This is a genomic window from Pseudoflavonifractor sp. An184 (genome assembly GCF_002160305.1).
GTDB classification, from domain to species: Bacteria; Bacillota; Clostridia; order Oscillospirales; family Oscillospiraceae; genus Lawsonibacter; species Lawsonibacter pullicola.
Genome location: NZ_NFKI01000025.1, coordinates 1 through 49,713, shown reverse-complemented (window position 1 = coordinate 49,713; position 49,713 = coordinate 1). Strand labels below are relative to the sequence as shown.

Annotated in this window: 41 protein-coding genes, 1 tRNA gene and 1 riboswitch; of the genes, 12 read left to right on the top strand and 30 right to left on the bottom strand. The window is 62.3% G+C overall.

Annotated features, from left to right (window positions below; genetic code table 11):
- Window positions 1-404: 404 nt before the first annotated feature.
- From B5F19_RS09760 to B5F19_RS09740, 5 genes are all read right to left on the bottom strand, one after another.
- Window positions 405-2,009, bottom strand: coding sequence for an ABC transporter substrate-binding protein (locus B5F19_RS09760; RefSeq protein WP_343219427.1), 1,605 nt, complete (start codon window positions 2,007-2,009; stop codon window positions 405-407).
- A 125-nt stretch (window positions 2,010-2,134) separates the two neighbouring features.
- Complete coding sequence (larC, locus tag B5F19_RS09755; RefSeq protein WP_087290007.1) at window positions 2,135-3,451, bottom strand: nickel pincer cofactor biosynthesis protein LarC; 1,317 nt, start codon at window positions 3,449-3,451, stop codon at window positions 2,135-2,137.
- A 1-nt stretch (window position 3,452) separates the two neighbouring features.
- Window positions 3,453-4,214, bottom strand: a complete 762-nt coding sequence (gene larB, locus B5F19_RS09750; protein WP_087290005.1) for a nickel pincer cofactor biosynthesis protein LarB — start codon at window positions 4,212-4,214, stop codon at window positions 3,453-3,455.
- An 85-nt stretch (window positions 4,215-4,299) separates the two neighbouring features.
- On the bottom strand, window positions 4,300-5,052 hold the full coding sequence (larE, locus tag B5F19_RS09745; protein WP_087290003.1) for an ATP-dependent sacrificial sulfur transferase LarE: 753 nt from the start codon (window positions 5,050-5,052) through the stop codon (window positions 4,300-4,302).
- A gap of 253 nt (window positions 5,053-5,305) precedes the next feature.
- Window positions 5,306-6,688, bottom strand: a complete 1,383-nt coding sequence (locus B5F19_RS09740) for an aldehyde dehydrogenase (RefSeq protein WP_087290001.1) — start codon at window positions 6,686-6,688, stop codon at window positions 5,306-5,308.
- 112 nt (window positions 6,689-6,800) lie between these two features.
- On the opposite strand from B5F19_RS09740, the gene B5F19_RS09735 reads away from it, so the two are divergent.
- The gene (locus B5F19_RS09735) at window positions 6,801-7,076 is read left to right on the top strand and encodes a DUF1905 domain-containing protein (protein WP_087289999.1); all 276 of its coding nucleotides are present in this window, start codon (window positions 6,801-6,803) and stop codon (window positions 7,074-7,076) included.
- 43 nt (window positions 7,077-7,119) lie between these two features.
- On the opposite strand, the gene B5F19_RS09730 is transcribed toward B5F19_RS09735, so the two are convergent.
- From B5F19_RS09730 to pheS, 8 genes are all read right to left on the bottom strand, one after another.
- Window positions 7,120-7,788 carry a TenA family protein gene (locus B5F19_RS09730; RefSeq protein ID WP_087289997.1) on the bottom strand — a complete coding sequence of 223 codons (669 nt, stop codon included), beginning with the start codon at window positions 7,786-7,788 and terminating at the stop codon, window positions 7,120-7,122.
- Window position 7,789: 1 nt separating this feature from the next.
- Complete coding sequence (locus B5F19_RS09725; protein WP_087289995.1) at window positions 7,790-8,392, bottom strand: energy-coupled thiamine transporter ThiT; 603 nt, start codon at window positions 8,390-8,392, stop codon at window positions 7,790-7,792.
- A complete protein-coding gene (gene thiD, locus B5F19_RS09720) occupies window positions 8,385-9,185 on the bottom strand; it encodes a bifunctional hydroxymethylpyrimidine kinase/phosphomethylpyrimidine kinase (RefSeq protein WP_087289993.1) in 801 nt (266 codons plus the stop codon). The genes B5F19_RS09725 and thiD overlap by 8 nt, the downstream gene beginning before the upstream one ends.
- A 477-nt stretch (window positions 9,186-9,662) precedes the next feature.
- Window positions 9,663-10,316: an HAD family phosphatase gene (locus B5F19_RS09715; protein ID WP_087289991.1), complete on the bottom strand. Its 654-nt coding sequence runs from the start codon at window positions 10,314-10,316 to the stop codon at window positions 9,663-9,665.
- Window positions 10,313-10,954 carry a thiamine phosphate synthase gene (thiE, locus tag B5F19_RS09710; protein WP_087289989.1) on the bottom strand — a complete coding sequence of 214 codons (642 nt, stop codon included), beginning with the start codon at window positions 10,952-10,954 and terminating at the stop codon, window positions 10,313-10,315. Before thiE ends, B5F19_RS09715 begins: the two co-directional genes overlap by 4 nt.
- Window positions 10,941-11,762: a hydroxyethylthiazole kinase gene (thiM, locus tag B5F19_RS09705; protein WP_087289987.1), complete on the bottom strand. Its 822-nt coding sequence runs from the start codon at window positions 11,760-11,762 to the stop codon at window positions 10,941-10,943. The genes thiE and thiM overlap by 14 nt, the downstream gene beginning before the upstream one ends.
- Window positions 11,763-11,832: 70 nt before the next feature.
- A riboswitch (TPP riboswitch) is annotated at window positions 11,833-11,938 on the bottom strand.
- 797 nt (window positions 11,939-12,735) lie between these two features.
- A complete protein-coding gene (gene pheT / locus B5F19_RS09700) occupies window positions 12,736-15,444 on the bottom strand; it encodes a phenylalanine--tRNA ligase subunit beta (RefSeq protein WP_087289985.1) in 2,709 nt (902 codons plus the stop codon).
- 120 nt (window positions 15,445-15,564) lie between these two features.
- Entirely contained in the window at window positions 15,565-16,590 is a 1,026-nt protein-coding gene (gene pheS, locus B5F19_RS09695; RefSeq protein ID WP_087289983.1) for a phenylalanine--tRNA ligase subunit alpha, read from the bottom strand.
- 582 nt (window positions 16,591-17,172) lie between these two features.
- On the opposite strand from pheS, the gene B5F19_RS09690 reads away from it, so the two are divergent.
- From B5F19_RS09690 to B5F19_RS09680, 3 genes are all read left to right on the top strand, one after another.
- Window positions 17,173-18,990 (top strand): hypothetical protein, encoded by a 1,818-nt coding sequence (locus B5F19_RS09690; protein WP_087289981.1) that lies wholly within the window; start codon window positions 17,173-17,175, stop codon window positions 18,988-18,990.
- 200 nt (window positions 18,991-19,190) lie between these two features.
- Complete coding sequence (locus B5F19_RS09685; RefSeq protein WP_087289979.1) at window positions 19,191-19,919, top strand: ATP-binding cassette domain-containing protein; 729 nt, start codon at window positions 19,191-19,193, stop codon at window positions 19,917-19,919.
- A gap of 144 nt (window positions 19,920-20,063) precedes the next feature.
- Window positions 20,064-20,981 carry a SufD family Fe-S cluster assembly protein gene (locus B5F19_RS09680; protein ID WP_087289977.1) on the top strand — a complete coding sequence of 306 codons (918 nt, stop codon included), beginning with the start codon at window positions 20,064-20,066 and terminating at the stop codon, window positions 20,979-20,981.
- 823 nt (window positions 20,982-21,804) lie between these two features.
- Here B5F19_RS09680 and B5F19_RS09675 read toward each other — a convergent pair.
- The gene (locus tag B5F19_RS09675; protein WP_087289975.1) at window positions 21,805-23,313 is read right to left on the bottom strand and encodes a YifB family Mg chelatase-like AAA ATPase; all 1,509 of its coding nucleotides are present in this window, start codon (window positions 23,311-23,313) and stop codon (window positions 21,805-21,807) included.
- Window positions 23,314-23,766: 453 nt separating this feature from the next.
- Here B5F19_RS09675 and nifJ point away from each other — a divergent pair, with 453 nt between their 5' ends.
- Window positions 23,767-27,435 (top strand): pyruvate:ferredoxin (flavodoxin) oxidoreductase, encoded by a 3,669-nt coding sequence (nifJ, locus tag B5F19_RS09670; RefSeq protein ID WP_087289973.1) that lies wholly within the window; start codon window positions 23,767-23,769, stop codon window positions 27,433-27,435.
- A 571-nt stretch (window positions 27,436-28,006) separates the two neighbouring features.
- Here the strand turns inward: nifJ and B5F19_RS09660 are convergent.
- The 6 genes from B5F19_RS09660 to B5F19_RS09635 all read right to left on the bottom strand — a co-directional run bounded on the left by B5F19_RS09660 (window position 28,007) and on the right by B5F19_RS09635 (window position 35,928).
- A complete protein-coding gene (locus B5F19_RS09660) occupies window positions 28,007-28,507 on the bottom strand; it encodes a hypothetical protein (protein ID WP_087289969.1) in 501 nt (166 codons plus the stop codon).
- Window positions 28,508-28,537: 30 nt separating this feature from the next.
- Complete coding sequence (locus B5F19_RS09655; RefSeq protein WP_087289967.1) at window positions 28,538-30,535, bottom strand: YgiQ family radical SAM protein; 1,998 nt, start codon at window positions 30,533-30,535, stop codon at window positions 28,538-28,540.
- 92 nt (window positions 30,536-30,627) lie between these two features.
- A complete protein-coding gene (locus tag B5F19_RS09650) occupies window positions 30,628-31,206 on the bottom strand; it encodes a rhomboid family intramembrane serine protease (RefSeq protein WP_087289965.1) in 579 nt (192 codons plus the stop codon).
- Window positions 31,207-31,210: 4 nt separating this feature from the next.
- Window positions 31,211-32,383 (bottom strand): phosphoglycerate dehydrogenase, encoded by a 1,173-nt coding sequence (locus B5F19_RS09645; RefSeq protein ID WP_087289963.1) that lies wholly within the window; start codon window positions 32,381-32,383, stop codon window positions 31,211-31,213.
- Between the two features lie 839 nt (window positions 32,384-33,222).
- Window positions 33,223-34,311: a 3-phosphoserine/phosphohydroxythreonine transaminase gene (serC, locus tag B5F19_RS09640; RefSeq protein ID WP_087289961.1), complete on the bottom strand. Its 1,089-nt coding sequence runs from the start codon at window positions 34,309-34,311 to the stop codon at window positions 33,223-33,225.
- A gap of 141 nt (window positions 34,312-34,452) precedes the next feature.
- Entirely contained in the window at window positions 34,453-35,928 is a 1,476-nt protein-coding gene (locus tag B5F19_RS09635) for a MerR family transcriptional regulator (protein WP_162612559.1), read from the bottom strand.
- A gap of 239 nt (window positions 35,929-36,167) precedes the next feature.
- Here B5F19_RS09635 and B5F19_RS09630 point away from each other — a divergent pair, with 239 nt between their 5' ends.
- From B5F19_RS09630 to B5F19_RS09615, 5 genes are all read left to right on the top strand, one after another.
- The gene (locus tag B5F19_RS09630; protein ID WP_087289957.1) at window positions 36,168-36,548 is read left to right on the top strand and encodes a GntR family transcriptional regulator; all 381 of its coding nucleotides are present in this window, start codon (window positions 36,168-36,170) and stop codon (window positions 36,546-36,548) included.
- Complete coding sequence (locus B5F19_RS09625) at window positions 36,545-37,405, top strand: ABC transporter ATP-binding protein (protein ID WP_087289955.1); 861 nt, start codon at window positions 36,545-36,547, stop codon at window positions 37,403-37,405. Before B5F19_RS09630 ends, B5F19_RS09625 begins: the two co-directional genes overlap by 4 nt.
- The gene (locus tag B5F19_RS09620) at window positions 37,402-38,058 is read left to right on the top strand and encodes an ABC-2 transporter permease (RefSeq protein ID WP_087289953.1); all 657 of its coding nucleotides are present in this window, start codon (window positions 37,402-37,404) and stop codon (window positions 38,056-38,058) included. The genes B5F19_RS09625 and B5F19_RS09620 overlap by 4 nt, the downstream gene beginning before the upstream one ends.
- A 2-nt stretch (window positions 38,059-38,060) precedes the next feature.
- Complete coding sequence (locus B5F19_RS17490) at window positions 38,061-38,228, top strand: hypothetical protein (RefSeq protein WP_162612558.1); 168 nt, start codon at window positions 38,061-38,063, stop codon at window positions 38,226-38,228.
- 83 nt (window positions 38,229-38,311) lie between these two features.
- Window positions 38,312-38,497, top strand: a complete 186-nt coding sequence (locus B5F19_RS09615) for a hypothetical protein (protein ID WP_087289949.1) — start codon at window positions 38,312-38,314, stop codon at window positions 38,495-38,497.
- Window positions 38,498-38,751: 254 nt separating this feature from the next.
- On the opposite strand, the gene B5F19_RS09610 is transcribed toward B5F19_RS09615, so the two are convergent.
- The 7 genes from B5F19_RS09610 to B5F19_RS09580 all read right to left on the bottom strand — a co-directional run bounded on the left by B5F19_RS09610 (window position 38,752) and on the right by B5F19_RS09580 (window position 44,244).
- The gene (locus tag B5F19_RS09610) at window positions 38,752-39,012 is read right to left on the bottom strand and encodes a pro-sigmaK processing inhibitor BofA family protein (protein WP_087289947.1); all 261 of its coding nucleotides are present in this window, start codon (window positions 39,010-39,012) and stop codon (window positions 38,752-38,754) included.
- Window positions 39,009-39,245, bottom strand: coding sequence for a DUF2508 family protein (locus B5F19_RS09605; RefSeq protein ID WP_087289945.1), 237 nt, complete (start codon window positions 39,243-39,245; stop codon window positions 39,009-39,011). Before B5F19_RS09605 ends, B5F19_RS09610 begins: the two co-directional genes overlap by 4 nt.
- 557 nt (window positions 39,246-39,802) lie before the next feature.
- A complete protein-coding gene (locus B5F19_RS09600) occupies window positions 39,803-40,657 on the bottom strand; it encodes a DUF3298 and DUF4163 domain-containing protein (RefSeq protein WP_087289943.1) in 855 nt (284 codons plus the stop codon).
- Window positions 40,654-41,145, bottom strand: a complete 492-nt coding sequence (locus B5F19_RS09595) for a sigma-70 family RNA polymerase sigma factor (RefSeq protein WP_204248317.1) — start codon at window positions 41,143-41,145, stop codon at window positions 40,654-40,656. The genes B5F19_RS09600 and B5F19_RS09595 overlap by 4 nt, the downstream gene beginning before the upstream one ends.
- 372 nt (window positions 41,146-41,517) lie before the next feature.
- Window positions 41,518-42,441: an HNH endonuclease gene (locus B5F19_RS09590; RefSeq protein ID WP_087289941.1), complete on the bottom strand. Its 924-nt coding sequence runs from the start codon at window positions 42,439-42,441 to the stop codon at window positions 41,518-41,520.
- 550 nt (window positions 42,442-42,991) lie between these two features.
- Window positions 42,992-43,078: transfer RNA gene (locus B5F19_RS09585), tRNA-Leu, on the bottom strand.
- Between the two features lie 119 nt (window positions 43,079-43,197).
- Entirely contained in the window at window positions 43,198-44,244 is a 1,047-nt protein-coding gene (locus B5F19_RS09580; protein WP_162612557.1) for an NADH:flavin oxidoreductase, read from the bottom strand.
- Window positions 44,245-44,401: 157 nt separating this feature from the next.
- Here B5F19_RS09580 and rsmA point away from each other — a divergent pair, with 157 nt between their 5' ends.
- Window positions 44,402-45,262 (top strand): 16S rRNA (adenine(1518)-N(6)/adenine(1519)-N(6))-dimethyltransferase RsmA, encoded by an 861-nt coding sequence (gene rsmA, locus B5F19_RS09575; RefSeq protein ID WP_087290011.1) that lies wholly within the window; start codon window positions 44,402-44,404, stop codon window positions 45,260-45,262.
- Window positions 45,263-45,466: 204 nt separating this feature from the next.
- Window positions 45,467-47,074 carry a phosphoenolpyruvate carboxykinase (ATP) gene (gene pckA, locus B5F19_RS09570; RefSeq protein ID WP_087289937.1) on the top strand — a complete coding sequence of 536 codons (1,608 nt, stop codon included), beginning with the start codon at window positions 45,467-45,469 and terminating at the stop codon, window positions 47,072-47,074.
- Between the two features lie 104 nt (window positions 47,075-47,178).
- Here pckA and hslO read toward each other — a convergent pair whose 3' ends face one another.
- Genes hslO through B5F19_RS09555 form a run of 3 tightly spaced genes read right to left on the bottom strand, consistent with a single transcriptional unit; the run spans window position 47,179 to window position 49,169 of the window.
- On the bottom strand, window positions 47,179-48,057 hold the full coding sequence (gene hslO, locus B5F19_RS09565) for an Hsp33 family molecular chaperone HslO (protein WP_087289935.1): 879 nt from the start codon (window positions 48,055-48,057) through the stop codon (window positions 47,179-47,181).
- Window positions 48,058-48,106: 49 nt separating this feature from the next.
- Window positions 48,107-48,877 (bottom strand): class I SAM-dependent methyltransferase, encoded by a 771-nt coding sequence (locus tag B5F19_RS09560; protein ID WP_087289933.1) that lies wholly within the window; start codon window positions 48,875-48,877, stop codon window positions 48,107-48,109.
- A complete protein-coding gene (locus tag B5F19_RS09555) occupies window positions 48,864-49,169 on the bottom strand; it encodes a YerC/YecD family TrpR-related protein (RefSeq protein WP_087289931.1) in 306 nt (101 codons plus the stop codon). The genes B5F19_RS09560 and B5F19_RS09555 overlap by 14 nt, the downstream gene beginning before the upstream one ends.
- Window positions 49,170-49,713 lie beyond the last annotated feature (544 nt).

Sequence of the window (49,713 nt, the reverse complement as noted above, 5' to 3'; positions counted from 1 at the left end):
GCTCAGGGGGACGGCGGGCGGGTCTGGGACCCGCCCCTACGGCATGACTGTACTGGGTCCAGGTTTGGGTAGGGGAGGCCCTTGGGTCTCCCGCTGGGATTTGCACCGGGAGCGTTGGCTGAGAAAACCCAGGCGCGGAAGTGGAGCTGCACCAGCGGCAATTTTTGCAAACCCAGGGCCCAGTGGCCCGGCGGGAATTTAGAGTGTCACTCAGATTTTGCGCGCCGGAAATTCTGCAAAATTCAACAGGTACGCGTCCCCCGTAATGGGGTCCAGGGGGGGAGCGAATATGAGCGCGAAGCGCTCATCCTGAGCTTCCCCCTGGTGCCTCTTTGGCTTCTTTCTGGGCATCCAGAAAGAAGCTCGCCGCCCGCAGGCGGCGAAATCTCCCGCGCACAATCCAATCAAGACCAGCCCCACTGATCCACATTGTTGACAATAGACCACCCGTGCCCGTGGGGATGAATTTTCTGCTCTGCGATCTGAAGCCCGTCCCGCACCCAGTAGAGGTGGTCCACATTCACCAGCCACACCCAGGGCACGTCCCCCTCCTGGGTGACGCCGGTGGTCCCGTCCCACTGGGCCAGCTGCCAGAGCTGGTAGGACTCCTCCAGATCGGTGCTGGCCAGGGCGGCGTCCATGTAGGAATCCACCGTGGGATTGGAGTAGGGGGTATATTGGGCCGAGCCGGTGTCCCCGATGGTGTGGTAGAGATTGTAGAGCTCCATGGGGGTGTGGGACCCCCAGCCCCAGATCAGAGGCTGAGACAGGGCCCGGTCATAGGCGGTGTCCCAGCCCACCCCCTCCAGGGTGCAGGCGATGCCCAGCTCCTCCATCTGGTTGGCGAAGTCGGCGCACAGGGCCTGGCGCACGGAATCGCCCGTGGAGTAGAGCAGATCCAGCTGAGCCCGCACCCCGTCCTTGTAGCGGTAGCCGTCGCCGGACAGGAGCCAGCCCGCCTCTTCCAACAGGGCGGCGGCCCCTTCGGGGTCGTAGGCCACTTCTGAAGCCCCATTGTACCAGGGCAGACCGTCGCACACGCTGTAAGCGGGGGAGCCGTAGCCGTTCAACACATGGTCGATCATCTCCTGACGGTCCACGCCCAGGTTGATGGCCCGGCGGACCTGCACGTCGGCGGTGAAGTCGTTGCCCACCGCCCGGCCCTGGCCGTCCGTCCCGGCGGGGACGGCGGGGAGGTTGACCCCCCGGTTGTCCACGCTGTTGTAGGCGGCCAGGGAGTAGCCGCCGATGGTCTGGTCGGAGTAGGTGGCCGAGGTGTAGGCCACGTCCACCTGCCCCGCCTGGGCGGCCAGGAAGGCGGCGTCCTCCTCCATAAAGAGGACGACCACCCGGCGCATTTTGGGGGCATCCCCGTAGTAGTCCGGGTTGGCCTCCAAAATCACCTGCTGGCCCCGGTCCCACTGGACCAGGGTGTACCGGCCCGAGCCGATGGGGTTGGAGCCGTAAGTGGCCGGGTCATAGGCGTGCTCCGGAACGATGCCCACGATGGCCATGGTGTAGGGCCAGATGGAGAAAGGCCGGGTCATGTGAAAGACCACAGTGGTCTCGTCCGCCGCCTCCGCGTAGTCCAGCATGGTGAAGTCGTTCACCGAGCTGGAAGTTTTGACTGTGTTGTAAGTAAAGGCCACGTCCTCCGCCGTCAGGGGCTCCCCGTCGGTGAAGGACACGCCGTCCCGGATGGTCACCGTCCAGGTGAGGCCGTCCTCGCTGACGGTGTATCCGGTGGCCAGGTCATAGCCGATGGTCAAGTCCGCGTTGGTAACGGTGAGGGTGGACTGGATGAGGGGCTCGTGGACGTGCTCCCCGGCCCCCCAGCCGAAGGCGGGGTCAAAACCGGAGGCGGGCTCGGAGTTGGGGTCCATGGCCACCACCACCGTGTCCGTCCCCTGGGCGGGTCCGGAGGAGGAGCCGGCGGCATTCCCCCCGCAGCCGGCCAGGAGCAGGGAACCAGAGAGAACAACAGATATAAGAAAGGAAAATCGCTTCACAGAGATACCTCTTTCTGAACGGATGGGATGTAGGGGCGCATAGCATGCGCCCGCTGTAATCGAGGAAAGATCAAAGAAGGTTTACGGGCGGCTGACAGCCGCTCTTTATAGAGCGGAACGAGAGGTCACAGCTTTCCCAAAATCTCCTTCACGACCTCCTGATAGGAGACCCCGTGCTCCCGGGCCAGGGTGGCCGCGTCCTCAAACTCCGGCTTGGCGTGGGCGATACCGTAGCCCTGGGCCAGCTTCAGCCGCACCGGGCCCCACTGGGTCTGGACCTGACCCGCTCCCGGCGTCAGAAAATACTTGCCGCAGCGGCGTACCCGCAGACCGTTGGTGGTGGTCTCGGTGAGGATGTGCCGGGCCAGGTCCCCCTCCCGCTCGGGGGCGCACAGGACGGTGAGAACGTGGCCGGGGCGGCCTTTTTTCATAGTTCCGGGGGTGACGTACACGTCCAGAGCCCCCTCCTCCAGCAGGCGGGAGCAGGCGAAGGCCAGGGCCTCGGGGGTCATGTCGTCGATGTTGCACACCAGCTCCAGAATCTCCCCGTTGGCCTCCCCGGCGGTCTCCCCCAGGAATGCCCGGACGCAGTTGGCCTGTTCAAAGGTCTTGGTCCCGATCCCCACGCCCACGGCCTGGGCAGTCATCACCGGCATGGGGCCGAAGGACTGGGCGAAATGGGTGAGCAGGGCGGCCCCGGTGGGGGTACACAGCTCTCCCCGGACCGTCCCGCCGTAGATGGGCACTCCGGCCAGGAGGTTGGCGGTGGCGGGGGCGGGGACGGGCATGATCCCGTGGGCGCACCGCACCGTGCCGCTGCCCACGTGGACGGGGGAGGCCAGGATCTGCTCCGGCTGGAGCAGGTACAGGGCGTAGCACACCCCCACCACGTCGGCCACCGCGTCCAGAGCCCCCACCTCGTGGAAGTGTACGTCCCCCACGGGGCAGCCGTGGGCCTTGGCCTCGGCCTGGGCGATGGCGTCGTACACGCCCCGGGCATGGGTCTTGACTTCCTCCGGCAGGGGGAGGCTGTCGATCATCGCTCCGATGTGGCCCGGAGTGGCGTGGTGGTGATGGTGGTGGTGTTCCTCCCCATGGTCGTGGTCGTGGTCATGGTCGTGGCTGTGGCCGTGCTCATGCTCATGCCCATGCTCGTGTTCGTGGTCATGGTGGTGATGTTCTTCCCCGTGGTGGAGATGGTCCTGGCCTGCGGCCTCCGGGGCGGCGGGCTCGGTCTCCTCCTGGCCGTCCACCGTCACCGCCATGTGGTTGCCCGCGATGCCGCAGGTGGAGGCCGGCTGGGCCTCCAGCCGCACCCCGGGGAGCCCCAGGCCGTTCATGGTATCCAGGAACCCCTGCTTGTCCTCCAGCAGTTCATACAGGGCGGCCATGAGCATATCCCCGGCGGCCCCCATATTGCATTCCAAGTAAAGTGTCTTCATCTTATTCCACCAGACCTTCCATTTGATTGATGCGGCTGGCCAGGTACCCCGCGCCGAAGCCGTTGTCGATATTGACCACGCTGCACCCGGAGGCGCAGGAGTTGAGCATGCTCAAGAGGGCGGACAGGCCGCCGAAGCTGGCCCCGTAGCCCACGCTGGTAGGCACTGCGATGACGGGGCAGTCCACCAGCCCGCCGATGACCGAGGCCAGGGCCCCCTCCATTCCCGCCACGGCGACCACGCACCGGGCGGACATGAGGGTGTCCAGGTTGGAGAGCAGCCGGTGGAGCCCGGCCACTCCCACGTCGTACAGGCGGGTGACCCGGTTCCCCATGGCCTCGGCGGTGAGGGCGGCCTCCTCGGCCACCGGCATGTCGCTGGTGCCCCCGGTGGCCACCACGATGTTCCCCAGACGCTTCTGCTCCCCAGGGTAGGCCAGGCCCAGCCGGGCCTCCGGGTGGTAGTCCAGGGGAACCGACTGGTCCACCAGGTCCGCCGTTTCCTGGGAGATCCGGGTCACCAGAATGTTCCGGCAGCCCCGCTCCCCCATGGTCCGGGCGATCCCGGAGATCTGCTCCGGGGTCTTGCCCGCCCCGTAGATCACCTCGGCCGCCCCCTGGCGGACGGAGCGGTGGAAGTCCACCTTGGCGTAGCCCAAGTCCTCAAAGGGGGCCTCTTTTAACTTCAGAAGGGCGTCCTCCGGGGTGGTGGTTCCATCGGCAACACCCCGAAGAAGGGCCAAAATGTCGTGTTTATTATCCATGTTGAAAACCTCCATTGACTGACAGTGCACAGAGGGCAGTATGCGGTAGGGCGGGGGCTTGCCCCCGCCGCGTGCGGCCGCGCCCTTATTCGAGGCCGCGGGGCTTCAAGTCCAAAAGCACCCCGTCAAACGCGGCCCCAAGGGAGGAGGAGATCGCCTCCCGCTGTTCTAAAACCAGGGGCAGCTGTTCCTCCGTCACCTGGAGGCGGGCCGCCCCGTGGAAGAGCCGCACCCGGAAGTCCCGGAACCCCAGGGCGTGCAGGGCGCCTTCCGCCCGCTCCACTTTCTCCAGGTCCTCTTTGGTGATGAGGGCGCCGGTGGGGATGCGGGTGGCCAGACAGGCGTAGGCGGGCTTGTCCCAGGTGAACAGCCCCGCCTCCCTGGAGCGGCGGCGGACCTCATCCTTGGTGAGGCCGCACTCCCGCAGGGGGGAGCGCACCTCCAGCTCCCGGAGGGCCCGCATGCCGGGCCGGTCTCCCGCGTCGTCCGAGGCGTTGGTGCCGTCCAGGAGCACCGTGTATCCGTCCTCCCGGGCGGCCTGCCGCAGCCGGGAGAACAGGGCGGTCTTGCAGTGGTAGCACCGCTGGGGCCCGTTGGCCGCCGCCTCCGGGACGGAAAGAATATCCGCCTCCACCACCGTCATGGGGACCTCCAGCTCCGAGGCCAGGCGGCGGGCGTCCTCCAGCTCAAACTGGGGCTGGAAGGCGGTCTTACCATAGTAGGCCCGCACCTCGCAGCCGCACTCCCTGGCCGCCCACAGCAGGAAGGCCGAGTCGGTCCCGCCGGAGAAGGCCACGGCCGCCTTTGGAACCAGGCTGAAAAATTCGTTCAGGGTCATAGAAGGAAACTCCTCTCCGCAGAAAAAGGCGCCTGTTTTCCCCCGCTTCGGCGGGAAAAAGCAGGCGCCTTCGTGACACCAAATGACAGGAAACGTAAAAAATGAACGGTCCAGGGAGCGGAGATCCAGCTTGGCCGGACGGTCCGGCTTCGTGCCGGAATTGTGTGAGCTCCCTGAGACAGTCTTAGTGTACCATCTGGAGTATACTCCAAGTCAAGGGGGAACGGAAAAATTTTTCTCCGTCGCCTTAAAATTATTTCAGTATCCGCCGGGCCCACCGCTCCTTCTGGGGTGTGTAGGGGGGATAGCGCAGGGGCATGTCCAGCCGGGTGGAGGTTTTTAAAATTCCCTTTTCATGGCTGAAGGTGAGGAAGCTCCGCTTTCCGTGGTAGGCTCCCATACCGCTGTTTTCCACCCCGCCGAAGGGCAGGCGGGAGGAGGCCAGGTGGAGGATGGTGTCGTTGACGCACCCGCCCCCGAAGGAGAGCTCCCGGAAGACCCGGCGCTCAACAGTGCGGTCCGAGGTGAACAGGTACAGGGCCAGGGGCCTGGGCCGGGCGCGCACGAAGGCGATGGCCTGGTCCAGGGAGTCCACCGTGAGCACCGGCAGGATGGGCCCGAAAATCTCCTCCTGCATGACCGGGTCCTCAGGGGATACGCCGTCCAGCACCGTGGGGGCGATGCGCAGCCGCTCCGGGTCACAGCCGCCCCCCACGACCACCTTCTCCCGGTCCAGGAGGGAGGCCAGTCGCATAAAGTGCTTTTGGTTTATGATCTTTCCATAGCCCAGATTTTGCAGAGGGTCCGGGCCATACATGCGGCCGATTTCACAGACGATTTCCGACAAGAATTTTTCCTTTACAGATTGGGACACCAGCACATAGTCCGGGGCCACACAGGTCTGCCCGCAGTTGAGGAATTTCCCAAAGACAATCCGCCGGGCGGCCACGGTCAGGTCGGCGGTCTCGTCCACCATGCAGGGGCTCTTGCCCCCCAGCTCCAGGGTGACGGGGGTGAGATGGGCGGCCGCCTTGGTCATCACCTCCCGGCCTACGGCCACGCTGCCGGTGAAGAAGATGTAGTCAAAGGGCTGTGAGAGCAGGCTCTGGTTCTCCTGCCGTCCGCCCTCCACCACAGCGGCGTGCTCCGGGGGGAAGGCCTCCCCGATGAGGGCGGCCAGCACAGCGGAGGTGTTGGGGGAGTAGGCGGAGGGCTTTACCACCGCGCAGTTCCCCGCCGCGATGGCTCCGATGAGGGGCTCCAGGGTGAGGAGGACCGGGTAGTTCCAGGGGGAGAGGATGAGTACCACCCCGTAAGGCTCTGCCAGAACAGAGCACCGGCCGGGGAACTGGGCCAGGGAGGGGAGGACCGGCTTTTTCCGGGCCCAGCGCCGCACATGTCTGCGCACATAGCGCAGCTCGGACAGGGTGAGGCTGATCTCGCACAGAAACGCCTCCATCCGGGACTTGCCCAGGTCGGCCTGGAGGGCCTGGTACAGGTCCTCCTCGTGGTCCAGAATGGCCTGTTCCAGCCTGTCCAGGGCCTGGATGCGGGCCTGGACCGGGAGGGTCCGGCCGGAGAAAAAGTGGGCTCTCTGCTGTTCCAGCAGGGCCTGAATCGCTTGTTCGGTGGGCATAGCGCGCCTCCCTCTAACAGTTTCCCATCTATCTTGCCCCAAATAAAGCGAAAGGTCAAGGAAAATTCCGCCGGAACTGCGGTATAATAGGAGAAAGACGGGAGGGAAAAGGATGGGCAGGCGGTATTGTTTTGAGGCGGTGCCGGAGCGGGGCGGGGCCTACGTGCGCTTTCCCTGTGACCTGCGGCAGGAGTTTGGCCGTGGCCGGGTGCGGGTGCGGGCCGACTTTGACGGGGTCTCCTACCGGGGCAGCCTGGTCTATATGGGGGTGTTCCGGGAGGACGGGACGCCCTGCCCCATTCTGGGGGTACGGAAGGATATCCGGGAGCGGCTGGGCAAACAGCCCGGGGACACCGTGACCGTCACCCTGGAGGCCCTGGAGGAATAAATAACAGCCCGCCGCGGAGCAGTCTCAGCGGCGGGCTTTACATTTACAGATCGGTGCGGGGCTTGGCGCTCATCTCCCAGAAGTGGAGCTCGTGGAGGGAGCAGGCCCGGAAAATCTCCAGGCAGGCCTGCTGGCGCTCCGGGCTCAGATCCCGGCAGACCCGGTCGGTGAAGCGCGACCAAGACTCACAGGCGGCCTCATAGTCCGGGCCGGCGTAGTCCCGGACCAGGGGCCAGAAGAGGGAGTCCTTCAGGCCGGGGGCCTGCTGGAGCAGGCGCTGGAAGATCCAGGCGTAGCTGAGCATGCAGGGGAGGCAGGCCATCATGCACTCGGGGGTGCCCTCCCCATCCCGGGCGGCCTGGATCATGCAGTCGGTGTAGGCCTGATTTTCCGGGCGGAGGGGGAGGTGCTGGATGTCCCCGTCGGAGAGGCCGAAGTGCCGGAGGTAGTGAAGGCGGGTGGCCCCCTCCCCCTCGTTGACAAAGGAGAGGAGGGAGTAGTAGCTACGGATGGCGTCCATGTCCTCCGCCTTGGTCATGCCCCAGGCGAACACCTTGGCGTACTCCCGGAGGTAGAGACTGTCGTCCACGATGTACCCCTTGAGGCACTCCGGGTCCAGGGAGCCGTCCGCCATGCGCTGGAGAAATTCACTGTTCAGGCAGTCCTCCCAGATGGGGAGGCTGTCTTCCACGAGACGTTTGGTAAATGACATATCAGACACCTGCTTTCACGGTCCGGCGCAGCCGGGAGATTGGGAGGAGCGAGACGATGACGATGGTGGCCAGTCCCTCGGTCCCGTGGCCGGAGAGGTTGGCGAGAATGCTGTATGCCCAGGGACCGTAGCCGTCCCAGGCGTACTGGGCGAAGAAGACGGCCCCGGCCATGATGTGGCTGGTGACGCTCAGGACCACGGCCAGAGCGGTGCCCGCCACGATCTTCCACCGGCGGTCGGCGCCGAAGATGCCGGCGTAGCCCAGGGCGGAGAAGCAGATGAGCTGCTCCACAAAGGGCTGGGCCCAGTGGACCGGCTGCCACTCCGGCAGCAGGAGCATGGCCAGCACCCCGGTGACCCAGCCCGCGCAGAAGGCCACCTGGGGCCGGTGGATCAGGGAGAGCAGCAGGATGGGGAGCATGGCCCCCAGGCTGATGTGGCTCCCGTTGGGGAGGGTGATGAGAAAGCAGCGCAGCACCAGGGTGGCGGCGGACATGAGACCGGCCAGACAGATGTCCCGGGAGGTGAGACGCAGCCCCCGGCACAGCCAGATGGTGGTCCCGAGGACGGCGACGGTAAAGATGCCGGCGATGAGCTCAGTCACGGACGTACTCCCCCTTCAGGTCAAAGAGGTGGTCCATGGGGCCCTGTCCCGCCCCCAGGTCCAGCATGGCCGCCAGAGCTCCGGACAGATAGGCCTTGGCCCGCTCCACCGCGGTGTCCAGGTCATAGCCCTTGGCCAGGTTGGAGGCGATGGCGGAGGAGAGGGTGCACCCGGTGCCGTGGGTGTTGGGGTTGTGGATCCTCCGGCCGTGGAACCACTTGCAGGTCCCGTCCCGCCACAGAAGGTCGTTGGCGTCGTTCAGATCGTGGCCCCCCTTGCACAAAACGGCGCAGCCGTAGGCCTCCCCGATGGCCTGGGCGGCCTTCTCCATGTCGGCGGGGCCGGAGATGGTCAGGCCGGAGAGAACCTCCGCCTCGGGGATGTTGGGGGTGAGGACGGTGGCCAGGGGGAGCAGCAGTTCCTTCAGGGCGTCCACCGCCTCCTGGGAGATGAGCCGGGAGCCGCTGGTGGCCACCATCACCGGGTCCACCACGATGTTTTGAGCCTTGTACTGCTTCAGCTTGTCCGCGATGACCTCGATGAGGCCGGTGGAGGAGACCATCCCGGTCTTCACCGCGTCGGGGAAGATATCGGTGAAAATGCAGTCCAGCTGGCTGGCCAGAAATTCCGGGGTGGATTCGAGGATGCCGTAGACGCCGGTGGTGTTCTGGGCCGTCAGGGCGGTGACCGCGCTCATGGCGTAGACGCCGTTGGCGGTCATGGTCTTGATGTCGGCCTGGATCCCGGCGCCTCCGCTGGAGTCGCTTCCAGCGATCGTCAATGCTGTTTTCATAAGTGGATACTCCTTTCTGAATGTAAAACGCATTGAAGTTTTGTACCGCGACAGCAGGTGGTGCCCCCAAGCTGCCGCTCCTACTTTTCTTGAAAGAAAAGTAAGCAAAAGAACTTTGCACGAAACTTCGTTTCGCCTCTCTTTGGTTTGAGCATGCTGTGCGCTTGATTGGGTGAATACCACCCTTGACTGGGGGCTGTTTTCGCAGGGGATTTTCTTAAGCCTTCCCCCTGGGGGGAAGGTGCCGAGCGCATGCGAGGCAGATAAGGGGGCAATCCTCCCCAAAGCCTTCCTCTGGGGGAAGGTGGCTGGCCGTTAGGCCAGACGGATGAGGAGAGGGTATTTGCTCCGCTTTGTTTGGACGAATCCGGTAGGGCGGGGGCTTGCCCCCGCCGCTTCTTTCAGTTTTCTTTCTAGGGATGCAGAGAGAATTTTGCCACCTGCGGGCGGTGAAATTTCCCATCCCAGCAGGAAATCTTATTTCAATAATTCCAAAAACTCTGGGTCATCTAATCGGGGCAGATACCAGTCGCAAATTTTCTTCAAAGCCTCCTGATCCCCCTCCGCCGAGGGGTCATACACCCCGGCCACCAGGAATCCCGCCTCCTTGGCGGTCCGGGCGGCGTGGAGGGCGTCCTCAAAGACGATGGTGTGTTCCGGCGCGGAGCCGAGGCTCCGTGCGGAGGCAAAATACACATCCGGTCTGCTCTTGGAGCCGTACTGGAGAGAGCTGAAGGCGAACAGGAAGTGTTTCCACAGCCCCAGGCGGACCATGGCGTCCCGGGCCTGGAAGGCCTCGCTGGCGGTGGCGATGCCGCAGGGGACCCCCAGGACGGCCAGCCGATCCAGCAGTACGTCCGCCCCCGGCTTCATGGGGACCTTGTCCCGGTACTCGTCCGTCACCAGGTCGTTTACCCCGTCCATCACCTGCTCCGGAGTGCAGGGGAGAGAGAACCGGGCCACCATGTATTCGGAGGCCTCCCGGCGGCCCATCTCCTTGATGTCCTCGGCCAGATCTTCCGGCGGCTGGCCGCCGAACTGCCGGACCAGGGCCTTGGGGGCCTCGTTCCAGATGTACATGGAGTCGGTGAGGGTCCCGTCGAGATCGAAAATTGCGCCCTCAAATTTCATTGGGAAATCATCTCCTCCGTCTTGGCCCGGAGGGTACGGGCGGCCTGCTGGATGTCCGGCTGGCCGTAGATGGCGGAGACCACCGCGATGCCGCAGATGCCGCTGCCCGCCAGGGCCTGGACGTTATGGGCCCCGATGCCCCCGATGGCCACCACGGGGATGTCCACGGTCTCACAGATGGCCCTCAGGGTGTCATAGCTCACCGCGTCCGCGTCGTCCTTGGTGCCGGTGGGGAACACCGCCCCCACCCCCAGGTAGTCGGCCCCGGCCGCCTGGGCCTTCAGGGCCTGCTCCACCGTCTGGGCGGACACCCCCAAAATTTTGTCCGGACCGATCTTCTCCCGCACCTGGCCGGCCTCCATGTCGTGCTGGCCCACATGGACACCGTCGGCGTTCACTGCCACAGCCAGCTCCACGTCGTCGTTGATGAGGAAGGGAACCCCGTACCGGCGGCACAGGGCCTGGAGCTCCAGGGCCTCCTCGTGGAAGGTATCCTCGTCCAGGTGCTTCTCCCGCAGCTGGATCATGGTGGCGCCCCCCTTCAGGGACTCCTCCACCTGCCAGGCCAGGGTTTTATCCCCCAGCCAGGCCCGGTCGGTGACCGCGTACAGGAGCAGGTCCTTCTTATCGCACCTCATACTTGGCCCCCTTGTCCAGCGCCGCCCCGTCCATATGGAAAATGGCGTCGATGATCCGGTTGCGGTAGGTGGAGTTGCCGTCGGTGGGCTGCATATTGCTCCAGCCGATCTCACCGGCCAGGCCCATGGAGGCCACGGCGGCGGCCGCCGCCTCCAGAGGGCGGTCCGGGTTGGCAACTACGTATGCGGCGGTGAGGCCGGAGAGCTGGCAGCCCGTGCCGGTGATCTTCCCCATCTCCGGGCGGCCGTTGCGGATGACGTAGCAGGTCTTTCCATCGGCCACCAGGTCAATGGCCCCGGTGATGGCCACCACGGCGTTCAGGCGCTCGGCCATGGACTTGGCGAAGGACACGGACGCGTCCAGATTGTCCTCGGTCACCGCGTCGGCCACATCCGCGTCCACCCCCTTGGTGGTGCCGGAGCCGGCGGCCAGAGTCTTGATCTCCGAGATGTTGCCCCGGACCACGGTGAATTGGACCTCCTCCAGCAGTTTGAGGGCGGTCTGGGTGCGCAGGGCGCTGGCCCCCGCTCCCACCGGGTCCAGCACCACCGGGTGGCCCAGCTCGTTGGCCTTCTTTCCGGCGGCGAACATGGAGGGGATGGTGTTCTGGTTCAGGGTGCCGATATTGATGTTCAGTCCCCCGCAGATGGAGGTGATGTCCTCCACGTCCTGGATGTCGTCGGACATGATAGGGCTGCCCCCGCAGGCCAGCAGTACGTTGGCCACGTCGTTGACGGTGACATAGTTGGTGATGTTGTGGACCAGGGGAGTGGTCTCCCGCACGCGGTCCAGACAGGTTCCGAGCATAGCTGAGTTCCTCCTTGAAATAAAAATACCGCGGGCCTGCCGTCACGAGGAAAGACAGTCCCGCGGTATGAAAACCGGTTCTATGATCTCCCTACGTTGGCATTACCCAAATCAGGTCGCAGGTCGAAGCGCACAGCTTCCTCTCAGCCCGTTTGCGAGCTCCCTTTTTGTTGATGGCCGCAGCCTGCGGTCAGGTGCATTATAGCGCAGGATCGATTGAATTGCAAGAACTCTTTCTTTTCCACGGGAGGGGCGGCACACCGGGCCGCCCGCCGCCTCTGTCCATTCCTTTCCGGGAATGCGGAGAGGATTTCGCCGCCCCGGCGGCGAGTTACTTTGCCCATGGCGGCAAAGTAACCAAAACGCCCCCGGGGACGGCTCAGGATGGACACTTTGTGTCCATATTCGCCTACCCTACCCCCTCTGGCCCTTCGGGCCATCTCCCCCTGACAGGGGGAGTCGGCCCCGGACCCCGTTTACGAGGGTTACCCCTTTGGGTGGGCAATACCCTTCCGGCGCGCAAAATTTGAGTGGCTTTCCGCGATTCCCGCCGGGCCACTGGGCCCTGGGGGTGCAAAAATTGCCACTGGTGCGGTTCAGCTTCCGCGCCTGGGTTTCCGAACTAATGTGGCTGGGTGGGTATCGCCGTAGGGGCGGTTCCTAGACCCGCCCGTCCTGGGTTTCAAATACGCCCTCGTTAAACCGTAGGGGCGGCACACTGGGCCGCCCGCCCAACTAGCCCTATCCGTTACGGCTTCGCTGTGTCCCCTACCCCTTTGTTATTTTCTCCTGACAGGGGGAATCGTCCTTCTCCGAAAGAGGAAGAGTTGCGGGCGGTCTATGTGACCGCCCGCAGAGCTGTTCTATGGGACTGAGATACGGATCTTTCATGGAGCACCGCAACGCAGGGAAAGAGGCGAAACGCAGTTTCGCACAAAGTTCTTTTGCCTACTTTTCTTTCAAGAAAAGTAGGTCAGCGGAGGACGGCGCCGCAGTCCTGCTCCAGGGTCTCCAGGATCGCCTTCACGTCGGCGTCCGCCTCTTCGGCAGTGAGGCTGCGGTCGTCGGCCCGGAGGGTGAGGCTGAAGGCCACCGACTTCTTGCCCTCGGGGATGTTGGCGCCCCGGTAGATGTCGAAGAGCTCCACCTCTTTCAGCAGGCCGCGGGCCCCCTTGCGGATGCAGGCCTCCAGCGCGCCCACGGTGACCGCCTCATCACACACCACGGCGATGTCACGGGTGACGGCGGGGAACTTGGGCAGGGGCACGTACTGGGGATCGGCCCCCTTGTTGGCGTACAGGGCGGGGAAGGACAGCTCGGCGCAGTAGAGCTCGGCGTCCACGTCGTAGTTCTGAGCCACCAGGGGGTGGATCTGACCGAACACGCCCACCTCCTGACCGTTCACCAGCACCCGGGCGCAGCGGCCGGGGTGATAGGAGGGGTTGTCCTTCACGGCCTCGAAGGTCACGTTCTCCGCCCGGATGGAGGAGAGCAGGTCCTCCGCAGCACCCTTCAGGGTGAAGAAGTCCATGCCGTCCCCGTAGGTGCCCAGGGAGAGCACCTTGGGCTCGTCGGCCATGCCGTCCTCCCGCTCGAAGTACACCCGGCCCAGCTCGTAGAGCCGCACCGCCTGGTTGCGGTAGTTGTAGTTGCGGGACAGGATCTCCAGCATGGAGGGGAGCACCGTGGTGCGCATGATGGAGGTGTCCTCACCCAGGGGGTTCATGATTTTAAGGGACTTCCGGCGGGGGTCGTCCTTGGCCCAGCGGATCTTGTCGTAGTAGGTGGGGGAGATGAAGGAGTAGGTGATGATCTCGTCATAGCCCAGGGACCGGCAGGTCTGGCCCAGGGTGCGCTCCACCTCCTGCTCCGGAGAGTAGCCGCCCTGGGTGGTCTCCCCCCGCATGAGGGTGACGGGGATGTTGTTGTAGCCGTAGAACCGGGCCACCTCCTCGGCCAGGTCGGCGATGCCCTCCACATCGGCGCGCCAGGAGGGGATGACCACGCCGTCGGGGCCGTCGGGGCAGTCCTGGTTTTCGGTGCAGATGCCCACACGAGCCAGGTACTTGTACTGCTCCACAGCGGGGATGTCGGTGCCCAGGAGGGCGTTCACCCGCTCCGGGTTCATGGTGATGGTGTGGGGCTGGGGCACATAGTTGAGGATGTCGATGACCCCGTCCAGCACCTCGCCGGCCCCCAGCAGCTCCACCAGCTCACAGGCACGGTTGACGGCGGGGAGGGTGTTCAGGGGGTCCAGGCCCTTCTCGTACTTGGCGCTGGCCTCGGTGCGCATGCCCAGGGCCAGGGCGGTGCGGCGGATGGTGGTGCCGTCGAAGTTGGCGGACTCGAACACCACGTCGGTGGTGTCGGCGACGATCTCGCTGTTCAGACCGCCCATGATGCCCGCCAGGCCCACCGCGCGGTGCTCGTCGGCGATGACCAGCATGCTGGAGTTGAGCTTGCGCACATTGCCGTCCAGGGTGGTGAGCTCCTCGCCGTCCTCGGCCCGGCGGACGATGATGTGTCCGCCCTTCACATAGCGGTAGTCAAAGGCGTGCATGGGCTGGCCGTACTCCAGCATCACATAGTTGGTGATGTCCACGATGTTGTTGATGGGCCGCACCCCCATGGCGCGCAGCCGCTCCCGCATCCACTTGGGGGAGGGGCCGATCTTCACGTTGCGCACCATCCGGGCGGTGTACCGGGGGCACAGGTCGCTGGCGGGGGTCTCCACATCCAGCAGCTCCACCAGGCTGCCCTCGCCGCCGCCCTTCACTTCGGGCTCATGGAGGGTGAGAGGGACGTTGTAAGTGGCCGCCGCCTCCCGGGCCAGGCCGATGACGCTGAGACAGTCGGGACGGTTGGGGGTGATCTCAAACTCCACCACGTGGTCGTCGGCTCCGATAACGGGCTTGATGTCATCGCCGGGCTTTACACCCTCCTCCCGGAGGACGAAGATACCGTCGGGGATGCAGTGGGGGAACTCAGCCTGCTGGGCGTGGAGGTCCTCCAGGGTGCAGACGGCATCGGTCTTGGTGTGATAGGCCACCAGGTCGCCCTCATGGATGTTGGAGCAGACGGTGTCCGGTACGGCGGTGGAGCCGCCCAGATCCAGGCAGGTGTGGTAGCTGCCGTCGGGCTGAGGAGCACACTCCAGCACCTTGGCGCACACCACGGGACCGAACACCTTGTCCCCGGCCTTGATGTCGGCGGGGATGGAGGGTTTCTTTGGGTCCAGAGGCTTGTAGTCGTTCAGCAGGGCGGCGGGGGTGATGACGGCGTAGGGGAAGTCCCGCTCGTCCAGGTTCAGCTCGCTGAGCGAGCACAGCATGCCGTTGGACACCTCGCCCCGGAGCTTGCCCTTCTCGATCTTCTTGCCTCCGGGGAGGGTGGATTTGTGCAGGGCCACAGGGACCAGATCTCCCGGATGAATGTTCCAGGCCCCGGTGACGATCTGGACGGGCTCAGCCTGACCCACATCCAGCTGGCAGATCCACATGTGGTCGGAGTTGGGGTGGCGGACCATGGAGACGATCTGTCCCACCACCACGTTGGAGATCTCCTCCCCCAGATCGTGGGTGAGCTCCACCTTGGAACCGGACAGGGTCATGGCCTCGGCAAAGTCTTTGTCATTGGCGTCCACAGAGACGAACTCCCGGAGCCATTTGCGCGATAAGTTCATATATGAAAACTCCCTTATTTTCGTTTGTAGGGCGGGGGCTTGCCCCCGCCGTTTTATAAGCTCTAATTTCCGGCGGCGGGGGCAGGCCCCCGCCCTACGGAATATCATCCATCAAAGCTGTTAAAACTGCTCCAGGAACCGCACGTCGTTCTCGAAGATGAGCCGCAGGTCGGCGATCTTGAAGCGGCGCATGGCGGTGCGCTCCAGGCCGATGCCGAAGGCCCAGCCGGACCAGACCTCCGGGTCGATGCCCGACATCTTCAGCACCTTGGGGTGGATCATGCCGGCGCCCAGCATCTCGATCCAGCCCTCGCCCTTGCAGGTGGGACAGCCCACGCCGCCGCACTTGTGGCACTGCACGTCCATCTCGCAGGAGGGCTCGGTGAAGGGGAAGTGGTGGGGACGGAACCGGGTCTTGGTGCCCTTGCCGTAGAGCTGCTCCACCACCGTGTTCAGGGTGCCCTTCAGGTCGGCCATAGTCACGTTCTTGTCGATGACCATACCCTCCACCTGGTGGAACATGGGGGAGTGGGTGGCGTCCACCTCGTCCTTGCGGTACACCCGGCCGGGGGCGATGATGCGGATGGGCAGCTCCATGGTCTCCATGGCCCGCACCTGCATGGGGGAGGTCTGGCTGCGGAGCATCACCCGGCTGTCCTTGTCAAAGTAGAAGGTGTCCGACCAGTCCCGGGAGGGGTGGCCCTCCCCGGCGTTGAGCTTGTCGAAGTTGTACTCGGCCAGCTCCACCTCGGGGCCGTCCAGGACCGTGAAGCCCATGCCGATGAAGATGTCCTTCAGCTCGTCCAGGGCCAGGTACATGGGGTGCTTGTGGCCCAGCTTGGGGGCTTTTCCCGGGATGGTTACGTCCACCGCCTCGGCCGCCAGACGCTCCTCCAGGGCCTTGGCCTCCAGGCGCTTGCCCTGCTCCTCAATGGCGCTCTCCAGGGCGGCGCGCACCTCGTTGGCCAGCTGGCCCATGGCGGGGCGCTCCTCGGGGGAGAGCTTGCCCATCATCTTCAAAACGGCGGTGAGCTCGCCCTTCTTGCCCAGGTACTGCACCCGGAGCCCGTCCAGCTCGGCGGCGGACTGGGCGTTCTCCATGGCCGAGAGGGCCTCGGCTCGGATCTTTGCTAACTGTTCTTTCATACCTTCAAACTCCCTTTTTTTGAGTTAGGAGTGAGGAGATAAGAGATCGAAGCTGCGGCGGCCGCTGCGCGGCCTTTTCCAATCGTCCGGCTTTGCCGGAACCTTAACTCCTATCTCCTAACTCCTATCTCCTATCTTTGTGGCAACAAAAAAGCCCTCCGTCCCAATAATTTCTGGGACGAAAGGCCAGCCTTCCGCGGTACCACCCGCATTCGTATCTTATCATACGCTCTTGTCTCCGGATAACGGCGGAACACCCGTCCCCCTCTCAGGGGCCGCTCCTGGGCGAACCAAGCGGCACAGCTTAGGACGGCTTTCAGCCGGCGGCCGCCCCTCTCTGCAATCTGCAAACCCGCTATTTTCCCAATCTGCGCATTTATGCTGCCCATATTTATATCATACTCCGGCAGAAAATGCAAGCCTGAATTCCCGGCGGAAGGAGCGGTAAATCCCGGCGGATGGAGCGGTAAAATATTTCAGAGAACTTTAAAAGTCCTCGGGAATGTGGGACAAACCTGTGGTATAATACGTTATATAGTATAAAGGAAAAAAGAGCCGACCCACAGAAACGGAGGGAAACGGATGAAACGGTTTATTGGAGCCGCGCTGAGCGCCGCCCTGGCTCTGACCCTGGCGGTCCCCGCGGCGGCGGAAGAGAACAAGATCGGGGACGTGGTGGGGCACACCTACTATACGGACATTACAGCACAGATTGACGGCCATCCCCTGCCCTCCTACAACATCGGCGGAGAGACCGCCGTGGTGGCGGAGGATTTACGGGAATACGGTTTCTCTGTGGTCTGGGACGGGGAGGCGCGCACCCTCACCGTGGAGCGGGACCTGGAGGGGGCGGTCACCGGAGATTACCAGCCCCAGGGGCAGACCCAGACTGTGGGGGCCCAGGCTGGGGACATCTACTACACCGATATCAAGACCTATGTCCAGGGGGAGAAGGTGGAGAGTTTTGCACTCAACGGCGAGACCGCTATCCGCTTCTCTGAGCTGAGCCGGGCCGGAACGGTGTCCTGGAACGGCGTTTCCCGGGAGGCAGCCCTGACCCTCGTCCAGCCCTGGACCGTAGAAGCGGACTTTGACAGTAAAGCGGCGGAGGACCCAAACGCGGACGCGGGGGATATCCAGCTCACTGTCCGGGCCATTTGCCGGGACGGCGCTGTGGCCATGTCGGCGCAGGGGAGCACTGGAGGCCTGGCGGACGTTTGGATGAATCAAAACGGCCTGTCTTGTTCGTTTTACCCCTCCAGCCTGTTCTTAAACCGCAGCTATGGGGCGTCCTACGACCGCCTGCGGGAAATACAGCCGGAACCGGGTCCGGCAGAAAAGACGCCGGAACAGCTCCAGGAGATCGCCCAGGTGTTTCAGGTCAGGAAGAACGGCCGGCCGGTGGAGGGAGACCTCTGGTTTGGAAAACTGACCGACGGAAGGCCGGAGCTCTATTTTGATTTCAACCAGGCTCAGGGGATGCAGGATGGGGACGAGCTGATTTTGTATTTCGGCGACGTGGCCAGCCTGTCGGGAAAGGAAGCGAGCCAGACAGGCTCATCTGTTTTGACGGAGGACCCTATGGAGGCTGCGCTGGATGAGCTGAAGGCGGATGTGGAGGAGTGGATGGCGGTTACGGACGGAAACTCCTGCTGGGAAGTGTATCCCAATGAACAGGGGACTTTGTTTGTGGGCCATTACAGCGGCACGACCCGCGGCAGTACGGCCAAGATGGTCCAGGTCTCCCGCACCGGGGAGCAGGTGGATCTTTCCGGGCGGCTGCCCGGCGATTTGGCCTCCGATTTTGCACCCCGGAATATTCAGACGGATGAGACGGGGCGTTATATCACGTTCTATGCCGTCGTTAGAGGAAGGATGGACAACGGGACTGGGTTGGCGGATGATTCTGCCGACTATCGCTTCACATTTGACGTAGAGACCGGAGAACTGACCTGGGAACCGGTGCTGCCGCCCGAAGGCCCGGAAAATCCATCGGGTGACCCGATGGTGGCAAAGCTGAATGAGCTCAAGGCGGACGTGCGGAATTGGATTGCCGTTGTGGGGTCTGTCAACTCCGGATGGAAGGAGTTCCCCAATGCCCGTGGGGTCCTCTTTGTAGCTTATTACGCAGGCACGCCCCACGGTGGCAGCACCGAAATGGTGCAGGTCTATGATTCAGGGGACGTATGGTACGTTTCCGGTATGCTCCCCTCCTATCCGGCCCCCTACTTTGCTCCACGGGACATCCAGGTGGATGAGACGGGCCGGTATGTGACCTTCGTTACCCCGGTGAAGGAGGTACTGGACTACGCCGCTGGGACAGCCAAGGACTATGGTGACTGCCGGTGCGTGTTTGATGTAGAAGAAAAGACTATTAAATGGGAGCCATTGACATCTTGACCGGAGTGCATGGTACGGAAAGCAGAAAATCCTATTAAAATAATAGGAAATAAGGATGGACAAAATCTTCCGCGTATGGTAGAATAGGGACGCCCTGAGAAAGGGGCGTCCCTAGTTTGGTTTGGGAGGCCTGGATTCCGGGGAGACTAGACACTCCAGCGGTCTTTTCGGGCCGTATGTGATAGAGGAGGAAACGCAATATGCTGGAGCTTCAGCACATCAGCTATGAGGTAGAGCAGGACGGTGAGGACAAGGGCATCCTGCGGGACATCAACCTGAAAATCGGCGAGCGGTTTGTGGCCATCACCGGCCCCAACGGGGGCGGCAAGTCCACCCTGGCCAAGATCATCGCCGGCATCTATACCCCCACCACCGGGCGCATCCTGCTGGACGGGGAGGACATCACCGGACTGAACATTACGGAGCGGGCCCACAAGGGCATCAGCTTCGCCTTCCAGCAGCCGGTGCGCTTCAAGGGCCTGACGGTGCGGGACCTGATCACCCTGGCCAGCGGCAAGAATATCGGCGTGTCCGAGGCCTGCGACTACCTGTCCGAGGTGGGCCTGTGCGCCAAGGACTACATCGACCGGGAGGTGGACGCCTCCCTGTCCGGCGGCGAGCTCAAGCGCATTGAGATCGCCATGATCATGGCCCGCGGAACAAAACTGTCCGTCTTTGACGAGCCGGAGGCGGGCATCGACCTGTGGTCCTTCTCCAACCTGATCCAGGTGTTTGAGCACCTCCACGAGAAGATCAACGGCTCCATCCTCATCATCTCCCACCAGGAGCGCATCCTGAACATCGCCGACCGGATCATCGTCCTGGCCGACGGCCGGGTGCAGAGCGACGGGGCGCGCAAGGACATCCTCCCCGGCCTGCTGGGGGAGACCGGAGGGGTGTGCAGCGCCCTGAGTGACAAGGTGAAATAAGCGACAAGATCATTAGGAATTAGAAATTAGGAACGAGGAATTGATGTGCCGCCTGCGGCGGCCAATTCCAATCGTCCGGCGGAGCCGGACACCATAATTCCTAATTCCTAACTCCTCATTCCTAATTCAGAAGGAGACAGAAACATGGATGCCATTCAAAAGAGCCTGCTGGAGCAGGTAGCGGAACTGCATGACGTGCCCGAAGGGGCCTACAATATCCGGGCCAACGGCAAGGCGGCCGCCCGGAACACCACCGCCCACATCGACATTGTGTCCAAGACGGACAAGGACGGCATTGACATCATCATCAAGCCCGGGACCAAAAACGAGAGCGTCCACATCCCCGTGGTTTTGAGCGAGAGCGGCCTCACCGAGACCGTGTACAACGACTTTTTCATCGGCGACGACTGCGACGTGACCATCGTGGCCGGGTGCGGCATCCACAACTGCGGGGTGCAGAACTCGGAGCATTCGGGCGTCCACTCCTTCCATGTGGGCAAGCGCTCCAAGGTGCGCTACGTGGAGCGCCACTACGGCGAGGGCGACGGCCGGGGGGAGAACATCATGAACCCCACCACCGTGGTGGAGATGGACGAGGACAGCTACATGGAGATGGAGACCACCCAGATCAAGGGGGTGGACTCCACTGTCCGCACCACCAACGCCAAGCTGGGGGACCGGGCCACCCTTATTATTAAGGAGAAGGTGATGACCCACGGCAAGCAGCTGGCCAAGTCCGACTTCACCGTGGACCTGGACGGGGAGGACTGCCACACCAACGTGATCTCCCGCTCTGTGGCCCGGGAGGACTCCAAGCAGGTGTTCCTGGCCCGCATCAACGGCAACAACCGCTGCTACGGCCACTCCGAGTGCGACGCCATCATCATGGACCACGGCGTGGTGGCCGCCATCCCGGAGGTCACCGCCAACTGCGTGGACGCCAGCCTGGTCCACGAGGCCGCCATCGGCAAGATCGCCGGGGAGCAGCTCACCAAGCTGATGACCCTGGGGCTCACCGAGAAGGAGGCCGAGGAGCAGATCGTGAAGGGATTTTTGAAGTGAGCCAAGTGAGCTCCTCAAGATGCTCCGGTAGATTAGGTGCCTCTATGCGTACCGGACGGCAGAACTCCCTTTATACCTTTGAGTAATACAAAACCCCTTGAACTCGGAAATCGGTTCAAGGGGTTTTCTCTTTTGAAGGGACCAGTCCCAGAACGGCCCGCGGGAGGCGGGCCGTTGAGGACATCGCCCCCTGTGCGCACCGTTCCGATTCCCGACAGGGGAGCCCCTTGAGGCTCCCGCCGGGAGGCGTGCAAGCTAAGAAGTCACCCTCATCCGTCACGACCTTCGGTCGTGCCACCTTCCCCCTTGAAGGGGGAAGGCTCTGGCGGGCGGCCCCTACGGCGGTCACAGAAGCCTTCCCTTCTTTTTCGCAGGGGGCGGACACTGGCCGGCCCGCGGGAGGGGCACACCCTTCCCCTACGGTTCTCAAGAAACTCTTTCTGGATTGGGTAGGGGAGCCCCTTGGGGCTCCCGCCAGAATACGCACCGGGGCGTTTGCTCGGCCAAGCCAGGCGCTGATGCGGAACCGCACCAGCAGCAATTTTTGCAAACCCAGGGCCCAGCGGCCCGGGAGGAATCGCGGAGGTCACTCGGATTTTGCGCGCCGGAAATTTTGCAGAACTTCTCAGGAGGGGCCCTCGTAAGCAGGGGACCGGGGGTAAGGCGAATATGGGCACGCTAGTGCCCATCCTGAGCCGTCCCCCGGCGATCCTTTGGTTTCTTTCCCATCGTTGGGAAAGAAACTCGCCCCGCAGGGCGAAACCCTCTCCGCATTCCCAGAAAGAGAAAGGAAAGCGGCGGGGAGAGGAAAAAAGGAGAAAAGTCACCGTCTCAAATACTCCGGCGGCCGGTACTGGAGGGCCTCGGCCAGGTGCTGAGGCTGGATGTCCTCCGAGCCGTCCAGATCGGCGATGGTCCGGGCCACCCGGCGGATGCGGTCGTAGCTGCGGGCGGTGAGGCCCATGCGGGTGAAGGCCCCCTTGAGGATGGCCTGGCAGTCCTGGTCCAGGGTGCAGCATCGCTCCAGGCTCTCGGCCTCAATCTGGGCGTTGCACCGGCCGCCCTCCCGCCGTGTCTGGACGGCACGGGCCTGGTCCACCCGCTCCTTGACGGCGGCGGAGGGCTCGGAGGGCTCCCGGCGGGAGAGCTCCTCAAACTCCAGGGCGGACACCTCCACAAACAGGTCGATGCGGTCCAGCAGGGGGCCGGACAGGCGGGAGAGGTACTTCTGCACGTCGGCCTCGGAGCACCGGCACCGGCCGGAGGGGTGGCCGTACCAGCCGCACCGGCAGGGGTTCATGGCGCACACCAGCATAAACCGGCTGGGATAGGTCACCGAACCGGCGGCCCGGGAGATCTGCACCTGCCCGTCCTCCAGGGGCTGGCGGAGGACCTCCAGCACGTCCTTCTGGAACTCGGGCAGCTCGTCCAGAAAGAGGACGCCGTTGTGGGCCAGGGAGATCTCTCCGGGGCGGGGGCTGGCCCCGCCGCCCGACATGCCCACCGCGGAGATGCTGTGGTGGGGGGAGCGGAAGGGGCGGCGGGTGATGAGGGGGCGCTCCGGGTCGGTGAGGCCCAGCACCGAGTGGATCTGGGTCACCTCCAGGGCCTCCTCCCTTGTCATGTCCGGGAGGATGGAGGGCAGGCGCTTGGCCAGCATGGACTTGCCGGAACCCGGCGGGCCCACCATTAAAATATTGTGCCCCCCGGCGGCGGCGATCTCCAAAGCCCGCTTTACCGGCTCCTGCCCCTTCACCTGGGAGAAGTCGGGGCCGGGCAGGGGAACCACGGTCCCGTCCCAGGCGGGGGCGGGGGAGATGGATGCCTCGCCGGTGAGGTGGCGCACCAGCTGCTGCACGTTGTTGACCGGATAGACCTCCAGCCCGCCGGCCAGAGTGGCCTCGGCGGCGTTCTGTTCCGGGACAAACAGTTTATGCAGGCCGGCGGCCTTGGCGGCCAGGGCCATGGACAGCATGCCGGCGCAGGGGCGCAGGCGGCCGGACAGGGACAGCTCCCCCACAAAGGCGCAGTCCCGGTCCCGGAGGGCCAGCTGTCCCCCGGCGGCCAGCAGGCCCACCAGGATGGGCAGGTCGTACAGGGTGCCGATCTTCTTCACATGGGCGGGGGCCAGGTTGACGGTGATGCTGCTCACCGGGAAGGAGAAGCCGCAGTTTTTAATGGCGGAGCGCACCCGCTCCCGGGCCTCGTTCACCGCCGCGTCGGGGAGACCCACCACCGTGAAAGCGGGCAGGCCGCTGGACAGATCGCACTCCACCGACACCGGGTAGCCGGTGATGCCGTGGAGCCCGAGAGAATGTACCGGATAGACCATCTGAATCGTCCTCCTAAAGGAAAGCGGAAGAAGTCCGGAGCTGCCGGGGGATATACCTGAACTTTTATGAAATCCCCGTGAGGAGAGACCGGTCCCGCTGAAATTCCTGGAACGTAAGAGCTGTTTTTCCACTCCATTGTAACCTTGTGCAAGAAACATTGCAATAGTATCGGGTATTTTTGTGAGGAGAACAAAGAAAAAGCGTAGAGAGTCAATTTACAAACCGCAAAAAAAGTGTTAAACTAACCAATGTTGATAAAACTGCCGGTCCTGTCTGCCCGGGACCGCGCTGTTCTCCTTCATTATAAGTAAATTCTTATGGGGATTATAACTAATTCAGACATGGGAATTTCCATGAAGAGACAGTAAAATAGGGCAGAGAGTTGTGGGGAGGACAGGCGTTTCAGCCTGAAATCCCTATCAAACTGAAAAAGGAAGAAAGTAGGGAACTCTATGGCAAGAAAGTTCAAAACCATGGACGGCAACAATGCTGCGGCATATGTCAGCTACGCCTTTACCGAGGTAGCCGGCATCTACCCCATCACCCCGTCCAGCCCCATGGCCGACTATGTGGACCAGTGGGCGGCCCAGGGCCAGAAGAACATCTTCGGCACCACCGTGAAGGTCATCGAGATGCAGTCTGAGGCCGGCGCCGCCGGTACCGTCCACGGCTCTCTGGCCGCGGGCGCTCTGACCACCACCTACACCGCCTCCCAGGGCCTGCTGCTGATGATCCCCAACATGTACAAGATCGCCGGCGAGCTGCTGCCCGGTGTCTTCCACGTGTCCGCCCGTACCGTGGCCGCCCAGTCTCTGAACATCTTCGGCGACCACTCCGACGTGATGGCCTGCCGCCAGACCGGCTTTGCCATGCTGGCCGAGGGCAACGTGCAGGAGGTCATGGACCTGGCTCCTGTGGCCCACCTGTCCGCCATCAAGGGCCGCGTCCCCTTCATCAACTTCTTTGACGGCTTCCGCACCTCCCACGAGATCCAGAAGGTCGCCATCTGGGACTACAAGGATCTGGCCGAGATGGTGGACATGGACGCCGTGGAGGCCTTCCGCAAGCGCGCGCTGAACCCCGAGCACCCCACCATGCGCGGCTCCCACGAGAACGGCGACATCTTCTTCCAGCACCGCGAGGCTTCCAACAAGTACTATGACGCGCTCCCCGAGATCGTGGAGGAGTACATGGGCAAGATCAACGCCAAGCTGGGCACCGATTATCAGCTGTTCAACTACTACGGCGCGCCCGACGCCGACCGGGTGATCATCGCCATGGGCTCCATCTGCGATGTGGCCGAGGAGGTCATCGACTACCTGAACGCCCACGGCGAGAAGGTGGGCCTCATCAAGGTCCGCCTGTACCGCCCCTTCCGCGCGGACAAGCTCATCGCCGCCATCCCCGCCACCGCCAAGAAGATCGCGGTGCTGGACCGCACCAAGGAGCCCGGCGCTCTGGGCGATCCTCTCTACCTGGACGTGATCACCGCCCTGGCCGGGGCCGGCATCACCGACAAGACCGTGGTGGGCGGCCGCTACGGCCTGGGCTCCAAGGATACGCCTCCCAAGAGCGTGTTCGCCGTGTATGAGAACCTGGCTCAGGACGCTCCCAAGAACCACTTCACCATCGGCATCGTGGACGACGTGACCAACACCTCCCTGGCGGAGAAGGACGACGCCCCCAACACCGCGGCCGAGGGCACCATCGAGGTCAAGTTCTGGGGTCTGGGCGGCGACGGCACCGTGGGCGCCAACAAGAACTCCATCAAGATCATCGGCGACCACACCGACAAGTACGTGCAGGCCTACTTCCAGTACGACTCCAAGAAGACCGGCGGCGTGACCATCAGCCACCTGCGCTTCGGCGACAAGCCCATCAAGAGCCCCTACTATATCAACAAGGCTGACTTCGTGGCCTGCCACGTGCCCAGCTATATCACCAAGAGCTTCCCCATCGTCCGGGACGTGAAGCCCGGCGGCACCTTCCTGATCAACTGCCAGTGGTCCTTCGAGGAGCTGGAGCACCACCTGGATGCCGCTTCCAAGCGCTACATCGCCAAGAACAACATCCAGCTCTACACCATCAACGCCATTGACCTGGCCATTGAGATCGGCATGGGCAAGCGCACCAACACCATCCTCCAGTCCGCCTTCTTCTCCCTGGCCAAGATCATGCCTGAGGCCGAGGCCATCCAGTACATGAAGGATGCGGCCACCCACTCCTACCTGAAGAAGGGCCAGGACATTGTGGACATGAACCACAAGGCCATCGACCTGGGCGCCACCGCCTACAAGAAGGTGGAGGTCCCCGCCTCCTGGGCTGACGCCGAGGACGGCAAGAAGGAGAGCGTGCTCACCGGCCCCGAGAAGCTGGTGAAGATGGTGGAGTCCATCCTGGACCCCGTGGACCGCATGGACGGCGACAGCCTGCCTGTGTCCGCCTTCGTGGACCACGTGGACGGCACCTTCGAGCTGGGCGCCTCCGCCTATGAGAAGCGCGGCGTGGCCGTGACCGTGCCCACCTGGGATTCCAGCAAGTGTATCCAGTGCAACCAGTGCTCCTTCGTCTGCCCCCACGCCACCATCCGTCCCTATGCGCTGACCGAGGAGGAGGCCAAGAACGCCCCCGAGGCCGCCAAGATCGTGGACGTGAAGGCCGGCAAGGGCAAGGGCGTGTACAAGTTCGCCATGGCTGTCAGCCCCCTGGACTGCATGGGCTGCGGCGTGTGCGCCAAGATCTGCCCCGCCGGCGCCCTGACCATGGTGCCTCAGGAGCAGGAGGCCGCCCAGCAGGACGTGTTCAACTACATGGTGGCCAATGTCACCACCAAGTCCGACGTGGCCGACATGACCGTGAAGGGCAGCCAGTTCAAGAAGCCTCTGCTGGAGTTCTCCGGTTCCTGCGCCGGCTGTGCCGAGACCGCTTACGCCCGTCTCATCACCCAGCTGTTCGGCGACCGGATGTATATCTCCAACGCCACCGGCTGTTCCTCCATCTGGGGCGGCCCGGCTGCCACTTCCCCCTACACCACCACCGCCGAGGGCAAGGGTCCCGCTTGGGCCAACTCCCTGTTTGAGGACAACGCCGAGCACGGCCTGGGCATGTATCTGGGCCAGAACGCCATCCGCAACCGGCTGGCTGCCAAGACCCGTGAGCTGATTGAGTCCAACGCCAACGCCGGCCTGAAGGAGGCCGCCCAGAAGTGGCTGGACACCATGGAGGATGGTGCCGCTAACGGCGAGGCTACCAAGGCCTACGTCGCCGCTCTGGAGGAGTGCCTGATGCCCGTGGATGGCCTGCTGGCCTTTGCTTCCAGCGATGCCGGCAAGGGTGTGTTTGGTGACAAGCAGGCCGATGTGGTGGCCCATGCCGAGGCCCTGAAGGCCGCCGGCGCCGCCCACTGCGACTGCCCCGCCTGCACTCTGGCTGCTGAGATTCTCCAGGAGAAGGAGTACCTGGCCAAGAAGTCCGTGTGGATCTTCGGCGGCGACGGCTGGGCCTACGACATCGGCTTCGGCGGCGTGGACCATGTACTGGCATCCGGCGAGGACGTGAACGTGTTCGTGTTCGATACCGAGGTGTACTCCAACACCGGCGGACAGGCCTCCAAGGCCTCCAACATCGGCCAGGTGGCTCAGTTCGCCGCCTCCGGCAAGGTCACTCCCAAGAAGAGCCTGGCGGAGATCGCCATGACCTACGGCTATGTGTATGTGGCTCAGGTGGCCATGGGCGCCAACATGAACCAGACGCTGAAGGCCATTGCCGAGGCCGAGGCCTATCACGGCCCCTCCCTCATCATCGGCTACGCCCCCTGTGAGATGCACTCCATCAAGGGCGGCATGACCAACTGCCAGAGCGAGATGAAGAAGGCCGTGGAGTGCGGCTACTGGAACCTGTTCCGGTTCAACCCCGCTCTGAAGGCCGAGGGCAAGAACCCCTTCACTCTGGACTCCAAGGCCCCCGCCGGCGGCTATCAGGAGTTCCTGATGAACGAGGCCCGCTACTCCAGCCTGACCCGCTCCTTCCCCGAGCGCGCCAAGGAGCTCTTCGCCGAGAACGAAGAGGCCGCCAAGGCTCGCTACGAGCATCTGACTCGTCTGGTGGAGCTGTACAAGTAAATAGAACGCACAAGGGCCCCGGGCATCTGCCCGGGGCCCGTTCTATCGTGCGGCCTCTTCGGGGGCCCCACCGCAGGTGGGGCGGCGCTTTGCGCCGTACAAGCGTTTTCGTCGGGGTCCCCACACGAGCCCAGCGGAGCGGGTCGTGTGGGGAGAGTCGGAGCAAGGGAGCGGACGCAGTTTTCGCCGTCAGGCGGAAACGGAGTCAAGCGGACTTTGCGACGACGAGGCGGAGGGGCGGCTTTGCCGCCCCGAGCATTTCAATTCAGATGGGGTTCCCAGCGGGCCAAGGCCCGCTGGGGTTGGCCGCCAAGGCCCGCTACGAGCACCACCCGGCGGGCCCCATCCCCAGTCGAGCGAAGCGGCTGGGGATGGGAGAGGAGGCGCAGCGGAGGGAGTGAGCTTTCTCGCGGACGCGGAAGCGAATGATCCGCAGCTTGTGCCGACGAGGTGGAGCTGTACAAGTAAATAGAACGCACAAGGGCCCCGGGCATCTGCCCGGGGCCCGTTCTTTCTGTAAAAAATTCCTGGAGCCAACTGGTCCCAGGAATTTTTTGACTATCACGAAATGTTACCGCTCCCAAGGGGGCTTGGAGTTTTTCCGTCTGGTCCAGCTGGGGCGGGGCTCCGGCTGGACGTGCTCCTGTTCCCGAGGGACGGCGTCGGGATTTGTTTTCCGCTCCTCCAAGAGATGCCGGGCGGCGGCTTGGGCCACCTCGTCATACCCGGAGAACAGGGAGCCGCCGGAGGCGATCTTCTCCAGCTTCTGGCTGCTGTATGCTGCAAAATCCCGCAGAAAAGCCTGGAAACGGGCCTGAAAATTGGCCTGCTGCCGCTGCTGCTCCCGCTCCACTTCGGCGCGCTGTTCTTCCCACCAGGCCTTCCGCTCCGAGATCCAAATGGTATTGGCGCAGAAGCGCAGGCAGCGGCACCGGTCACAGACATACAGCTCGCCGGGGATACACTTTTCCTCCACGTCCTTATCCACCAGAAACTGAATGTTGCCCGTACGAAGGAACTCCGGCCCAAGGTACTGGAATGTTCCGCCGCAGCTGCATTTGATTTCCTCCATGACGCCTCCGTCCTTTCCGACACGACTGTGTTATCCCCGCCTCCGGCCCTTGGTGCCCTTCTTGGGGGCGGCGGGCTTGGCCCAGCCCGCCTTCCGCCTGGCGGGGCCGGAGCGCTTGAGGGCGGCGGACTTCTCCGAACGGGCCGCTCCGCCGCGTGTGTTCGTTCTGGGGGCGGAGCGGTCCGGCTTGGCCCCGCCCTCTCCGCCGCGGGGGGCGCCCCCTTTGTCCGGGCGGATGAGACACCGCTTGCCGTAGCCGATCAGGTCCTCCCGGCCCGTCTTGTGGAGGGCCTCCAGCACCAGCTTCCGGTTTTGGGGCTTGCGCCACTGCATGAGGGCCCGTTGGAGGGCCTTGTCGTGGGGCGTCTTGGGGACGAACACCGGCTTCATGGTCCGGGGGTCCAGGCCGGTGTACCACATACAGGTGGCCAGGGTGCCCGGAGTGGGGTAGAAGTCCTGGACCTGTTCTGGCATGTGGCCCTGCTTGTTCAGCCACTCAGCCAGCTGCACCGCGTCCTCCAGGGTGCACCCCGGATGGGAGGAGATCAGGTAGGGCACCAGATACTGGTCCTTTCCGTACCGGAGGTTGAGCTTGAAGTACTTCTCCCGGAATTTCTCGTACACCTCGATGTGGGGCTTGCCCATGTAGTCCAGAGTGTGGGCCACACAGTGTTCCGGGGCCACTTTCAACTGGCCGGAGATGTGGTACTGGACCAAATCGGTGAAAAACTCCCCGCTGGGGTCCTTCATCAGATAGTCAAAGCGGATGCCCGAGCGGATAAAGACCTTTTTCACCTTGGGCAGCTCCCGCAGCTTCCGCAGGAGCATCATGTAGTCGGTGTGGTCGGCGTTCAGGTTGGGGCAGGCCTCCGGGGCCAGACAGGCCCGGTTTTTACACAGACCGTGCTTGAGCTGCTTCTCACAGGAGGGGTGCCGGAAGGTGGCGGAGGGGCCGCCCACGTCGTGGATGTACCCCTTGAAGCCCGGGTGCTGGGTGAGGAGTTTCGCCTCCCGGAGGACGCTCTCGTGGCTGCGGGCGGAGATGACCCGCCCCTGGTGGAAGGCCAGGGAGCAGAAGTTGCAGGCTCCGAAGCACCCACGGTTGTGGGTGATGGAGAAGCGCACCTCCTCGATGGCGGGCACGCCCCCCGTGTCGTCGTACATGGGGTGGGGCTCCCGCACATAGGGGAGCTCGGCCACCCGGTCCATCTCCTGGGTGGTGAGGGGCATGGCCGGGGGATTGACCAGCAGCAGGTCCCGGCCATGGCGCTGGAGGATGGCCTTGCCCACGAAGGGGTCGTGCTCGTTGTACTCGATCATATTGGCCCGGGCATAGTCCTCCTTGCTGGCGGACACCTGCTCGAAGGAGGGGACCTCCACCTTGGGGTAGGCGCACACCCCCGGGTCCCGAATGGACACGCAGGTGCCCCGCACGTCGGTGATCTCCTCCACTGGGGTGCCCGAGGCCAGGCGGGAGACGATCTCCACCGAGGCCTTCTCCCCCATACCGTAGGTGAGGATGTCCGCCTGGGCGTCAAAGAGGATGGACCGGCGCACCTTGTCCTCCCAGTAGTCGTAGTGGGCAAACCGCCGCAGAGAGGCCTCCAGGCCGCCGATGATGACGGGGATGTCCCCGAACACCTCCCGCACCCGGTTGGAGTACACCACGGTGGCGTGGTCGGGGCGCAGGCCCGCCTTCCGGCCGGGGGAGTAGGCGTCGTCGTGGCGGCGCTTCCGGGCCGCTGTGTAGTGGGCCACCATGGAGTCCAGGTTGCCCGCGGAGATCATCACCGCCAGCTTTGGACGGCCCAGGGCGGTGAAGGACTCCGGGGTGCGCCAGTCGGGCTGGGCCAGGATGGCCACCCGGTAGCCCTCCGCCTCCAGCACCCGGCCGATGATGGTGGGGCCGAAGGAGGGGTGGTCCACATAGGCGTCCCCGGTGATGATCAAGATGTCGTAGGAATTCCAGCCCCGGCGGGCCATGTCCTCCCGGGAGACGGGGAGAAAAAGATCGCGGTCAAAGCTCATGGAGGACCTCCTGAGTGAAGTTTTGATGGCGCATGGTCAGCATGCGCGGAGACAAAACGGCGTGTGCGCCGGACGCACGCGCCGTTTTGGGATTATCGGGAAAAGGGGTGGGACCGGCTCATGGCAAACCCCAGGGCGGCCCCGCACAGCCCGCCCACGATGTGGGTGAGCTGGGAGACACTGTCCTGTGCGGCCACCGCGTCCACTACCTCGCCCCCCAGGTAGAGAATCACCACCAGGATCAGGGTCAGGGGGATGGCCCCCTCCCGCATGCCCGCCAGGGAGGACAGGACGATCATCATAAAGACGATGCCGCTGGCCCCCAGCAGGGCGGAACCGGGGAACAGGATAAACTGGACCAGCCCGGACACCAGGGCGGTGATGGCGATGCAGGCCAGCAGCCGGCGGCTGCCGTACTTCTCCTCCAGGGGCGGGCCCACCACCAGAAGCAGCATGATGTTACTGATGAAATGGCCGTACCCCGCGTGGCCCAGCACATGGCCGAACAGGCGCACATAGGTGAGGGGATCGGTGAGGGGGGAGCGGTAGACGCAGAACAGCAGCCAGGTGGACCGCTCCCCTGTGGCCATCCCCAGCAGCAGGGCTGCCAGGGAGAGCAGGCTGAAGGTGAGCACCACCGGCGCGTTATACTGGATGCGCAGCCGGCCCATTTTATCAGTGGTTGAGCACACGCACCCGGATCATACCGGGGATGGCCCGCAGCTCATCGGCCACCGTGTCCTTGATGCGGCTGTTCAGATCCACCATGGTGTAGGCGTAGTCCTTCCGGGACTTGTTGGTCATATTCTCCACGTTGACCCCCTCGTCCGCCAGAATGGAGGTGATGCGGGTGAGCATGGCGGGAATATTCTTGTGAATCAGACACACCCGGGAGATGCCGCTCCACTCCTGGGACACATTGGGCAGGTTGACGGAGTTTTTGATGTTGCCGTTGATCAGATAGTCCTTCAGCTGGTCGGCGGCCATGCGGGCGCAGTTCTCCTCGCTCTCCGGAGTGGAGGCCCCCAGGTGGGGGAAGGCGATGACGTTCTTCACCGGGGCGATCTTGTCGTCGGGGAAGTCGGTGATGTACCGGGCTACCCGGCCGGACTCCAGAGCCTCGATCATGTCGTCGTCGTTCACCAGACCGCCTCGGGCCAGGTTCAGCACCCGCACCTGGCCCTTCATCTTGGAGATGGCCTCGGCGTTGATGAAGTCCTTGGTGTCATTGTTGTAGGGGATGTGGATAGTGATGTAGTCGGACACCCGGTACAGGTCGTCCACATTTTTCACCACGTGGACGTGGCGGTCCAGCCGCAGGGCGGCGTCTACCGACAGGAAGGGGTCATAGCCGTACACGTCCATCCCCAGGTCCAGGGCGATGTTGCACACCAAGGCTCCGATGGCCCCCAGGCCGATGACGCCCAGGGTCTTGCGGTAGATCTCCGGCCCCACGAAGGCGGACTTGCCCTTCTCCACCGCCTGGGCGATGTCCACGCCGGGGGTGTGGACCTGCTCCTGGACCCACTCCACGCCGCCGATGATGTCCCGGGAGGCGATAAGCATGGCGGCCACCACCAGCTCCTTCACCGCGTTGGAGTTGGCGCCGGGGGTGTTGAACACCACGATGCCGCTCTCACTGCACCGGTCGATGGGGATGTTGTTGGTGCCCGCGCCCGCCCGGGCGATGGCCCGCAGGGCGTCGGGGAACTCATAGTCGTGCATGGGGGCGGAGCGGACCAGAATGCCGTCCTCGTTCTCCACGTCGCTGCCCACCTGGAACCGGGTCTGGTCCAAGAGGTTCAGGCCGGCATTGGAAATTTTATTCAGTGTTTTAATGCGATACATGGTTGAAAACCTCGAATCCTTCTCACTTGTTGGGTGATTTTTCTTGGGGATATTTCGCCGCCCCGGCGGCGAGTTTCTTTCTGGATGCCCAGAAAGAAACCAAAGAGGCACCAGGGGGTGAGCTCAGATGAGCGCTTCGCGCTCATATTCGCTCTCCCCCTGGACCCCCCATTTTACGGGAGCCGCCAATTAGGCGGACTTAGAGGTCGACGCAAAGGCGCGGGTAGTTCAATCGATTGCCCGCCCTTCTATTACCGCTGCCGCTGAGTTGCTGGTAACCTTTGTGCGGTGCTTCTATTGGTTGGAAGCGCGCCTTTGGGCTAGTGGGGCTCAAGTGCGGCTCAGGGGATCGGCATATCTTGGGACGTTTCCTTTTTTCGCAGGAGCGGCGCGCCGAGGTCGTCGCGCCCTACAGAGGAGACAGAATCCCCGGCGGCGGGGGCAAGCCCCTCCCCTACGAATCGCAAGAAAGCCCTCCGTGTCTAGGTAGGGGAGCCCCTTGGGGCTCCCGCCAGAGTACGCACCGGGAGCGTTGGCTCAGCACAGTCAGGCGCGGAAGTGGAAGCGCACCGGCTGTAATTTTAGGGAAGCCAGGGCCCAGTGGCCCGGATTGAACTGCGGAAAGCCACTCAGATTTTGCGCGCCGGAAATTTTCTTCTATCTCACAGGTACGTGTCCCCCGTAATGGGGTCCGGGGAAAGCGGTCCTATGGACCTAGGCGGAGCAAAGCGGAGCCGTAGTCCATCGGCCGCGTCCCCGGTGGCGTTTTGGTTACTTTGCCGCCACGGGCAAAGTAACTCGCCGCCCGCAGGCGGCGAAATCCCCTGCGTTCCATAATATCACCCGTTGTTCTTGTCAAACTCCTTAATAAAATCACACAGTTTTTCAACGCCTTCCACAGGCATGGCGTTGTAGATGGAGGCACGCATGCCGCCCACCTTCCGGTGGCCTTTCAGGTTGACAAAGCCAGCCGCGGTGGCCTCGGCCACAAACTTGGCGTCCAGTTCCTCACTGCCGGTGCGGAAGGTGACGTTCATCCCGGACCGGGAGCCCTTCTCCGCGTGACACTTGAAGAGCTTGGAGTTGTCCAGGGCGTCGTACAGCATGGAGGAGCGCAGGTCCCGCAGCTTCTCCATGCCGGCCACGCCGCCCTGCTCCTCCACCCAGTCCAGGGTGAGGCCCAGCATGTAGATGCACCAGCAGGGGGGCGTATTGTACATGGAGTCCTTCTCGATCATGGTCTGATAGTTCATCATCAGCGGGGTGTAGGGCAGCTCGTGGCCGGCCAGATCCTTGCGGATGATGACCACCGTCAGGCCGGCGGGGGACATGTTCTTCTGAGCTCCGGCGTAGACGATGCCGTACTTGGACACATCCACCGGGCGGGAGAGAATGTCCGAGGACATGTCGCACACCAGGGGCACATTCCCGGTCTCGGGCACATACTGCCACTCGGTGCCGTAGATGGTGTTGTTGGCGCAGTAGTAGAAGTAGCTGGCCTCCGGGTCCAGCTTCAGTTGGTCCTGAGCGGGGATGTAGCTGTGGTCCCGGTCGCTGGTGTCGGCGGCGATGTTCACGGCGCCGTATTTCTTGGCCTCTTTGGCGGCAATGGAGGCGAAGTTGCCGGTGACGGCGTAGTCCGCCTTGCCGGTGCGGCTCATCAGGTTCAGAGGAATCATGGAAAACTGGCCGGAGGCCCCGGTCTGGAGGAACAGGATCTGGTACTCGTCGGGCACATTCATCAGCCGGCGCAGCTTCTCCTGGGTCTCCGCAAAGATCTGCATGAAAATCTTTGACCGGTGACTCATCTCCATCACGGACATACCGGAGCCTCGGTAGTTGGTGATTTCAGACCCGGCGCGCTCCAGGGCGGAGAGAGGGAGCATGGACGGGCCGGCGGAGAAGTTGTAAACACGCTGGTCGCTCATTTGGGAGAACCCCTTTCATTTCATAGATTAAAAATACTGTCCCGACCCGGAAAAGAAAAGGGTGGGACAGTATTTTATTATAGTTTAGCGCCCCAGAAGTGTCAATCCTTCCAGGGGAGGGAGACAAAAATATTTCGCCCCTCAGGCCAGGGAGACGGAAAATTCCGCCGTCACCCGGTACTCCTCCGCCCCCTCCTCGGGGATCAGGCCCAAATTGCTCACATGATATCCCAGGACCTCCGGCTGATATAGAATCTCCGCGCCCTGGTCCGTCCACTCCAGGGGCTGGTCCGGCTGCTCCTCGATCCGTCCCATCAGATCCAGCAGCTCCTCCTGGGACAGGCCGCAGCGGCCGTAGAGAAAGGACCACAGGATCTTGGCGGTCTCCTGTTCGGGAAGGGAGGTGGGCAGCTGTTCCCCCGCCGGCTCATAGCGGTAGGAGTAGGACACCGACGCGAGCGCTCCGTCCTCCTCCTGAAACGCCAGCCGGAGGGGAGCCTCCTCATGCAGAGAAATGACCACGACCCCCGGCGGGTCCTCCGGCTCCACGAAGGTCCCCTCCGCCGTCAGCCGCGCCACCTCTTCGTCCGGCCCAGCCAGGTTCTGGCTGAACTGGTTGTAGTTCTCCACAAACTGCTCCACCGTCAGAGCCTGATCCTGGTTCACCGGAGTCAGCACCCAGGTTTGAATGTTAACAGACAGCGCAAAGCTCCCCAGGACCAGCCCCAGAGCGCCCAGCGCCTTCAGGCGGCTCTTGGAGGTGCTCCAGTAGCTCTGGCCGGGGCGGCTGCCGTCGGTGTAGACCTCGTCCGTCCCCCTGCGCCAGAACTGGAGGCGGCCGTGGTAGTCCTGCCAGCAGTAGGCGATCATCAGTCCGCTGCTCACCAGAGGGATCAGATTTCCCCCGATCCCCACCAGCACCAGAGCCGTTCTCCGCAGCCCCTCCCGATAGCTGAAACAGCTCCCATCACTCCGGGTCAGCCGCAGGCCAAGGAGAAATTTCCCCGGGGTGGCCCCCCACAGGTGGAGGCACAGGGGCTCCAGCAGCAGGAGCAGGGCCAGCACCCCCAGCTGGTCCAGGATCTCGTATCCCCCGGTGCGGTTCAGCATACTGATCCGGCCCAGCAGGGCCAGCGCGCCGTAGTAGAGGAAGGTACACAGCGCGATATCCACGGTCCGGGCCCAGAATCTCCGCCAGGGAAAGACGGCCCGGGGCGGCGGGTCCTCCCTCCAGGTGAGGGAGGGACGCTCCGGCTGGCTCATGCGGTCCAGATAGACGGGGGCGTCCAGGGTGTCGTACCGGACATGGTCCTCCCGCATGGCCCGGCAGATCCCGGCGGCCTGGCCAAGCTCCATCTGTTGGGAGGTCAGGGCGGCCAGCCGGCCCTCCAGAGCGGGTTCCAGATCCAGCTCTCCCGCCTGGAGAGCCCGGATCACCTCCAGGGAGAACCCTACCTGCCGCAGCAGCTTGATTTTCAGCAGAGTGTCCACGTCCTCCTGATGGTAGTCCCGGTAGCCGTTCTCCCCCCGGGCGGGATGAATGAGGCCCTCGCTCTCGTAGTAACGGATGTTGGCCCGAGGCAGCCCGGTGCGCTCCTCCACTTCTTTGACGGTCATAGAGGCCGACCTCCCTTCCTGTTCTGCCCCCATTGTAAGGGGTAAAGAGGGTTGACAGTCAAGGAAAATCATAGATTTTTCAAAAAAGTTTTTCTCCCCCCTTGACAACTGTGTATATCCCATATATACTGTGCATATAGTATATATACACTATGACAAAGAAAGGCAGGCCGAGGCGGAGAGCGCCGGACCTATGCGCAGGGCCGACAGCCGGCCGCCCGGTTTACATGGTGCGCCAAATGGATATTATTCTCAGCAATTCCAGCGGAAAACCCATCTATGAGCAGATCACCGACCAGGTGAAGGAGCAGATCATGACCGGAGCCCTGGCGGCGGGGGACGCCCTGCCGTCCATGCGCTTGCTGGCCAAGGAGCTGCGCATCTCGGTGATCACCACCAAGCGGGCCTACGAGGAGCTGGAGCGGGAGGGGTTTCTTGAGAACGTCCCCGGCAAAGGCTGCTTTGTGGCCCCCCAGAACCGGGAGCTGCTGCGGGAGGCCCAGCTGCGCCGGGTGGAGGACATCCTCACCCAGGCGGTGGACGAGGCACGGAAGGGCGGCCTCACCTTAGAAGAATTACAAGAACTTCTCGACCTGATTTATAAGGGTGACGAATCATGAAAAACTGTTTGGAAATCAAGGATCTGTGCAAGTCCTACGGGGACTTTGCCCTGGACCATGTGAATCTGACCATCCCAGGGGGGACCATCATGGGCCTCATCGGGGAGAACGGGGCGGGCAAGACCACCACCATCAAGTGCATTTTGAACCTGATCCGCCGGGACAGCGGAACCATCACCATTCTGGGGAAGGACAATGTGGCCGACGAGCGCGCCGCCAAGCTGGAGGTGGGCGTGGTGCTGGACGAGTGCTTCTTCCACGACTCCCTGCGTCCCAAGGATTTGAAGCGCATCCTGGGTCCCGTCTATCCCACCTGGGACGACAACCTCTATGCGGACTATCTGAAAAAATTCAAGCTCCCGGAGGAGAAGCTCATCAAGGAGTTCTCCCGGGGCATGAAGATGAAGTTATCTCTGGCCGCCGCCCTGGCCCACCAGCCCAAACTGCTGATCCTGGACGAGGCCACCGCCGGACTGGACCCGGTGGTGCGGGACGAGATTTTGGACGAATTTCTGAGCTTCATCTGCGACGAGGACCACGCCATCCTCATCTCCAGCCACATCACCAGCGACCTGGAGAAGGCGGCGGACTACATCACCTACATCCACGAGGGGAAGATCGTCCTGTCCGAGGCCAAGGACGACATTCTGGACCGCTACGGCCGGGTGGGCTGCTCCGCCGCCGACCTGCGCGCCATCGACCCGTCCGACCTGCTGCGGGTGCGGAAGGGCTCCTTCGGCTGTGAGGCCCTGGTGCCCGACCGGGGGGCGTTCCATAAAAAATATCCCAAGCTGATGGTGGAGAAAATCCATCTGGAGGACATTATGCTGTTTGTTGGAAAGGGGGAAGAGACATGACTGGTCTTATTTGGAAGGACGCCCTGGTTATGCGTAAGAACATCCGGTTTTATGTGATCTTTTTGCTCGCCTACTTTGGTCTGGCAGTGCTGGGGGTTTTTGATGCTTCGATTGTGATCTCCTTCTCTACGGTCATTATCATGGTGCTGCCCATCTCCTGTTTCTCCTTTGACGAGACGGCCAAGTGGGATCGGTTCTGCCGCTCCCTCCCCCTGGAGTCCCGGGACATCGTGGGAGCACGGTATTTGTTTACCCTGTTAATCCTCCTGGTTTTGGCCGCTTGCAGCAGCATGTGCGCCGTGGCCCTCACTCTGTTGGACCTGGGCAACGCCTCTCTCATCGAAAACCTCGCCTCCATCCTGGGCTCTATGGGGGCAGGGCTGTTTATCGTGGATGTCATGCTCCCCCTGTGCTATAAGCTGGGGCCGGAGCGGGCCCGGCCCTACCTGTTCGCTGTGATTTTCATCCCCTTCATCGCCCTTTTCCTGCTCCTGCGCTTCGGCCACGACCTGGGCCTAAGCTTGGAATTTCTGAACCGGCTGCCGGAGCTCAACGCCCTTGGGGTAATTGCCCTGCTCCCCCTGGCGGGACTGGCGTGCTTGGGGCTCTCCTTCCTGATCTCCTGCCGCATTGTGGACCGAAAGGAGTTTTGACCATGAGGCTCCAGGGCCTGCTCCGGTGGGCAGGGCGGGGACTGGCGGCATGCTCCGCCCTGCTCCCCTTCACCGGCCTCATCCCGCCGGGCGGGGCGGCCGCCTGGGCCCTGCTGGCCCTGTCCGTCCCTCTCCTGGTGGCGGGGGAGATGGCGGTCCGGGAGGAGTGACTCCATTCATGTTTGGGCCCCTTGCACAAAATACTCTCCCTGTGCTATAATAAGATTGAAAAAATGGAGAGGGGGTCCACTCTATGACCGCGCAATATGCCATTCACGAGCTCAAGCAGGTCCGGCAGTACTGCTCCGCCCGGGCCATCCCCGCCATCGACTACGCCATCCAGGTCCTCCAGGGCCTGGCCGAGCGGGAGCGCATGGTGGAGGAGGAGAAGGCCAAAGGCCCCCAGGGGCCCGCTCAGACAGACGGCTTCCCGGATTGACGGAATCATACATCATGGATACAGAAAAAGGCCGGCGCTTGCAAAAGCGCCGGCCTCAGCATGTCGAAAAACCTCTGTTCAGACGAATCCGCCCGAGAGTTGGCGGGGGAGCTCGAGGGGGCGGCAGCCCGCCTCGAGTGGGATCGAATGCCCTGAATGCCTTGCTTGGCAAGGCGTTCAGCGAGCGCAGCGAGGACTTTTCCGCCGCGCGGCGGCGGGAAAGTAACGGCCTTTCCGCGCCGGAAGAGAAGGAGCTACCGCAGAACCCACTGGAGCATCAGCAGCAGGCCGAAGCCGGGGACCCCCAGCACCCCCAGCACCAGGGCGTTCACCAGATTGACGCCCAGGTTGACTCCGATGTAGTGCCCCACCGAGCTGAACAGAGCCAGGACGGCCAGCCCCACCGAGGAGCGCACCGCCAGCCGGAGCAGGCAGCCCAGGGGCCGGTGAAACAGGGCCAGGGCGGCCAGGAGCAGCAGGGCCAGCGCTCCCCAGGGGGAGAACTCGCCGGTCATGGGGCGCACTCCAGCTCCTTGACCCGGCGGAGCAGGTAGTCGTACCGGGACTGGAGCGCCTTGATCTCAAAGACGTAGGACTCGATCAGGTCGCTGTCGCTGACGGTGTTGAAGCCGCCGTAGGCCTGCTGGATGAGGGTGCGGGTGCTGGCCAGAGAGGCGATCAGCTCCCGGCGTTCCGCCTCCCGGGCGGCCTTTTCCCGGCGGCGGGCGGAGGAGAGACGGAGAGACATGGCGGATGCTCCTTTCCGGGATATAATCTCAGTAGTAAGGATATGTATAGTTTGGACAAATATTCCAAGCCTAAAACCGCATGGAGCGAAACTTTGGGGACATACTAGACTCGGACAGCCGAGGCGGGGAGTTTTCTCCCCTCTCTAAGCCGGTGCTGGACCGTCTCTCCTTTGGCGAAAGGCGAGAGAGCAGGCATCTGGTCACAAAGACCGGAGGAAACCTGTCCCGGGGGAATGCCCTGGGAAAGAAGGCTCTCTTAAGCCGGTGCCGGAGAGAAATCAGAGGAATTTACTCTGAGTCGGTACGGAAGATATCATTCGGATGGAAGCCCAGCCGGATTCCCGGCGAAGCTTGAACGAAAGAAGCCCAGCGAAAGGCGGAGAGGGGTACAGTCCGACGGAGCTCTGCCCCGAGGCGTCTGTCCCCGCATGCTGTCCCATAACAGGGCCCCTTCCGGGGGCCTGTGACCCTGCCGAATCTCCGGCAGTACGCGCAGCAGGCGCGAAAAGGCCGCCCATTTGGGCGGCCTTTTTCATTGGTTTGATTATTCCGCGGATTATGTCTGGGTATCCTCCACCGGGATCTCCACGATGCCGGCGGCGCCGGCGGCGATGGTGTACTCCTGGAACACCAGGACGGGGACACCGTCGGAGCGAATATAAAACCGGGTGTTCTCATCCACCGTGGTGAAGCCTCCCGCCTCGGAATCAAAGAAGAGGGTGTAGCCGTGCTCGTCCGTGTGGGCGGCGATATAGCTCTGGACCGCCTGGTTGCATCGTTCCACCCAGGCGTCCCCCAGCAGGTCCCGGAGGGTGATATCCCGGTTTTCGGCTAAATCCAGGTTATAGCAGTACCGCTCCTGGGCGGCGGTGACCCACCCTTCGCCGAAATCCACGGTAAAGGAGACGGCGTTTTCCGACTGGGATTTGATCTCATAGTCGACGATTACGTCCATCTCCCGCTCATCCCACTGCTGCTGGGTGCCGCCGGTGGCGAAGAAGACCTCCCGGTAGTCCTCCCAGTCCTGCTGGGCCTGAGCGGTGAGGGCGTCCACCCGCTCCTGGATCTCCTGGTTGACCCGCTGGGCCAGCTCACTGTCGGAGATGACTCCGGGAACGCTCACATGGTAGTCGATCCCGTCTTCGGTCTGATCATATGCCCGGACGGTGAGCACCTGGAACAGGGGGCCCAACACAGGGAGGTCCGCGGCGGCGGCGGCCACCGGGGGAGAGACGTTCAATACGCCCACCGCCACCACCAGGCAGGCGGCCGCTGTCCCCAGAGAGCGGCGGCAGATCCGAAGGACGCGGCGGCGGCGGCCCTGCCGGATTCCCGCCTGGATTCGGTCGTTCAGCTCGGGGGGAATGGGGGTGGAGTCATACTCCGTTTTCAGTTTCTCGAACTCCTTCATGGATCGTACACTCCTTCCAACGAGACACGCAGCTTTTTCAGACCGGTGTACAGCCGGGTCTTGACCGTGCTCAGGGGCGCGCCGGTGACGGCGCTGATCTCCTTCAGGGAGAGCTCCTCGTAAAAGCGCAGGCGGATGACGGCGGCCACTTCGGGAGGGAGGGCGTCCACCCGGGCGGCCAGGCTGTCGTCGGCGGGGAGGGGGTCCTCATAGCCCCCCTCCTCCAGGTCCTCCAGGGGGACGTAGGTCACCCGTCCGCGCTGTCGAAGCAGGTCTGTGCATACGTTGACCAGGATGCGGCAGAACCAGGTGTGCAGGGCCGACGGGTCCCGCAGGCTGTCCTGCCGCTCCCAGGCCCGGCACACAGCCGTCTGCACCGCGTCCAGCGCCTCCTCCCGATTTTTCAGGTAGCTGTAAGCCAGCCGGTAAAACCTGGCCTGCTCTCGGGTGAAATAGTCGGTGAGCAGCGCCTCGCGCTTTTTCGCCACTTGCAACGGTCCTTTCTGCGGTGTCCTGTTGAATAGACGGATGGGGAAGAGAAAAAGTTTGCGGAGTTTCCCAAAATATGTGGATGGGGTGGTTAACGGTAATATCTCAGGTTTAAAACGGCGAGGATAGAAATGTACAGCGGCCAAGACTCACAAAAAAGGCACGACTTATGCCGTGCCCTTTTTGTGGAAGGAGCGGTTAAAATCGATATTCTTTCATGGTCAGATAAAACCGCCGGAGAACGGCGGACCCAAACCGAAGCAGTGGTAGCGGGTTCAGTTTGGAGAAGAGGAGCAACGGCATGAGCTTGCTCCGACGTAGGATATTGTAGCACTATAGATGCAAGCTAAAAATTGAATAAATTGAGTGAACTATTCAAGCAAATCACTCTTTCCCCAGTTGCACTTGCTACAGAGCGTCTGCAAATTATCTATAACCGTTTCTCCTCCTTTAGACCAGGGAATAATGTGGTCAACATGAAGTTCAACTTCTGAATCTTTTGCCGGAGATGCTCCGCAGATACAGCATTTAAAATTATCACGTTTCATAACCAAGAAACGGAGTCGAAGGTTAATATCTCGTTTAGTCTTGTGCTTTATAGGCGGAGGGAAATCCCGTTCTTGGATGAGTGTATCGTCCCCTACACTTTGGTCTGTTTTGATATCAATTACCTGCGTATCATTTTCAATCCAATCAACAAAAGCCTCAAGTGCATTTCGCCAACCACCAAATCGACGACTAAAAGTGTTAAGTGCATATTTTGAGTATCCGTTTTTTATATCACTCACTGTTGGTTGTCGGCCTAAAGTAATCCACATTCGTTCAATTTCTTCAAAAAGAGTGGTGGTTTCAATACGCTTTTCTGAAACTTGCTTATAAGGACGTAGACCGGCTTTAACAAGTGCATTATTCCATGCTTTAAAGCGTTTAAAAACTGTTGAACTACTGTACTTAGCAAGATCGTTATACTCTCTGCTGCTGAAAGACTCTTTGCCCAAAATCTTTGAAACTCGAATAATGTCATCTAATAAATCTCTATTAGAGATAGCAGTGTACAAATGTGAACTATTTGCGGCAGCCAATTGAAACTGATTTGATTCCAGTTTACATAGGTCAAGAACTTTGAGCCAGCTGCCAAAACGCCTACAAATTGTTTCTACGCCATATTGACCATTTTGTGCATATTCCTTTTTGGTCAGACTAGACTTATTAAGAACTCTTGCCACATGAGCAACATCGTTTAATAAAGCTTGATCGGATATATTATGATGGTATTCAGTCAGTTCAAATTTCATAATACGATTTTCTCAGCACCTTATCGTTATAAAAATCAAATTCGGCTTTGAGGGATGTGACTTTTATCTAAGACCACTTTTTAAATTAATTATAGCATACATTTGGTATAAGCTGCAAGAAACAAGTAATCTACGATGTTTTCTCTTTAAAGTTGAGAAATTAAATATAAGTAAAATATTTTAAAGTTATTTAGCACGCTTTGTCTGGTTGCACCGTCTAAATTTCTATCTGATGTAAAATATTGCTTTTGTGTTTGGCTCGATTTGAAAGAGCAGAGCAATAGCCGTGAAAACCTGAAAGGTCCATGATACAAGACTTTCCCAATACAATCCCCCCCGCTTTTCGATAGAATAGTTCGAAAAGTGGGGGGCATTCACAATTACGCCCAAGTCAAAATGAAGTCCAGTGCGGCGGCATTTCAACCGGCCATCCGGCCGGCGGCAGAGCCGTCCCTCTGCCGTGAGCATTCAAATACCGAAGGGTGGAGGCCGCCTCCGGCGGCCGGAACCCAAAACAAAAGGCAACTGCTTTCGCAGTTGCCTTTTGTTTTGGTGCCGGTGACCGGACTCGAACCGGTACGCTGTCGCCAGCGGTGGATTTTGAGTCCACTACGTCTACCAATTCCATCACACCGGCAGACCGCCCTTTTTCAGGATAGCTTTTATATTATAGCGAAAGACCGGAAATTTTGCAAGCATAATTTTTGGGCCGCCTGCCGGAGTCAAATCCGGCTCCGGCGGACGGCCCGGTCCCGGTCACATGGAGCACCCGAACACCTTCTCCAGCTGAGGGATGGAGTCCTTGTGCTGGACGCAGCGCACCGGGCGGCGGCGGTAGATCTGATAGCACCCGTTGCAGGCCAGACAGGCGCTCTTGGTCTGTTCCCCGCGCTTCATGCGGGCGATAAAATCCGGCTGGCAGATGAGGGCGCGGCTGAAGGAGACAAAGGTGAAGCCCTGTTCCAGCACCGCCTCCGCCGTCTCCAGATCGAAGATACCGCCCACCAGGCTGAGGGGAATCTGGATTCCATCCATGGCCCGAAGGGCCTCCTGGAGATAGAAGGGGGACTTCTCACCGGCTCGGGCGGCAAAGTCCACGCCGCTGAGCTCCACCCCGTCCGCGCCCGCCTCCTGATAGAGCTCCAGCAGGCGGTGCAGGTCGCCGCAGCCGTTGCAGTCCGCCTTCACCAGCAGGGCCATCTCCGGCCCGCACGCCTCCCGGGCCGCCTGGAGGATGCGGCCCACAAGGCGGAAGCGGTTCTCCAGGCGGCCGCCGTACTGGTCCGTGCGGAGATTTTCCTCGGGGTTGAGGAAATTGGACAGCAGGTACCCGTGGGAAGTGTGGATCTGCACCGCGTCAAAGCCCGCCTCCCGGCATAGCTGTACCCCCAGGCGGAACTGCTCCGCCAGCCGGTCCAGCTCCTCGGGGGAGAAGTCCTCCGGGGCCTTGGCCGGCCGGCCGTTGACCGCCTCCATGGCCTTTTTCCCGCTGTGGCTGAGCTGGGCGGCAATGCGCCCGCCGGCCCGGTGGACCTTCTCCGCCGCCTGGGCCAGCAGGGCCCGGTCGGTCTGACCATCCAGTACCGGCTGGCCCTCGTCCGCCCGCTGGGTGCGGTCCACACACAGGTGGCCGGTGATGACCAGCCCCACCTCGTTCCGGGCCAGCTCCGCCAAAGTCTCCGCCCACACCTGGGTCAGCTGGCCGTCCGGCTGGGACAGGTGCTCGTTGGTGGCCGAGCGGATGGTCCGGTTGCGCAGCTCCACAGGGCCCAGCCGCCCCGGCTGCCACAGAAGTCCTTTCATGGCGTCTGCCTCCTCTGTTCTCTGCTCCGCGCACTGCGCGGCCGCTTGTGTGCAGAAAATTGTATCACAGCCCGCCCGCATGGGCAAGAAATTCTCTTGACGGCCTCCGGTTTTTCTTCTATATTGGAGAAAACGTGAACCGAAATGAGGATGAGCTATGGATTTATGCAGCATCAACGAGATCAAGGCCCTGCTGGCCCGCCACGGCTTCCACTTCTCCAAGAGTATGGGGCAGAATTTCCTGATCCAGTCCTGGGTGCCTCAGGACATCGCGGCGGCTTCGGGAGCAGGGGAGGGGACCGGTGTGCTGGAGGTGGGGCCGGGCATCGGCCCCCTCACCCGGGAACTGGCCAAACGGGCGGACAAGGTGGCATCGGTGGAGCTGGACCGCTCTCTGCTGCCCATTCTGGAGGAGACGCTGGCCGACTGTCCCAATGCGGAGGTGTGTCCGGGCGATATTTTGAAGACGGACATTCCGGCTCTGGTGGGGGAGAAGTTCTCGGGACTTACCCCTCTGGCCTGCGCCAACCTGCCTTATAACATCACTACCCCAGCCATCACCGCCCTCATTGAGGCTGGGTGTTTCAAGACCATTACCGTGATGATTCAGCGGGAGGTGGCCCGGCGGATCTGTGCCGCCCCGGGGACGCCGGACTATGGGGCGTTTTCAGTGTTTTGCCAGTACCACACCCGGCCGGAGCTCCTCTTTGACGTGCCGCCGGAGTGCTTCCTGCCCGCCCCCAAGGTCACTTCCTCCGTGCTGCGCATGGTTCCCTGCCCGCCGCCTCCGGAGGTGGATGACGAGGCCCACTTCTTCCGGGTGGTCCGGGCCGCTTTCGCCCAGCGGCGCAAGACGCTGGTGAACAGTTTAAGCGCGTCCTTAGGGGGACCGCTCTCCAAGGAAGGAATCTCCAATGCGGTCTCCGGCTGCGGTTTGCCGGAGAATATCCGGGGCGAGCGGCTGTCAATTTCCGACTTCGCCGCCCTTTCCAAAGCGCTGCGCCGGGCCGGGGGGTGAGATCCTCTGTTTTTCCCGGAATTCAGCTGGCAAAACCGCTGTCAAATATGTAAAATGCAATAAAAGCCATAACTAAATTGCAATCCTGAATGCGATTGACTTTAGTCCAGCTAACGTGTATTATTATAAATGTTTTGGGACACGCTCCGCTGCCCGGGCGGATGCCCGGCGGCTGGAAGATCATTCAGAAAAGAGGTCATTCAAATGGCAACCATTGATCTGAGCAAGTATGGTATTACTGGTACCACGGAGATTATCCGCAATCCCTCCTATGAATTCCTGTTTGAGGAGGAGACCAAGGCCGGCCTGGAGGGCTATGACAAGGGACAGGTCACCGACCTGGGGGCCGTCAACGTCATGACCGGCATCTACACCGGCCGCTCCCCCAAGGACAAGTTTATCGTAATGGACGATACCTCCCGGGATACCGTGTGGTGGACCTCTGACGAGTTCAAAAACGACAACAAGCCCGCCTCCCAGGAGGCTTGGGACGCCTGCAAGAAGCTGGCGCAGGAGCAGCTGTCCAACAAGCGCCTGTTCGTGATGGACGTGTTCTGCGGCGCCAACCACGACTCCCGCATGGCCATCCGCTTCATCATGGAGGTGGCATGGCAGGCCCACTTTGTCAAGAATATGTTTATCCAGCCCACCGCCGAGGAGCTGGAGAACTTCGAGCCCGACTTCATCTCTTACAACGCCGCCAAGGCCAAGGTGGAGAACTATAAGGAGCTGGGCCTGAACTCCGAGACCGCCGCCATCTTCAATCTCACCTCCCGGGAGCAGGTCATCCTGAACACCTGGTACGGCGGCGAGATGAAGAAGGGCATGTTCTCCATGATGAACTACTACCTGCCCCTGAAGGGCATGGCCTCCATGCACTGCTCCGCCAACACCGACATGAACGGCGAGAACACCGCCCTGTTCTTCGGCCTGTCCGGCACCGGCAAGACCACCCTGTCCACCGACCCCAAGCGTCTGCTTATCGGCGACGACGAGCACGGCTGGGACGACAACGGCGTGTTCAACTTTGAGGGCGGATGCTACGCCAAGGTCATCAACCTGGACAAGGACGCCGAGCCCGACATCTACAACGCCATCAAGCGCAACGCCCTGCTGGAGAACGTGACTGTGGACGAGAACGGCCACTGCGACTTCGCGGACGACTCTGTCACCGAGAACACCCGCGTCTCCTACCCCATCGACCACATCGAGAAGATCGTGCGCCCCGTGTCCGCCGGCCCCGACGCCAAGAACGTGATCTTCCTGTCCGCCGACGCCTTCGGCGTGCTGCCCCCCGTGTCCATCCTGACCCCGGAGCAGACCCAGTACTACTTCCTGTCCGGCTTCACCTCCAAGCTGGCCGGCACCGAGCGGGGCATCACCGAGCCCACCCCCACCTTCTCCGCCTGCTTCGGCCAGGCCTTCCTGGAGCTGCACCCCACCAAGTACGGTGAGGAGCTGGTGAAGAAGATGCAGAAGTCCGGCGCCAAGGCCTACCTGGTGAACACCGGCTGGAACGGCACCGGTAAGCGTATCTCCATCAAGGATACCCGCGGCATCATCGACGCCATTCTGGACGGCTCTATCCTGACCGCCCCCACCAAGACCATCCCCTACTTCAACTTTGAGGTGCCCACCGCTCTGCCCGGCGTGGACCCCGCCATCCTGGACCCCCGGGATACTTACGCGAACGCCGCTGAGTGGGATACCAAGGCCAAGGACCTGGCGGCCCGCTTCGTGAAGAATTTCGCCAAGTACACCACCAACGACGCCGGCAAGGCGCTGGTGGCCGCCGGCCCCAAGGTGGACTGATGCTTCCGCCGCTTTTCGCAGAATAAGCTGAAAAATTCGCCTCCGGGAGACCGGAGGCGAATTTTTATCATGGGAAAGAAATTGCATGGGAACTTCAGAAACGGTCACATATTGGCCAGAATCTCCTCCAGTTCCTCCTTGGAGTAGCGGTAGATCTGGTCGCAGAACTGGCAGGTGAGCTCCGCCTGGCCCTGCTCCTGGATGAGGGAGGAGAGCTCCTCCCGGCCCATGCTGATCAGGGCCCGGGTGACCCGGTCCCGGGAGCAGTAGCAGCGGTACTCCACCGGGTGGGTCTCCAGGATCTCCAGGTCGAAGTCGGACAGCACCGCCCGGAGCAGACCGGCCCCGTCCAGACCGCCCTCCAGGGCGTGGCTCACCGAGCCCACCCGCTGCACGCCGGCCTCGATCTTGGTGATGATGTCCTCGCCCGCCCCGGGGAGGAGCTGGATCAGGTAGCCGCCCGCGGAGGTCACGCTCTGATCGGTGCCCACCAGCACCCCCAGGGCGCAGGCGGTGGGGATCTGCTCGCTCTCCACGAAGTAGGCGGCGATGTCGTCGGCGATCTCCCCGGACAGCAGGTCGATGGTGCCCACGTAGGGCTCCTTCATCCCCAGGTCCTTGATGACGGTGAGGCTGCCCGTCTCACCCACGGCCCGGCCCACGTCCAGCTTGCCGGGGGCCTTCTCCATCAGCTCCACATGGGGGTTCTGCACATAGCCCCGCACGTTGCCCGCCTCGTCGGACACGGCCAGAATGGTGCCCAGGGGGCCGCCGCCCTTGATCTGCAGGGTGAGGGAGGAGCCGTCGATCTTCATGGCGTCCCCCATCAGGGAGGCGGCCATAAGGGTTCGCCCCAGTGCGGCAGTGGCCACGGGCAGAAGGGTGTGGATATTCCGGGCCCGCTCCACCAGGTCCCGGCCGGTGATGGCGGCGGCCTTGACCAGGCCGTCCGCTGTAATGGCTCTTACGATTTCGTCGCGCATGATATATTCTCCTTGTACGTCTGTGATGGGAAAGAAAAAGAGGAGGACCTCAGACCTGGGTGGTCATGCGGGGGTCCTTCCGGGCTGTGAAAAAGATCCGGTCCTCGCCGGGCTTGGGGGGACGCATTTTCCGGTTGCCGTACTGGCGGATGTCCTGGAAGCCCGCCTCCCGAAGGTACTCCACCAACTCCTCCGGCTCATACGACCGCTCCTGGTGGAGCTCTTCGCCCCGCTCCCACAGGCCGGTCTCCTGGTCCAGCCGGAACAGGTCCATGAAGTAGGAGCAGGTCCGGCTCCGCTTGGAGTACTCCGCCCGCCAGACGCAGTAGGCATCTTCCGTCTCGTCCAGAAAGATCTGGCCGTCCAGGCCCTGGAGCTTGCTGGGGCTGTTGATGTCAAACAAAAACACCCCCCCGGGCATGAGAAACAGGTAGACCCGCTGGAAGGCCTTCCGCAGCTGCCTGGGGTCGGTGACATAGTTGACGCTGTCCAAGCAGCACACGCAGGCGTCGATGGTACCGTACAGGTCCAGCTTGTCCATGGACTGGCACAAAAAGATCGGGGGAACTTCCCCCGCGTCCCGGTTCTTCTCCGCCGCCTCGGAGAGCATCTCTGGGGAGCGGTCTACCCCGATCATCTCATAGCCCCGCTGGGCCAGTTCCCGGGTGAGAGAGCCTGTGCCGCAGGCCAGATCCAGCACGGTTTTGCCGGGCAGCCCGCGCTTTCGGAAGTGGGCCTCGATGTAGTCCGCCCAGGCGGAGTAGCCCACGTCATAGGTCAGCTCGTCGTAGCACCCGGCCAGAAACTCATAGCTTCCCATGGTTCTCCTCCTTCAGGCGGGGAATCACCGTGCGGTAGCCGTCCGCCCCATAGTGGAGACAGCGGTTTACCCGGCTGATGGTGGCGCTGGAGGCCCCGGTGCGCTCTAAAATCTCGCTGTAAATGAGCCCCTGGTCCAGCAGCATGGCCACTTCCATGCGCTGTTCCATTGCCTTCAGCTCAGACACCGTGCACAGGTCCTGTAAAAACTGGCGGCACTCCTCCAGGGTGTGGACCTGCAGCAGGGCCTGGTACAGCAGGTCGCTGGAGGGCTTGTCATAAAATTTGGACATAGGACGCTCCTTTCCCGCGGCAAGTGGGATGTTTTTTATATTGTAACACACTAGCTTGCGAAAGTAAACAGGGAATACAGGGAGTTTCCGAAAGCCTTCCCCTTGGGGGGAAGGTGGCTGGCCGCTAGGCCAGACGGATGAGGGGACGATGAGGGAGCGGCTTTTTTGTACGTAGGGCACGCCGTCTTTCCAGCATTATTTGCACACGGGGAGAATTCGCCGCCCCGGCGGCGAGTGACTTTCTGGACGGCCAGAAAGTCACCAAAGAACCGCTAGGGGGCGGGCGCAATCGGTGGTTCGGCAAGGCCTCCCGCCTCCATGACGCCCGTCCCCTAGAACCCCTATTACGGGGAACGCGTACCTGTTAAGAATTGCAAAATTTCCGGCGCGCAAAATTTGAGTGGCGGCCCAAATTCACGCCGGGCCACTGGGCCCGGCCATGCGGACAAAAAGCTGGACCGGGAAGGGGCAAGAATGTACACATACGAGGAACGGATGCGAGCAGTCAAAGCATACATCGCATCCGGATATCAAGCGAACAAGA

What these genes read in the sequence shown, in the direction of transcription:
- larC (WP_087290007.1), bottom strand. Translation starts at nt 3,451, where the DNA reads ATGAAGACACTTTACTTGGAATGCAATATGGGGGCCGCCGGGGATATG.
- larB (WP_087290005.1), bottom strand. Translation starts at nt 4,214, where the DNA reads ATGGATAATAAACACGACATTTTGGCCCTTCTTCGGGGTGTTGCCGAT.
- larE (WP_087290003.1), bottom strand. Translation starts at nt 5,052, where the DNA reads ATGACCCTGAACGAATTTTTCAGCCTGGTTCCAAAGGCGGCCGTGGCC.
- B5F19_RS09740 (WP_087290001.1), bottom strand. Translation starts at nt 6,688, where the DNA reads ATGCCCACCGAACAAGCGATTCAGGCCCTGCTGGAACAGCAGAGAGCC.
- B5F19_RS09735 (WP_087289999.1), top strand. Translation starts at nt 6,801, where the DNA reads ATGGGCAGGCGGTATTGTTTTGAGGCGGTGCCGGAGCGGGGCGGGGCC.
- B5F19_RS09730 (WP_087289997.1), bottom strand. Translation starts at nt 7,788, where the DNA reads ATGTCATTTACCAAACGTCTCGTGGAAGACAGCCTCCCCATCTGGGAG.
- thiD (WP_087289993.1), bottom strand. Translation starts at nt 9,185, where the DNA reads ATGAAAACAGCATTGACGATCGCTGGAAGCGACTCCAGCGGAGGCGCC.
- B5F19_RS09715 (WP_087289991.1), bottom strand. Translation starts at nt 10,316, where the DNA reads ATGAAATTTGAGGGCGCAATTTTCGATCTCGACGGGACCCTCACCGAC.
- thiE (WP_087289989.1), bottom strand. Translation starts at nt 10,954, where the DNA reads ATGAGGTGCGATAAGAAGGACCTGCTCCTGTACGCGGTCACCGACCGG.
- thiM (WP_087289987.1), bottom strand. Translation starts at nt 11,762, where the DNA reads ATGCTCGGAACCTGTCTGGACCGCGTGCGGGAGACCACTCCCCTGGTC.
- pheT (WP_087289985.1), bottom strand. Translation starts at nt 15,444, where the DNA reads ATGAACTTATCGCGCAAATGGCTCCGGGAGTTCGTCTCTGTGGACGCC.
- pheS (WP_087289983.1), bottom strand. Translation starts at nt 16,590, where the DNA reads ATGAAAGAACAGTTAGCAAAGATCCGAGCCGAGGCCCTCTCGGCCATG.
- B5F19_RS09690 (WP_087289981.1), top strand. Translation starts at nt 17,173, where the DNA reads ATGAAACGGTTTATTGGAGCCGCGCTGAGCGCCGCCCTGGCTCTGACC.
- B5F19_RS09685 (WP_087289979.1), top strand. Translation starts at nt 19,191, where the DNA reads ATGCTGGAGCTTCAGCACATCAGCTATGAGGTAGAGCAGGACGGTGAG.
- B5F19_RS09680 (WP_087289977.1), top strand. Translation starts at nt 20,064, where the DNA reads ATGGATGCCATTCAAAAGAGCCTGCTGGAGCAGGTAGCGGAACTGCAT.
- B5F19_RS09675 (WP_087289975.1), bottom strand. Translation starts at nt 23,313, where the DNA reads ATGGTCTATCCGGTACATTCTCTCGGGCTCCACGGCATCACCGGCTAC.
- nifJ (WP_087289973.1), top strand. Translation starts at nt 23,767, where the DNA reads ATGGCAAGAAAGTTCAAAACCATGGACGGCAACAATGCTGCGGCATAT.
- B5F19_RS09660 (WP_087289969.1), bottom strand. Translation starts at nt 28,507, where the DNA reads ATGGAGGAAATCAAATGCAGCTGCGGCGGAACATTCCAGTACCTTGGG.
- B5F19_RS09655 (WP_087289967.1), bottom strand. Translation starts at nt 30,535, where the DNA reads ATGAGCTTTGACCGCGATCTTTTTCTCCCCGTCTCCCGGGAGGACATG.
- B5F19_RS09650 (WP_087289965.1), bottom strand. Translation starts at nt 31,206, where the DNA reads ATGGGCCGGCTGCGCATCCAGTATAACGCGCCGGTGGTGCTCACCTTC.
- B5F19_RS09645 (WP_087289963.1), bottom strand. Translation starts at nt 32,383, where the DNA reads ATGTATCGCATTAAAACACTGAATAAAATTTCCAATGCCGGCCTGAAC.
- serC (WP_087289961.1), bottom strand. Translation starts at nt 34,311, where the DNA reads ATGAGCGACCAGCGTGTTTACAACTTCTCCGCCGGCCCGTCCATGCTC.
- B5F19_RS09635 (WP_162612559.1), bottom strand. Translation starts at nt 35,928, where the DNA reads ATGACCGTCAAAGAAGTGGAGGAGCGCACCGGGCTGCCTCGGGCCAAC.
- B5F19_RS09630 (WP_087289957.1), top strand. Translation starts at nt 36,168, where the DNA reads ATGGATATTATTCTCAGCAATTCCAGCGGAAAACCCATCTATGAGCAG.
- B5F19_RS09625 (WP_087289955.1), top strand. Translation starts at nt 36,545, where the DNA reads ATGAAAAACTGTTTGGAAATCAAGGATCTGTGCAAGTCCTACGGGGAC.
- B5F19_RS09620 (WP_087289953.1), top strand. Translation starts at nt 37,402, where the DNA reads ATGACTGGTCTTATTTGGAAGGACGCCCTGGTTATGCGTAAGAACATC.
- B5F19_RS17490 (WP_162612558.1), top strand. Translation starts at nt 38,061, where the DNA reads ATGAGGCTCCAGGGCCTGCTCCGGTGGGCAGGGCGGGGACTGGCGGCA.
- B5F19_RS09615 (WP_087289949.1), top strand. Translation starts at nt 38,312, where the DNA reads ATGACCGCGCAATATGCCATTCACGAGCTCAAGCAGGTCCGGCAGTAC.
- B5F19_RS09610 (WP_087289947.1), bottom strand. Translation starts at nt 39,012, where the DNA reads ATGACCGGCGAGTTCTCCCCCTGGGGAGCGCTGGCCCTGCTGCTCCTG.
- B5F19_RS09605 (WP_087289945.1), bottom strand. Translation starts at nt 39,245, where the DNA reads ATGTCTCTCCGTCTCTCCTCCGCCCGCCGCCGGGAAAAGGCCGCCCGG.
- B5F19_RS09600 (WP_087289943.1), bottom strand. Translation starts at nt 40,657, where the DNA reads ATGAAGGAGTTCGAGAAACTGAAAACGGAGTATGACTCCACCCCCATT.
- B5F19_RS09590 (WP_087289941.1), bottom strand. Translation starts at nt 42,441, where the DNA reads ATGAAATTTGAACTGACTGAATACCATCATAATATATCCGATCAAGCT.
- B5F19_RS09580 (WP_162612557.1), bottom strand. Translation starts at nt 44,244, where the DNA reads ATGAAAGGACTTCTGTGGCAGCCGGGGCGGCTGGGCCCTGTGGAGCTG.
- rsmA (WP_087290011.1), top strand. Translation starts at nt 44,402, where the DNA reads ATGGATTTATGCAGCATCAACGAGATCAAGGCCCTGCTGGCCCGCCAC.
- pckA (WP_087289937.1), top strand. Translation starts at nt 45,467, where the DNA reads ATGGCAACCATTGATCTGAGCAAGTATGGTATTACTGGTACCACGGAG.
- hslO (WP_087289935.1), bottom strand. Translation starts at nt 48,057, where the DNA reads ATGCGCGACGAAATCGTAAGAGCCATTACAGCGGACGGCCTGGTCAAG.
- B5F19_RS09560 (WP_087289933.1), bottom strand. Translation starts at nt 48,877, where the DNA reads ATGGGAAGCTATGAGTTTCTGGCCGGGTGCTACGACGAGCTGACCTAT.
- B5F19_RS09555 (WP_087289931.1), bottom strand. Translation starts at nt 49,169, where the DNA reads ATGTCCAAATTTTATGACAAGCCCTCCAGCGACCTGCTGTACCAGGCC.